This is a genomic window from Pseudomonas sp. M30-35, assembly GCF_002163625.1.
Lineage (GTDB): Bacteria > Pseudomonadota > Gammaproteobacteria > Pseudomonadales > Pseudomonadaceae > Aquipseudomonas.
In genome coordinates, this window is the sequence record NZ_CP020892.1 from 1,546,789 (window position 1) to 1,603,827 (window position 57,039).

Below are 57,039 nucleotides of genomic sequence, written 5' to 3' on the forward strand. Positions count from 1 at the left end.
AGTATCTGCGCGCGGGTTTGCTCGCTCCGTTCCTGCTTGGTAGCGCGAGGCACATGCATTGCGTCTTCCTCTCTGATGTCTGTTCGCCTTGAGTTCAGCGTTTTTACTCGGCTTTCCGAGTGTTGACAACGTACCTGATAATCTACATATTTATCCAGTCGGATAAATTTATGCCTGTTTGACATCCGAAGCTTCTCATTGCCTGGCATGACGAGCATCCATGGCCAGTATGGGCATATGGCGATAACAACAAGAAAGGACATGAAGATGAGTTTATTGCTTCAGTGCATGAGGGCTAGCGCAGGCGGCAGCCGCAGTCAGCAACAATGGAACCACGTGGCCCCGTTGTCACAGGATTGCCAGCAATATAAAGAAATGTCGGCCTCCACCCGTTCGGTCTCGGCCGAGCTTCAACCCTTTCGCAAAAGACTCGGCGCAGTGGTCGCACTGGCCGCACTTAGTTTCTGCACCCTGCACATCGTCACGGAAGCACATGCGGCCCCAGCTACACCAGGCCCTGAGCAACCCAATATCGTCTTGCTGATTGCCGACGACATGGGTTGGGGCGATCTCTCCAGCTATGGTCACCCGGTATTCGAAACGCCCAATATAGACCGGATGGCGCAGGAGGGGCAGCGCTGGACCGACTTCTATATGAGTTCGCCGATTTGCTCACCGAGCCGCGGAGCCATGCTCACAGGGCGTGTCGAAACGCGAACAGGGCTCTACGGAGTGAGCAACTCCGTGGTAGTCGCGAATGACCCGAACAGCTTCCTCGACAAGGAAACCACCATAGCCCAGATGCTCAAGGGCAATGGTTACAGCACCGCCTTGTTCGGCAAGTGGCACTTGGGGGATGCGATTGCGGCCTATCCGACTCGAGCCGGGTTCGATGAGTGGTGGGGAACGCCGATGTCCAATGACGCCTATTTCGTTGGCGGCGTGACCAATGAGCAGCTGCGTAAGCGAGCAATGAGTGGTGAACCGCTCCAAAAGATATATGCCGAGTACATTGCTCAGGCAACGGCGAGTTTCACCAGCCCCAGGAGTGAGATGTGGGATATCCCGCTGGTCAGCAGCTATCGGATCAAGGAGGGCTCGCAGGTTCGCTATGAAGACAAGGAACTGGAGCGTCCCATCGATCAGGGAACCTACAACCGCCGGCTGACGGACCAGGTTGTCGGCTATGTGAGCAAGAAACACGACCGGCCTTTTTTCGCCTGGGTCGGATACGAGAAACCGCATTTACCGCATTTCGCCGGACCTGAGTTTGAGGGCACAAGTAAGGGTGGGCGCGTCGGCGATGCGATTGCCGAACTCGACCACAGTGTAGGTCGGGTGCTCGACGCCTTACGCCGTAGTGGAAACGACAAGAATACCTTGGTGGTGTTCGTGAGCGACAACGGCCCTTGGTTGTGGTTCGAGGAGCTGTCGGGCTCGGCGGGCATCCTGCGCGAGGGCAAGCGGTCCACCTATGAGGGGGGCGTGCGAGTTCCGGCCATATTCTGGCAGCCGGGCACAGTCACTCCGGCGGTGGTGCATGGCATCGGCTCCGGCTATGACCTGCTACCTACCTTTGCGGCGATGACGGGGGCCAAGCTGCCGGTCGCGGAGCTCGATGGCATCGATCTCTCCGTGACGCTCAAGGATCAGGCGGATAGCCCGCGCCATACCATGCCCTATTACTTGGGCGGCAAGCTGATGGCTTGGCGCGAGGGCGGTTGGAAACTCAACATCCATGAGGCCAGTGCACGTTTCGGTGGGCGAAAAGGCAAGCTGGCCAAGCCGACCCTGTACCACCTAGACCGCGACCCGGGCGAGAAATACGACCAGGCGAACCAGGAGCCAGCCATCGCGGAGCGCCTCTTACGCAATGCCTTGGCGTTCGAGCAGTCGGTCACCAAAGAAGGTCCAGCTTTCGATCAGGTCCTGAAAACATCTAGGTAATCACTGCTGCGCCCTGGGGAGCCAGCAGAGCACTCCAGGGGCTCGCAGCGGGAGCAGGCTAAGGCCTGAGCCGCCACACATTACAACAACAAAAAAGGTAGTGAAGATGAATGCAATGTTCTGCAGGCAATCCTCTGGCTCCATGCGAACAATTAGGACGAGGCGAAAGAGGCGCGGTCCCGAGCTGGCGGCTGCTGGGCTGGCGGTGCTCGCCGCTCTCCCGCTCGGAGTTGCACAGGCATATCAGTTCCACTCTGGGGACTGGGCGGGATCCATCGATACCACCATCTCTTATGGCGTCAACTATCGTGTCGAGGGACAGGACAGTAAGTTGATCGCCACCGCGAATGGCGGTTCCGCACCGAATGCCAAGCGAATCAATTCCGACGACGGCAACCTCAACTTCCAAAAGGGAGAGTTATTTTCCGAGGTGGCCAAGATTGTCTCGGAGCTCGGTTTAAATTATCAGGGTACCTACGGGCTATTTCTACGTGGCCGTGCCTTTTACGATTTCGAACTGAAAGACGATGATCGCCGACATCGGGAAATAACCGATGATGGGTTGGATGATGCCGGGGCCAGCGCGGAGTTGTTGGACGCATTCGTATATGGCAACTGGATGTTCGGTGAGCGCAATCTCAATGCCCGTCTTGGACGTCAGGTCGTCAATTGGGGCGAGGGATTGTTCTATCGCAGCGGAATCAATGCGAGCAACCCAGTCGACCTCAATGCGCTACGTGCTCCAGGATCGGAGGTGAAGGAGGCGCTGATGCCGACCTTCATGACCTACGCCTCTTTTCAGTTGAACGAAAGACTCACGCTCGAAGGGTATTACCAGCCTGGGTGGGCCTGGGAAAAGACCAAGCTGGATCCCTGTGGTACTTATTTCTCGAGCGCCGACATCTTCGGCTCGGGCTGCGACTACTTAGCGGTCGGAACCTTCGATAATCCCTCCATGGCCGGGGCTCCCTCCGTTCTGTTTGTGCCACGAACGTCAGATATCGACGCAGACTCGGCCGCGCAATTCGGTGCCGCCTTGCGCTGGTTTGCTCAGGAGCTGAACGACACCGAGTTCGGGCTGTATTACTTGCGCTACAGCGATCAGCTGCCGCGGTTTGCCGCGACCGTTTCCAGTCGGTTCGGGGCGCTGCCGATTCCCAGTACGGCGACCTACTATGCCGAATATCTGGAGGATCGCGAGTTATACGGCATGAGTTTCAATACCACCATTCTGGGCGAGGGCATCTTCAGTGGTCAGTCGCTTTTTGGAGAGCTCAGTTATCGGCCCAATGCTCCAATCAATCTGTCAAACGGCACTGTCCTGGGAGCGGCGCTGCTCAATCCGGCGGGACTTCCTGTTGGGGCTCGGGTAGAGAACCTCCGAGAGAAGGAGATGTACCAGGCCTCACTTGGGACTATCCGAGTCGGTCGAGGGGTGCTCGGCTCTGACTCGACGACTTTGATTGCCGAACTGGTGGCCAATCGAGTTATGGGACTGGAGTCCGGCCCGGAGTATGGGGACGTCACCAGCAGTGCTTATGGCGCTACGGTCAATGTCTCGATGAATTACACCGATGTGTATAGAGGCATCAACCTCGTACCGACTTTGAGCCATGCTCGGGCATTCAACGGTGTCGCACCGGCCTTGACCAATGGTCTCGACGAGCAAGCGTGGAGTACTTCGCTGGGGCTTGAAGCCAGTTACTTGGACGTACTTTCTTTGGGTGTTCGGTATGTCGACTTCACCGGCGGTACCTCCGGTGATCGGGACTATCTCTCCTTCAATGTCAAATACAGTTTTTGAGGGGCCATCATGTTCAGACTGAAATTTCTGCCTGCCGGCTTGGTGATTTCTGCTTTGCTGCAATCTTCGCTGGCGCACGCTCAAGTAGACGCCGCTCAGGCGGCTCGACTCGGCCAGGATCTTACCCCGATAGGGGGAGAGAAGGCCGGTAATGCCGAAGGTACCATCCCTGCGTGGGACGGTGGCCTGGCCAAGCGCGCCGACGCCTACGATCCGGAGGTTGGCTACAAGGACCCTTTTGCCGAGGACAAGCCGCTGTTCACGATCAGCGCAGCCAATGCAGGGGAGTACGCCGACAAACTCAGCCCCGGCCAACTGGCAATGCTGAAACGTTATCCGGATACCTGGAAACTGTCGGTGTACCCGACGCGCCGCTCGGCTTCCTATCCGCAACATGTGTACGAAGCGGTCAAGCTCAACGCCCTCAACGCCAAACTGATCGAGGACGGCAATGGTGTCGCCGATGCCAAGAATGTTGTGCCGTTCCCTATCCCGCAATCGGGGTTGGAGGTGCTCTGGAACCACCTGATGCGTTATCGCGGTGTGGGTATCAAACGCTACTTCGCCGGGGCACAACCACAAACCAACGGCGACTACACGATAACTAAAACTACGGACATCATCCTGTTCAACCAAAATGTCACCGACTCCAGTAAGCGTGACAGCAACATTCTAGTGTACTTGCAGCAGTCAGTTCTTGCACCAGCACGCAAGGCTGGCGCGGTGACTCTGGTACACGACACCGTCAACCAAGTGAGCACTCCGCGTCTGGCGTGGAGTTATACGGCCGGCCAGCGTCGAGTCCGCCGCGCGCCACAGATCGCCTACGACAACCCGTCGAATGATGGCCAGACTACGACTGACAACAATGACATGTTCAGCGGGGCCCCCGATCGCTACAACTGGGAGCTGCTTGGCAAGAAGGAAATGTACGTTCCGTACAACAGCTACCGCCTTGCGTCCAAGACGAACAAGTACAGCGACATCATCAGGCCCGGTCACGTCAATCCGGACCTCCTGCGCTACGAGTTGCACCGGGTCTGGCATGTGCGCGGGGTGCTCAAGGATGGCAAGCGGCACGTCTACAAGCAGCGCGATCTGTTTCTTGACGAGGACACGTACCAGATCCTAGTGGCCGATCATTACGACAACCGTAACGAGATCTGGCGAGTCAGTGAAGCCAACACCATCAATTACTACGACCAGCCCCTGGTATGGGTTACGGGCGGGGCGGTCTACGACCTGATTTCCGGACGCTACAGCATTGGCGGATTGGCTAATGAGGAGGTGCCGTTTGACTTCAACGTCTCCCTGTCTCCGACGGACTTCTCGCCAGGAAAACTGCGTCAAGGTGGTATTCGTTGAGCGACCGAGGCAATGCACCACGCGCTGGTGAAATCACTGGAACGTGGGTACTGGGTCGCTCAGCTAAGGGGCGATGATTCTGCGCTGCTCAGCGCAAAGAGCAGTGAACCCGTATTGCGGAACGAAGACTGGAGAGGTAGTACATGGTGATTCCCACCACTCCACCGGCAGACATGGTTTATCTGCCAGGTGGAATTTTCAAAATGGGTTCAGAGCGCTTCTATCCAGAAGAACGGCCTGTTCGCCAAGTGCGTGTCGATGGATTCTGGATTGATTCCACGCCTGTCACCAACCGGGAGTTTTCTGCTTTCGTGGAGGCAACTGGGTACAAGACCTTTGCCGAGCGCGCTCCGGACCGAGCCGACTATCCCGGTATGTCAGAGGAGATGGCTAAAGCGGGGTCGATGGTGTTTATGCCGCCCAAGCCCTCCGAGAAACTAGTCAACCCCATGCAATGGTGGACGTTTCGTTTCGGCGCATGGTGGCGAGAACCACTCGGCCCGGGTAGCTCGATCGAAGGGTTGGAGAATCATCCAGTCGTACACATCGCCAATGTGGATGCCGAAGCCTATGCCGCCTGGGTGGGTAAGGCGTTGCCGACTGAGGCCGAATGGGAGTATGCGGCCCGCGGAGGTGCCGATGGGCTGGAGTTTGCCTGGGGAGACAGCCTGGCTCCGGAAGGGCGGATGCTTGCCAACTATTGGCAAGGTCGTTTCCCGGTGGAGAACCAGCTTCTAGATGGCTGGGAAAGGACTTCCCCCGTCGGGGTTTTCCCGGCCAATGGCTATGGTCTGTTCGACATGATCGGCAATGTTTGGGAATGGACCTCCGACTGGTTTGCTGCGCCATTGGCCGTGCAGCCGTGTACTTCACCTTGCTGTGTGCCGAGCAATCCGCGTGGCGGTTGCGAAGAGGACAGCTATGACCCCGCGACCCCCGGCATTCGCATCGGCCGAAAGGTGCTTAAAGGGGGATCGCACCTCTGCGCACCAAACTATTGCCAGCGCTATCGGCCCGCCGCGCGCATTCCGCAGGCCGAAGATACATCGACCTGTCATGTCGGTTTCCGCTGTGTATGGCGTTCATCTTCCGCGCTAGTTGCGGCCGGGGAGAGGACGGACATTCGCGCCTTGGCCGTTTCATAAGCTCGTGCATCCCCGGGAGGGGGCTGGTGGTCGGATGCTCGCTCGCCGAGACGTGGCATTCACCGCAGGAACATATATCAAAAAATAGGAGTGTTCATGTTGAAGAAAAATAAGAAAAAGTCTGGCCTTGCTGTAGGAGCAGGCTTGTTGATGTCGTTCGCCCAAGCCGGTTTTGCCGATTCGGTCCAACAAGAGTCGCCTGCAGATGCGCGCGCCCGTGAAGTCGAGCAAAAAATGACTAACGAGGAGCGCTATTCGCTTCTTTACAGCCTTATGCCGGTCAATTTGGTATTCGGAGGGAAGGATAAGCGTGTTTCCGCCGAGGCCCCGTTGGGTGCGGGCTACGTGCCAGGCGTGCCGCGTTTGGGGGTCCCTGCGTTGGCTATGACCGATGCCAGCTTGGGGGTGACCAATCCTCATAACATGAGGCCGGGTGATTCGGCGACTGCTTTGCCGGCGGGGCTCGCCTTGGGGGCGACCTTCAATCCAGAACTCGCACGAGAAGCAGGTGCACTGGTGGGGCGAGAGGCTCGCTCCAAGGGTTTTAACGTGTTGCTGGGCGGCGGCATGAATTTGGCTCGAGACCCGCGCAACGGACGAAACTTTGAGTACATTTCAGAGGACCCTCTGCTCAGTGCGCGGATTGCCGCAGGTACGGTCAACGGCACTCAGAGCGAAGGGGTTATTTCCATGCTGAAGCACCTCTCGCTCAACGGCAACGAAACCAACAGGCACTGGCTCAATGCTGTGATCGACGAGGCTGCGCATCGGGAATCCGACCTGCTGGCCTTCCAGATGGCGATCGAACAGGCCCAGCCTGGCTCGATCATGTGTGCCTATAACAAAGTCAACGGCGAATATTCCTGCGGTAGTGATTATCTGTTGAATGGCGTGTTGAAACGGGACTGGGGGTACAACGGTTGGGTGATGTCCGACTGGGGAGCTGTGCAGGACTGGTCCTATGCTCTCAAGGGCCTCGACCAGGAGTCCGGTGCCCAACTGGACAAGCTGGTTTGGGGTAAGGAATGGTTCAACGAACCGCTCCAGGCTGTCCATGCCGAAGGCAAACTGCCCGATGAGCGCCTCTCGAATATGGTGCGAAGAATTCTTCGTTCAATCTACGCAGTGGGGGCCGATAAGCCGGTCAAAGACAGTCCCATCGATTTGGATCAGCACAACCAGACCGCCCTTGAGGTGGCGAGGCAGGGGATCGTTCTGCTGAAGAATGATGATGGGGTATTGCCGCTGCAGACCGATAAACCGATGCGTATCGCGGTGATAGGTGGGTTGGCGGACACCGGTGTGCTGTCCGGCTCCGGTTCGAGCCAGGTGACTCCGCCGGGCGGCTTTGCCGCGGTCATTCCCGTGGGCGGGGAAGGCATCATGGCGGGCCAGCGCAAGCAGAGTTTCTTCCCTTCGGCCCCCAAGGCGAAGCTGCAGAAGCTCATGCCGAAGGCCATTATTACCTATGATCCTGGCGCTTTCCCGGTGGAGGCCGCCGCACTGGCCAAGCAGTCGGACGTGGTCGTCCTGTTCGCCACGCGTCATGAGGCGGAAGGGTTCGACAGTCCCGATCTGTCTCTGCCTTTTGGCCAGGACGCTTTGATTGATGCCGTTGCTAGCGCTAACCCCAATACCGTTGTTGTTCTACAGACCGGCAATCCGGTGGACATGCCTTGGCACACCAAGGTCAAGGCGATTGTCGAGGCTTGGTACCCGGGACAGGCTGGCGGTCAGGCGATTGCTGAGGTACTGGCCGGCCAGATCAATCCGTCCGGCCACTTGCCGATCACTTTCCCGGCCGATATTGCGCAGACTCCGCGGCCGGAGCTGCCAGGCTTTGGTACGCCGTTCGGCACGCCCCTGACAGTGAACTATTCCGAAGGGGCCGAAGTGGGCTATCGCTGGTTCGCCCAGAAGGATGAGAAACCTCTCTTCGCTTTTGGTCACGGTCTTAGCTACACCAGCTTCGCCTTTGAGGGTCTGGAAGTCAGTGGTGGAAAAACGATCACGGCAAACTTCACCGTCACCAATACTGGCAAGCGCAAGGGTGTCGATGTTCCACAGCTCTACCTGACCGATGCGGCTGGCGACAAGCGGGTACGCCTGCTGGGCTTCGAGCGCCTGGAGCTAGAGCCTGGTGAAGCTCGTCGAGTGAGCGTCAAAGCCGATCCGCGTCTGCTGGCGCGTTTCGATACAGCCGTAAACCAGTGGCACATCAAGGCGGGTGAGTACCGCGTGGCGCTGGGCGAGTCAGCAGAGTCGTTACGCTTGAGGGCGACAACTCGCTTGGTCGAGCAGCATTTCGCTGATTGAGCCTCCCTGTGGCCGGCCGTGAGCCGGCCGCAGGAGTGTAGGGCATCATCGCGATCCTACCGGTCGCTATTACTCTGTCAGGACGGAAGAAGGGAATAATATGAAACCGCGTAAACATCTGCTGGGGGCGGCAATCGCTGCCTTCGCTACCGCGCTTAGTGTCAGTCCAACTGTGCTGGCAAGTGAAGCGGAGCGAAAATCTTCACCACGCAATATAGTCTTCATCCTGGTTGACGATTTGCGTTTCGATGGCATGGGCTTCCTGCAGCCGGAGCTACAGACTCCGAACATCGATCAGTTAGCCAGGGACGGGACTTATTTCTCCAACTCTGTGGTTACTTCGGCGCTTTGTTCGCCAAGCCGCGCGACGATTTTGACCGGGCAAACGGCACGGACTCATGGGGTGATCGACAACAACAATTCGTCAGAGGAAGGGTTGACCTTCTTTCCAAGCTACCTGCAGCAGGCCGGTTATCAGACTGCGCTGATCGGGAAGTGGCATATGGGTGCCGAAACCGATGCGCCGCGTCCAGGTTTCGACAAGTGGGTGAGCTTCAAGGGGCAGGGTAATTATTTCCCAACCGACTTCTTGGCACCTGCAGCATTGAAGGCGGGAGTCGTGCACACGCTCAATGTCGATGGCAAGGTGGTTCCGCAGAAAGGTTATATCACTGACGAACTGACAGACTATGCGATGCATTGGCTGGAGCAGGAGCGCGACCCTTCCAAACCGTTCTTCCTCTATCTCAGTCACAAGGCAGTGCATAACTTCCCTAAACCGCCGGAACGCTACAAAGGTCAGTACAAGAACGCCACCTTCAAGCTACCAGAGAGCGCTGCCGATACGCCCGAGAACAAGGCTGGCAAACCGGTGTGGGTGCAAAACCAGCGTAACAGCTGGCACGGTCTGGACTTTTTCTATCACGCAAATGTGAAAATGACCGACTACTTGAAGGACTACTACGCCACGCTGTCTCCAGTGGACGATAGTCTGGGCCGTATCATGGAGTACTTGAAGCGAAACAACCTCGAGAAGAACACCATGGTGGTGTTTTACAGCGATAACGGCTATCTGATCGGCGATCATGGTTTGATTGACAAACGCAATGCCTACGAGGGGTCGGTCAAGGTGCCGATGGTGGTGTATGCACCAGGGCTGGTTCCGGCAGGTGTTACTAACCCCTCGAGGGTACGCAATCTGGATCTCGCCCCGACATTCCTGGATGTCGCTGGCGTCGAGCCGCCTACTCACTTCGAAGGGCTGAGCGTGCTGGCGGCCGCCAATGGCCGGATCTCGGCTCAAGAATGGAAGGCACCGGACTTCGTTTACGAGTACTACTGGGAATGGACCTATCCGATGACGCCGACTACTTTTGCGATCCAGCGCGATAAAATGAAGTACATCCAGTACCACGGTGTCTGGGATATCGAGGAACTCTATGATTTGGCCAGCGATCCCAATGAGATGCACAACCTGATCGATGACCCGCGCCACCTGGAAACCAAGACAGTGCTGCGCAAGGCCTTGTTCGAGCAATTGGCCAATGCCGATGGCAAACATGTGGTGCCGTTCACTGAGCGATTCTCGCGTGGAGCGGTGCGACGTCATCGTGAGGGGCCGGCTGCAGCACCTTTCCCCGACCAGTGGCTGGTTGAGCCTAACCGTTTAGATAGGTTCAACGACTTGCTTGAAGATACCCCGGCCAAGCTGAAGGCGGAACAAGAAGGCCGGATCTACTTCCCGTCTGCAGATGACACACGTTCGCAGCGTTAGCCGGAATTAGGTTGCACAACTAATACGCAGCTAATACGCGGCAGGTTTTGGAGCTTTCGCTTCATTCTCTACAACAATAAAAAAGGCTATGTCCCAATTAAGTGCTGCCTGCAGCGCTGGGACTGTGAAGCCCGTAGGAGCGGCCTTGGTCGCGATGTTTTTCTCTTGCCTCGATTCGCGGGCAAGTTCGCTCCTACAAGGGCTGTGCATGTCGGCAACAGTCAATTCAGGCATGGCCTATATCAAACGGATTTGCTCATGATCAGTAAGACGTTTCTCGTACTGCTTGCCAGCAGCCTTTTGTCTCTGGTTTGTATTCAGGCGCTCGCAGCGCCTTCGCCCTATTCCAATTTTGTCGTGTTCGGCGATAGCCTAAGCAGTTCCGGGCAGGTCGCCGATCCCGGCGGTCCTGCTGGAGCATCTTATCGTGCTACCAACCGCACGGGCCCGGTCTACTTGGATGGTCAGGGGGAAGAGTATTCCGCCGTTGCCCCACAAATACTGGGGACCAAACTGGGGTTCTCGGATGACCAACTCGCTGGCTCGACTTCGGCCACGCGCGCGAGTGAAGGCTTGCCTGATGGTAATAACTGGGCGGTCGGTGGTTATCGTACTGACCAGATTCTTGATTCGATTACTACCACCTCGACCGCAGGTGACCGTAGCCGCCCCGGTTATTTGGTGTCTAATAATTTTCGCGCCGATCCACATGCTCTGTACTACCTGACGGGTGGTGCCAACGACTTCTACCAGGGCGGTGCCACCAGTCTTGATCAGGCTGACGCAGCGGCCGGTCGCCTGGTCGAGAGTGTGCAAGCCCTGCAACAGGCAGGTGCCCGCTACATCATGGTCTGGCTGCTGCCGGATCTCAGCCTTACTCCGTTGATCAACGGCAGTCCGCTGCAGGCGTTTATCTCGCAGCTTAGCAACCGGTTCAACATCGCACTGGTTCGGCAATTGCAGACGGTCGATGCTGAAGTCATTCCTCTCAACATTCCGGCGCTCTTAACGGAAGGCTTTTCCAATCCGGCACAGTTCGGCCTGGCAACCGATCAAAACCTCATGACAACCTGCTTCAGCGGCAAAGGCTGTACGGAAAATGCCCGCTATGGCATTCACAGCGCAACACCGGCGCCGAACAAGCTGATCTACTACGACGCGGTCCACCCCACCGAAGCCGGGCAGCACTTGATAGCCGATTACGCATACTCCTTATTGGCGGCACCTTGGGAAATAACCTTGCTCCCGGAAATGGCTCAAGGCATCTTGCGCGCTCATCAGGACGAGCTGCGCAATCAATGGCAAGCCGACTGGGGGAACTGGCAGGGCATTGGACAATGGCGTGGCATTGTCGCTGCGGGCGGCCAGCACCAAGACTTCGGCAGCCAGCGCAGTGGTGCCAGTGCCGATGGTAACGGCTTCAACCTGAATATCGGCGGTAGCTACCGGCTAAACGAGGATTGGCGAGTGGGGGTGCTGGCTGGCACCTATCGACAGAAGCTCGCAGCGGGCAGCAACGACTCCGACTACAAGCTCAACACCTATTTGGGCACTGCCTTCGTCCAGTACCAGCAAAGTCGCTGGTGGGCCGATGCGGCAGCCACTGCCGGACATCTGGACTACGACAATCTCAAGCGCAAATTCGACCTAGGTGCCAACGAGCGCGGGGAACAGGGCGATACCAGTGGCGGCGTTCTGGCCTTCAGTGCTCGCTTGGGCTACAACATCGCGCAACAGACCAGGAGCCCATGGTACCTGTCGCCGTTCATCAGCGCCGACTACGCGCGGACCAAGGTTGACGGTTACTCCGAGGACGGCAGCGATTCCACCGCACTTAGCTTCGATGATCAGAAACGCTCTTCGCGACGCCTGGGCATCGGCCTGCTGGGCAAGTATCAGATCACCCCGGAAACCCAGGTGTTCGGCGAAATCGCCCACGAAAAGGAATACGAGAACGATACCCAGAAGCTGACCATGGCGCTCAACAGCTTGCCGGATAACCACTACACGCTGAAAGGCTATACCCCGCAGACCAACCTGAACCGTCTGGATCTTGGGGTCAGCCACAAGCTCACCCAGGATCTGGCATTGCGCGCCAACTACAACATCCGCAAGGACGACGACTTCACTCAACAGGGTCTCAATGTCGGAGTCAGCCTCGACTTCTAAACCGCAGATTGAGTGGGGCGATGGCACAACCACCGCCCCACTCATACCACCGTACATACGGTTCCGTATATGGCGGTTCAGGCAATGTGGTTAAGCCGGTTCATCGTATCCAGTGTCGAGCCCAGTCCACGCCGAGGCCACTGTTCTTTTAAGCTGTAATCCAGAGCTTTGGCCGTTGCGGATCCGTTGGGAACCGAATCTCGCTGGGCCTTCATCTCTTAATGCAGTCCCTTGATTATTGATGTCGTCCTTTTCCTGTCGTATTCGCCAACGATCCTCACCCACCATGTCTCGCGCTTGGCGTTCAGCTTCGTACAAACTGCCGATCAAGTGCAGCGCTTGTTCTGCAAACTGGCTTTTGTTTGCGACGTGCAGATCGAAAAACTTGCGATGGACGTGGGCCGTGCAACCAGCTTCAGTGATGCTTTTCTCGAAGCTGGCTTTCTAGTCTGCAAAGCAAATGCATGGCTTGTCCATGCCTGACGTTCAGTCGGCGAAAGCCGATGCGATTGCCTCCACGACGACACGAACTCTGGCTGTGTGCGCCAAGTCTTGGTGCAACACCAGCCACGCCTCGTAGGGTTTGGCCCGCCGGTGCTCCGGCCATAACCGCATCAGCTCAGGATTGCGCCGGGCCTGGTACTCGGGTAATTCGCCTATGGCCAAGCCGGCACGCACGAAGGTCGTAAGCATCAGACTCGAATCCAGTTCGGCAACCACGCGACCCTGTGCCCTGGATTCACCCGCCAGCGTGTCGTTCTGCCGGCCGGTCACACCCTCCTGGTAGAGCGCAATGTCGTGGTTCGCAAAGCCTTTTCCGGGCTGCGGTTGACCATACTTGGCCAGATAGCCTCGGGTTGCGTACAGCCCAACCTCCCAGCAGCCGAGTTGGCGAACGATCAAGTCCGGTTGCTCCGGACGCAGGGTGCGTACAGCAATGTCGGCCTCCCGCCGCGCCAGGTCGAGCAGCCGCGTCGTGGTGCTCAAGATCACCCGTACCTCGGGATGGCTGGCGCGAAGGCGTTCAATGGCCGGAATCACGAAGTCCACCGCCAACGAATCGGTGGTGGTCACGCGCACTTCTCCAGCCACGCGCGCGTCGGCACCTTCGCCGCGGCGCTGGAAGGAGACGGCCATGCGCTCCATGTCCTCGGCCATGCGTAGCACTTGCTTGCCGGTGTCGGTCAGCACCAAGCCACCCGTGGTACGCAGAAATAACCGGCTGCCAAGCGCCCGCTCCAGTCCGGTCAGGCGCCGGCCCACCGTTGTCTGGTCGATGGCCAGTCGCTGCGCGGCCCCGCGTAAGGTGCCGGCGCTTTGAATGGCTAGGAATATCCGCACGTCGTCCCAGTTCATCACTGCCTCATTGCCAATGCTGCAAATATGCAGCCAGAGGCTGCTATTTCGTGCATTTTCACATGAAAAGTACCTCCGTAACATGGCGTTCATCCCTTTTGGACCTTTGACGCGCAGTCAGCCCACCTTGGCTGTCGGGAGCTACCATGCCTCGCTTACCGTTCATTCTAACCGTCGCCATGCTGAGTGCCTTCGGCCTGATTGCTTCGGACGTTTATTTGCCCGCCATGCCGAGCATGACCACGGAGTTCGGCGTCGCTGATTGGCAAATGCCGCAGACCATCTCGTTCTACCTGCTGGCACTGGCAATTGCCCAGTTGGCCTACGGGCCACTATCTGACCGCAATGGCCGCAAGCCCGTACTGCTGGCCGGCATCGCGCTGTACATCGTTGGCTCGGTGGGTTGTGCGACCTCAACCACTTACAACGGATTTCTTGCGTGGCGAATGCTGGAGGCAGTCGGTGCAGCTGCGGGCCTTGTTATTGGCCGCGCCCTGATCGCAGACACCTGCGACAAGCGCACCTCTGCCAAGGTCTATGCGGTGATCTATCCGCTGGTGTCGCTGTCGCCAGCCCTAGCACCGGCCATAGGTGGGCATTTGGCAGCGGCCTTCGGCTGGCGGTCAGACTTCCTGTTCGTCGCCGCGTTCGGTGTCGTGGCACTACTGATGGTGATGACGCTGCTACCGGAAACGCTACCCATTGCTGCCCGTACTCGGACCTCTCCCTTTGCTGGCTTCAGTCATGTTTTGCGCGACCGAACTTTTCGCCGCTATACATTGGTGGTCTGCACGATCTATTGCGCTTGGTTCGTCTACTTGACCCAATCGCCGTTTCTTTTCGCGCGCCAAGGTTTGAGTGAGGAACAAAGCGGCTGGCTGTACCTGCCGCTGACAGCTGGCATCATCGGTGCCAACCTGCTTGCCAAGCGGTTGCTTGATCGTTGGCCCTACGACCGTATTCTTTCTGCCGGCATCATGTGCTTCGTGCTTGGAGGCGTGGCATTCCTAGCCGTGGAGGCACTGGGGCTACATGGCGCGGCCGCTGTGGTGCTGCCGATGTGCTTGGTCAGTCTCGCTAATGGTTCGTCGCTGTCGCTGGCCGTTTCCGGGGCCATTGCCAGCGAGCACGGGCATGCGGCCACTGCGTCGGGACTAGTAGGGTTCTGTCAGATCGGCAGCGCCGCGCTGGTGGCGATGGGTGTCAGTGCAGCCTTCGGTACTGGCCTTGGCGTGCTTAGCGGCGCCGTGCTGGTGCTCGGGCTGATCGCACTGTCCACCTGTCTGCCATGGGCTGGGCGCCGGACGGGTTTGGATTGAAGCTATCAGGTACGCCCCTTGAAGCCCCGATCCCCGGCGATGAACGCCTCTAGCATATGCGGAATCAGCGTCACAGCATCGACCGTCTCGCCATAGGTCTGTGTATGCAGAGCGGCGTAGCGGTCGAGGTCGGTTTTCAGGCTCGCGGGACAGGCAAAGGTCAGTTTGAACTGCCGGGGCATTGGTCGACGGCAACAATACGCAGGCTATCCCATATCCCCATCACTTGAGTCACTGCGGTATCCAATGTGGCATGTGGAAAACCATCGCACGCCAGTTATCGCATTGTCTGGAATTAGAGCAGATCACTGGCAGGCGTTGACTAGAATATCTGTCTCAGATATCAGCTGGAGAGCCAGGATGATTAGCAAGAATACCGTTTGTATTTGGTATAACGGCGACGCGTTGGAGGCAGCGAGGTTCTATGCCGAGACGTTCGTGGATAGCGCCGTAGGCACTGTTTATCGTGCACCCGGGGATTATCCGGCAGGTAAGCAGGGCGATGTCCTGACTGTTGCATTCACGGTGATGGGCGTTGCGTGTCTCGGTCTTAATGGTGGCGCGGGAGTGACGCATAGCGAGGCGTTCTCGTTTCAGGTTGCCACCGACGACCAGGCTGAGACGGATCGCTTATGGAATGCAATTGTTGGAAATGGCGGTCAGGAAAACGTCTGTGGCTGGTGTAAGGATAAGTGGGGACTTTCATGGCAAATCACCCCACGTGTATTGTCCGAGGCGATAGCCAATCCTGATCCTGCTGCGGCGAAACGCGCGTTCGAAGCCATGATGCAGATGGGCAAAATAGACATTGCCAAGATCGAAGCTGCGCTAGCGGGCAATTAGCCGGCTGGCGGCTCAGAATTCCAATTGCCTGTAAGTTGCGCCCGGCACAGAGCAACTCCGGCCGGGCCAGTTGGCGGTGTGTGGTTATTGCTGACCGCGTTGCGGCAACATGCGCGTGAGGGTGTTGTCGCGCAGAAAATAGTGGTGAGCAATACCGGCCACGGCATGCAAACCAATCAGCCAATAGCCCGTCGTGCCAGCTAGCTCGTGCCAGTATTTCACTTCTTTGGCTAAGTCTGGATTTTTGCCTACCAAGGCCGGTAGTTCCATGCCGAAGAACGGGATTGGTTTGCCTGCTGCGCTCAGGATGATCCAGCCAGCAAAGGGTGCCCCTATCATCAAGGCATAAAGAGCTAAATGCATAAGCTGAGCAGGTATCGCTTGCCACTGCGGGATTGCCGGTACGATTTTAGGTGTCGGAGCGACCAAGCGTGCCAGCAAGCGAAGCCAGACCAGAGCAAAAACTGACAAACCAAGCATGAAGTGCCATTGCTTGAGCAGCTCCCTGGTGTCGCTACCTTTGGGGAAGTTACCTTTGAGCTCGATGCAGGCATAGACCCCGATAAACAGAAGGACCATTAGCCAGTGCAGGCTTATAGACAGGCTTCCATAGCGGTGTTCATTGTTTTTCCAAGTCATTGTCTAGGCTCGTAACGGTTAGATAGGGTGCTAATAGTAAAAGTTGAATCTTAAGTATTACTGAACATCTTTGAAACCGCTGGCGATGCGCAAGTATTTAAGCACGAGGCTTGATTTAGATCATTTAACCTCTCGATAGAGTTGCCCATAGCCTGTGCCCCGGCGTCAGATCCTCCCTCAAACTAGGCTACTGGCTGTCTGTTATTCATTTGCTGGCTGCTACATGTCTGATAGCGTCACTCCTAGTACTGATTTTCGGCAAGGGTGCTGACTGCTCTCGGGTTAGTCGGTATAACTGATCGATAGACACTATAGTTATCAAGTAGTCTGCGTTAATCCGCTGTTCGGCAAGCGACAGAATGCACTGAGTCACTCAGCAAGAGGCTCTTGTGTATGCAGCGGTTGGCCCAAGGTATTACTGAATAAAGGAGTCAGGCATGCACAGTAATTTGCAGGACGGATTCGGTCGTCGTATTGACTACCTGCGTATGTCAGTGACCGATCGCTGTGATTTTCGCTGTGTGTACTGTATGGCCGAGGAAATGACTTTCCTGCCGCGCCAGCAAATCCTCTCGCTCGAAGAGCTTTATCGGCTGGCGGCTTTGTTTGTCGGCCAGGGGGTGAAGAAAATCCGTCTCACGGGTGGTGAGCCGTTGGTGCGCAAAGGCATTGTCGACCTGTGCGCGCAAATTTCGGCGCTACCGGGTTTGCGTGAGTTGGTGATGACCACCAATGGCTCGCAGTTGGTTAAATTGGCCAAGCCGCTTGCTGAGGCAGGGGTCAAACGTCTGAATATCAGTCTGGATAGTTTGCAGGCCGATAAATTTCGCGCCATTACCCGCACGGGCGAGTTGAAGCAGGTACTGGATGGGATTGAGGCGGCACGTGATGCGGGCTTTGAGAGCATCAAGCTCAACACCGTGGCAATGGCCGGGCGCAATGCCGATGAGGTATTGGATCTGGTCGAGTTCGCCATGGCGCGAGAGTTGGACATTACCTTTATCGAAGAAATGCCATTGGGGGATGTGGGGCGCTCACGTGGCGAGAGTTTTTTCTCCAGCGATCAAGTGCGTGAACTGATTGCCCAGCGTTACGCAATTATCGACAGCGCCGAGCAAAGCGGTGGCCCGGCCCGGTATATACGGTTGGAAGGGCATGGCAAAAGCCGCGTTGGTTTTATCTCGCCGCACTCACATAACTTCTGCGCCACCTGTAACCGCGTGCGCTTGACGGTGGAAGGGCGCTTGTTGCTTTGTCTGGGTCATGAAAACTCGGTGGATTTACGCGCGCTGTTACGTCGTTATCCTGAAACCGACCAGCCATTATTGGATGCCGTTGGCGCAGGCCTGCAGCGCAAACCTGAGCGCCACGAGTTCAGCCACGATGATCAGATTCAAGTGGTGCGCTTTATGAACGCGACTGGCGGCTAAAGTCAGAGACTTTTACCAGAAAGGCCGCAATCGCGGCCTTTCTGGTTTTCTGGGTCTGGGTTGCTGCCAAGCCGGGGAAGGGTGCAGGCACTCAGGAGTATATAAATATCCTGGGGGGTGTCTCGCTCGCCGGTGGATTCACCAAAATGCAGACACAAAAAAGGCCACTCAATTGAGTGACCTTTAAATGTTTGGTTGCGGGAGCCGGATTTGAACCGACGACCTTCGGGTTATGAGCCCGACGAGCTACCAGACTGCTCCATCCCGCGGCCGCCATTCTATCTGTCTGAGGCTCAGTGTCAAACCTAATCTGAAATAAAACTGTTTTCTGTTCAGTCGCTTAGGTAAATCAGTGGCAATTGCGAGGGTGCCTGAGAATAGCGGATGTCCAGCTTGGTATTTCAATGGCTAGGCAAATGCAGGAATAGAGCGAGAGCACGACTGGCTCGGGTAGGGGTATAAAACAAGGCGGACAGCAAAAGGCCCCGACAGTTTTCACTGTCGAGGCCTCATGCATGAATCTGGTTGCGGGAGCCGGATTTGAACCGACGACCTTCGGGTTATGAGCCCGACGAGCTACCAGACTGCTCCATCCCGCGCCGGCTATTCTATATAGATGAGTGATGCTGTCAATCTATTTCTGCTTTTTAATCAATTACTTAAATTGAAAATGGCACAGAAACAAAAAAGGCCACTCAATTGAGTGACCTTTAAATGTTTGGTTGCGGGAGCCGGATTTGAACCGACGACCTTCGGGTTATGAGCCCGACGAGCTACCAGACTGCTCCATCCCGCGGTCGCCATTCTATCGCCTGATACGCTGCGGTCAACCACCAACTTCAGAAAAAACTGTTGTTTCTTCAATCGCTTAGCGATTTTGGTGGCCTGGCTCGGGCCTCAGCCCTTGTATGCAGCCGCTTTGCGGGATTTGATGTCAGTTCATCGGACTGTAATAAAAATAGATATTTATCGGCTTATTACAATGGCCTAGCTGTTGAGGCGGGTGTTGCGATAGAGTCCGTGACGATTTTAGCGAGGTAGTCATGGCACATAAATGTAAAGCCTGTGGTGTTGCGGTCCAGGCAGCCGACAAAAAATGTTCAGCATGCGGTGCTGAGTTGGCAGCTAAACCCAAGCTACTGCCAATCGCCGCTTTTATGCTGATTGTTATTTTGGTGATCCAGGCCTATATGGATAAGCCAGAGGAAAAAGACTCCGCTCCGGCTGAGCCTGCGAAAGCAGCTGCCCAATAGCCGCTGCAGCGGCTTTTATGAGATTTCGATCTGATAACGAAAGGTGTCGGCCGCGCCCCTGGAGATACGGTACTCAAGCGGGGTGTTGTCGTAGCTCAGGGCAATTCGCTCAATAACTACAATCGGCATTCCTGCGTCGACGCCGAGCGCTGCACTGGTTAGCGCGTCGCCCGGCTCAACGGTCAATGTCTCTTTGGCCGAAGCCACCAACTGCCCGCACTGCTCCTCATAGAAAGGGTAGAGCAGGTTGCCAAAATTGTGTGGGTCTACTTCAAGTAGCTTGGCGAAGCGTGAGGCTGGCAGCCAGATATCCTCACTGAAAACAGCGCGTCCATCTGCCATCCTGATGCGTTGCATGCGGATGACTGCATCTGCTGTGTCGAGCTTTAACGCCTCAACCACTGCTTCAGGAGCTTGTTCAAGGCAGAGCGAAACAATTCGACTCTGCGGAACCTGATGCTCCCCCGAACTGTTTACCTGACGGAAGAAACGAAAGAACGACGAGTTGAAGTCAGGCCGGCGCACGAAAGTCCCACGCCCTTGGCTGCGCTGCAACAATCCATCAATTACCAGTGTGTCGACGGCTTTTCTGACCGTCCCAATCGCCACGCTATAGACCTTGGTGAGTTCAGCCTCTGTCGGGATTGGCTCGCCAGGACGCCACTCGCCTGACGATATTTTTGCCAGCATTTCGTCGCGGAGCCTTTGATAAAGCGGTAAACGCTGATCTGAGCCAAGGGTTAAGGCATTCATACATACATCCATACGATTTTTCTGAATCTACTTTAGCACTGACCAACGGCTGTGAGCTTTATTGACAGTTAATGGGCTTGAATATATGGTCATTCAGTCATCTATATGAATATATGATTAAATAAAAATATGCCTACGACGGCACCTTAAGAATGATCGGCCAAGGTAATGCCCTATGACTCCTTCGCAACTGCCACGCATCACCGGTATCGACACGCACGCGCATATTTTCAATCGCGAGCTACCGTTGGCTAGTGGCCGGCGCTATAACCCCGATTACGACGCACTGGTTGAGCAATATTTGAGTTTGCTCGACAGTTGTTGCTTGTCACACGGGGTGCTGGTGCAACCAAGCTTTCTCGGCACCGATAACAGTTTCATGCTCGCCGCACTGAATAAATACCCAGAACGCCTGCGTGGGGTTGCCGTAGTTTTGCCGAGCATTGGTGCTGATGAATTGGATCACTTGGCAGCATCTGGCGTAACCGGGGTCCGTTTAAATTTGGTGGGACAGGCGCTGGAAGATTACTCGGCTGATCTCTGGCAGGTTTTTTTTCAGCGAGTTGCCGTGCGCCAATGGTCGGTTGAGATACAGCGCAGCATTGATGACTTGGCGCAGATTCTGCCGGCGATTCTGAGCACTGGGGTCAATGTGGTCATTGACCACTTTGGTTTACCCCCTGGCGGAATTAATCCAGGGCATGCGAGCCATAAAGCCTTTCTCGAGTTGCTCGCGAATCAGCGGCTTTGGCTCAAGTTATCGGCGCCTTATCGCAGCCAGTTAACCGCGAAGCAAGCCGCGAGCACGTTTGAAGTGCTGCGCAGTGCGAGTGGCGGCGTCGACCGCATGCTTTGGGGAAGCGACTGGCCACATACCCAATTCGAGAACTCGACGAACTACACCGAGCAGTTTCAGGGCGTTCAGGCACTACTGCCGGATCCTCAGGATTGGCAAAAAGTCCTGCTCGAAAACCCCGCACGACTTTTCAAATTTGCGAACAATATTTAACGCATTACAAAAATAATAGGCGGGTTAGAAAATGATGAGTTTGATTGTCATCGCGGCTATCGTGATTTCCATAGCTTTGGGCTACAAAACCAAGATCAATATTGGCTTGTTTGCGATTGCCTTTGCTTACTTGATTGGTTGCTTTGTGATGGGGTTGAGCCCCTCTGATGTGATCAAAATGTGGCCGCTGAAGATGTTCTTTATCATCTTCTCTGTGTGTCTTTTTTACAGCTTTGCGATTGTTAACGGCACGCTCGAAAAGCTGGCTGAGCACTTGCTTTATAGCTGCCGTAAATTCCCGCACTTATTGCCCTACGCGGTATTTCTGACCTCGGCATTGATTGCCGCTTTAGGTGCGGGCTATTACACAGTCTTGGCGTTTATGGCACCGCTTACCTTGATGCTTTGTGAGCGTACTCGAATGAGTTTGATTCTCGGGGCGATGGCGGTGAATTACGGGGCATTGGGTGGTGCCAATTTTGTCTCGAGTCAGAGCGGGATTATCTTCCGCAGCCTGATGACTAATTCCGGTATTGCCGAAAACACGGCGTTTATTAATAGCTTCGGTATTTTTATCAGTACTTTTGTTATTCCGTTGATCGTGATTACCGGTTTTGTGCTGTTTACCGGGCATAAAAAGCTAATGCAAAGCTCTACTTACACGGTCTCTGAGCCAAGCCCGCTGAACAAGCAACAGAAAACCACGTTAATGCTGACGGTGCTGATGATGGCTTTGGTGTTGATCGCCCCGATCGCACAGATCTTTCTGCCTGAGAATCAAACTGTCGGCTTCATTAACTCGAAAATGGACATTGGCTTGATCGCCAGTGTGTTTGCAGTTATCGCGTTGTTGCTCAAGCTGGGCGATGAACGCAAGGCCATGGCGACGGTGCCCTGGGCTACGCTGGTGATGATTTGCGGCGTTGGCATGTTGATCGCCATCGCAATCAAGGCTGGCACTATTGATCTGCTGGCGTCATGGATCGGTACTTCCATCCCTCCCGTTATGGTGCCGGTAGCGTTCGGTGTTGTCGCAGCATTGATGTCGTTGTTTGCCAGCACACTCGGCGTCGTAACACCTGCGCTGTTCCCGATTGTGCCGCCGATTGCAGCTTCGCTGGGCATAGATCCGCTGGTGATATTCGTGTGTATTGTGGTCGGGGCACAAGCTACTTCAATCTCGCCATTTTCCTCTGGCGGCAGCCTGTTGCTGGGGTCATGTCCCACCGAACAGAGTCGTTCCGAGTTTTTCCCCAAGCTGTTATTTCGTGCTGCGCCGCTTGGTTTTGCGGTAGCGCTGCTCTTCAATATTGTCCTTACGGTGGTTTACTAAGCGTTACCCGCTGGTTCGTCCCGGCGGGCTTTGTTGTTTATTCGATTGGCAATTCGCTCAACAACGCGTACCGATGTCTGCGTTCTCGGGTGATAATGATGGTCAATCGAATTTCAGGAAGGAGCCCGCTGGTGGCGTTCGCAATCAAACCGCTTGACCCACTGGTTTACCGACAGCAAACCCGTCGCAGTACGCTGCTGGTCGCTGTCAGCTTCCTCGTGTTGACGCTGCTGTGCTCAACACTTGCAGTAAACCTTTTGGGGCAGCCGGGTGGTGATAACCTCAGCCTCAATGTTGCCGGGGTGGTTGTTGCGCTGTTACTCACTATTGGGTTGGTGCGTAGCGTGTTCTGGTCGCAGCCGTGGATGGCCGCTGCGGTGTATGGCTGGCAGCTCAAGCGTAATCTGATGCGCGTCACCAATGTCATGCATCACGTCACTGCGGGGGTTAAGGTTGAGGACCCTCTGAGTATGAAAATACTGCGTTTCTATCATTTGGGCGTTAGCCAGATGCACCAGTTGGATGGCAACTCCAGCGAGCACGTGCAGATGCTTGCGCAGATGGACCAGCATCAACAGAAAATGCAGGCGCTGGATATTCCGCTTGAGCAGACAACATTCGACCCTGAGTGGATCAAGCAGCTTGAACGCCGGGCTTGATGCATGACTAAATAGCGCAATCCCAGCTACAGCCGTACTCCGCGGACGCATGATCTAATTGGCTACCACTAAGCGCAAAATAATCCACGTTGATTGTGACTGTTTTTATGCAGCCATTGAGATGCGTGATGACCCCAGCTTGGCGGGCAAGCCATTGGCAGTGGGCGGTACGGCTGATCGACGCGGTGTAATTGCGACCTGCAATTATGAGGCGCGTGCTTACGGTGTGCGTTCTGCCATGGCTTCCGGGCATGCGCAAAAGCTGTGCCCAGACTTGCTGATCGTCAGGCCGCGGATGGATGCATATAAAGCCGTTTCACGTGAGATACACGCCATATTTCGCGATTACACTGACCTGATTGAGCCTTTGTCGTTGGATGAGGCTTTTCTTGATGTGACTGACAGCCTGCACTTTGCAGGCAGCGCGACGCGTATCGCCCAAGATATCCGGCGACGGGTCTCGTCAGAGCTGCATATCACTGTTTCTGCAGGGGTGGCACCCAATAAGTTTTTGGCCAAGATCGCCAGTGACTGGAAAAAACCCAACGGTTTGTTCGTGATTACCCCAGATCAAGTCGATGGCTTTGTGGCTGATCTCGCGGTGGCCAAGCTGCATGGGGTTGGCAAAGTGACTGCCGCTAAGCTGGCACGCCTGGGCATTCAAAAGTGCAGTGAACTGCGCGAGTGGGACAAGCTCGGGCTGATACGCGAGTTCGGTAGTTTTGGTGAGCGCTTGTGGAATTTGGCGCGAGGGATCGATGAGCGCGCAGTACAAACTGACAGTCGTCGCCAATCGGTCAGCGTTGAGAATACCTACGATAAGGACTTGCCAGATTTAGCGGCTTGTCTGGAGCAGCTGCCCGATTTACTGCACGAGCTTGATCGGCGCATGGCTCGACTCGATAGCAGCTACAGAGCGGATAAGCCGTTCGTAAAAATCAAGTTTCATGACTTTACCCAGACCACGCTTGAACAAGCGGGCGCGCGCCGTGATCTGGACAGCTATAAACTGCTGATGAGTGCAGCTTTTTCACGCGGTAACAAGGCGGTGCGCCTTTTAGGGGTAGGGGTGCGCTTGCACGATTTGCGTGGGCAGCATGAGCAGCTTGAGCTGTTTGAACGCTAGCACTCAAACAGCTCAAGCCATCCCGGTGTTGCGGTATTGAATGGGGCTATCAATCAGTGACTGGCCACAAGCGCAGCGGTTTACCTTCACTAGGCCATAGGCGCAGCTGATTGGTTGGCGAGAAGTCCCAGCGCGTGATACCCGGCAGGCTCTGGAGGAAGCGAGCTTCTTGCTCCATAAGGGCAGGGGCACACATTTTGCGGGTGCTGCCAGCTTGCTCGAAGCTAATGTTGTCGCCTTCAAGTGTATAGCTGGCAAACCAGTGGTTGCAGCCTGCATTGCCATAAGCACGGCCGTCACTGCCGAGGGTAATGGTCAAGTGGCTGTAGTCGATCAGCGGGCGTTCGCCAATCCATTCAACTTGGTAGGTTTGATCTGTTTCAATTTTCATCGCGTCGGTCGCACAACCCACTAGGCTGGCACTGATTAGGCTGATGGCGAGTAATGCTTTCATCGTCATTCCTTCTGACATTGCGGGCACGTGTGGCGCTCGTTCTCACTTAGCCACCCTAGTTCATTGACCCGCTGATGAGCGGCAAGTGCCTGAGCCTTTTTGCCAAGTGCGCTATCAACCGCAAATTCGACGTCAATTTGCTTGGCGCAGCTGTCACAAGTGACCTGCCATTGATGAATGGCCAGCTCTTTAAATACCGGGCCGATAGCAACTGCAACCCACTGGCCTGGAGGATTGATCAGGTGGCGCACTTTCTCAACTTGCAGGCGCATGCTTAGATCACGGCTGCCTTTGAGGGTGACAATCAGGCTGTCGGCGCTTTTGATTGAGCCACCGTTGCCAGTGACTTGATAACGCCCGGGCGCCATTGCTCGGCATTCAATTAAGGTGTGCTCAGGGTTGAGCAAGCTGTAGCGAAAATCGTGTTCGGCCATGGTTCCTCCAAATTCGCGCGAATGCTATCACGCAGCGGCCTAAACCTGATTACTGTGTGGCCTGAAACTCACTGTTTATAGCACAAGAACACGGCTCTGCCGGTGCTCGCTACCTGTCTTGGCGCGAGCGTGCAGCCGTTAAACGTTGGCTTGGGTCTCGAACATCAGGCGCTCGATGGCCGCTTCGAGTTGATCCAGCGCTTTGGGGGCCATTGGATCATCCTGCTTGAGTAGCGTCTCGCTACGCAGGCAGGTCGCTCGCAATTGTGGTACTCCGCAGTAGCGGGTGGCGCCATGCAAACGGTGTACACGTTCGATTAAAAGCGTGTTATTGCCTGACTGGCGAGCCTGACGTATTGCTTGCAGGTCGGTCGGTAAGCCAGCCAAAAGCATGTTGAGCATCTCAGCGGCCAAGTCAGCTTTGCCTGCGGCCAAGCGTAGGCCTTCTTCGGTATCCAGGGTGCTGATGTGGTTGAGGTCTATGTCTGGGCGCATGCTGTCTTCTACAGGCTCAGGCATAAGTGCACGCAGTGACAAGCCAGTCCATTTGAGCACTACTTGAGCCAGTTGCGGTTCACTGATTGGCTTGGTCAGGTAGTCATCCATGCCGCTTTGCAACAGGGTGCGCTTTTCATTGGACAGTGCATGGGCTGTAAGGGCGACAATCGGCACCGCACTTTTGTTTTGTTCGGTTTCCCAGAGGCGAATCGCCTCGGTGGTTTCACGACCATCCATGCCCGGCATTTGTACATCCATTAAGATCATGTCAAAGCGGTCATTCTTGGCTTTTCCCAGCGCTTCGTAACCATCTTTGGCAATGTTGACCTTGGCACCCATATCTTCAAGCAGGGTTTGCACTAAAAGTAGATTGGCAGGATTGTCGTCTACGCAAAGAATTCGTGGGGGGCGAACCAGTTCCGGGGCTTCAGCTATCAAGCGTTGCTGACGCGGGCTGACCATCTCGCTCAAAGAGCGTTGCAGCTTGCGGGTGCACGCAGGTTTGGCATGTAGCTGGGTATAAGCGTCGGGTAGGGCACTGTGATATAGCGCTTGCTCGGTGGTCGGGCAGAGCACGATAAACTTGCAGGACATTTGCTCCAGTTGGCGGATGTAGGGAGCGAGCTTTTCTGGCGGCAGCTCGCGGAATGTCAAGCCCATGACCACAATGCCAATTGGCTGAGAACTGTTGTGTGAGCTTTTAACCGCTTCAAGCAGGCTGTCTGGCTCACTAAATGGGCTGACATTCAGCCCACAATCTTCGAGTTGGTGCTGCAGGACCTGGCGCGACAGATCATGGCCTTCCATGATCGCTACATTACGGCCAAGTAGTGGCGGGCGTGGCAGATCTTCGACATCTGCGCGTGCTTTAGGCAGGCTCAGGCTGATCCAAAACTCCGAGCCTTCGCCAGGAGAACTGTCAACGCCAATTTCGCCACCCATTTGTTCGACCAGGCGTTTCGAAATCGCTAGGCCCAAACCGGTACCTCCGGCCTGACGGGAAAGCGAATTGTCGGCTTGACTGAAGGCTTGGAAGAGCAAGCGCAAGTCGTCGTCGGAAAGACCAATGCCGCTGTCCTGCACGCTAATGCGTATTTGCGCGCGACTGTCGCTTTCGTCTTCAAGCATAACGCGTACGACAATACTGCCTTCGCGGGTGAACTTGATCGCGTTATTAACCAGATTGGTCAGGATTTGCTTGAGGCGCAGCGGATCACCCAGCAATGACAGTGGCGTGTCGCGATAGACCAGACTAAGCAGCTCAAGGTGCTTCTCATGGGCGGTTGGCGCCAGAATTGTCAGGGTGTCTTGAATAAGCTCGCGCAGGTTGAAGGGGATGTTTTCAAGCACCAGTTTACCGGCCTCGATCTTCGAGAAATCAAGGATCTCGTTGATAATCCCAAGCAGGTTGTCTGCCGATTTTTCAATGGTGCTGAGGTAATCCTGTTGGCGAGGACTCAGCTCACTCTTTTGCAATAGGTTGGTGAAGCCCAGAATGCCGTTTAGCGGCGTGCGGATTTCATGGCTCATATTGGCCAGGAACTCGGATTTTATGCGGCTGGCTTCAAGTGCTTCTTTACGTGCGAAATCCAGCTCGATGTTCTGGATTTCAATGGTTTCGAGGTTTTGGCGAACGTCCTCGGTCGTCTGATCAATGCTGTGCTGTAGTTCTTCCTGAGCATTTTGCAGGGCTTCGGCCATGCGATTGATGCCTGATGCAAGTTCGTCCAGCTCTTGGCTGCCGAGCGGCGGTAAGCGTGTTTCGAGCTTGCCTTCCTTAAGCTGTGCCACGCTCTCTTTAACCCGGCGCAAGGGGTCATTGATTGAGTGGCTCATCCGCAATGCGAGCAGAGCTGTGACCACGAGACCACTTACCACCAGTAATAAGCTGGTAACCAGGCTGCGATAACCGCTGATCAGGGTGGCGTGATGCGATAGCTCAAGCTCCACCCAGCCGACCAGGTTGTCACTGCTTTGATGTACGGGCTCGCCAGTTAAGTTCAAATGATGCTCAAACACTGGAAGTAAAAAGCGTGTGGCGTCTTCGTCTGAGTGCTTGGCCGTGAGCTTTTCAGTGCCACTGCCAGTGGTCGGCATCGGGTTAAGCATGCTCGGTCCAGCATGGACCAGCAGGACTTTATCTTTATTGAGCAGACTGACTGCTCGAACATCCTGTTGTTCAAGGGATTGAGTCGCAATGCGCTGGAGTACGCTGATATCGCCACGCAGAAAGGCAGGGGCGCTTAGCGGTGCCAGTTGTTCGGCAATCATCTCGCCGCGCTGCAGTAACTGGCCCTGTAGGCTTGAGAGCTGTGCCCAGATGAAGTATCCGCCGAGCAGGAATGCCAGCAGGCTGGTCGGCAACAGCGTCAATATCAACACGCGGCCTTTTATGCCTAGGTCCTTGAACACGCACATTCCTCTCTGATTATGACTGCGCAGTTTACCGTTTGCGCTCGATCCAACAATAGGCTACTGCAGGTTCTTATAACAAAGCAGGCTAGCGGTTGGCGTGCTTTATTGTTGGCGCGCAGTGGTTTGCCGTTATCATAGACACCCCTCAAGTCGTTTGGACCTGATTGACGTCATGACCTTGCAATTTCCGACCATCGCCGAGTGCATCGGCAACACGCCTCTGGTGCGTCTGCAGCGCCTGCCTGGCAACACCTCCAATACCCTTTTGGTAAAACTGGAAGGTAACAATCCAGCGGGTTCGGTCAAGGATCGCCCGGCGTTGTCAATGATTACCCGTGCAGAACTGCGCGGCGATATTCAGCCAGGCGACACGCTGATTGAGGCAACCTCGGGTAATACCGGAATTGCCTTGGCGATGGCGGCGGCGATCAAGGGCTATAAGATGATTCTGATCATGCCCGACAACTCGACCGCTGAGCGCAAGGCGGCAATGACCGCTTACGGCGCAGAGTTGGTGCTGGTGTCCCGTGAAGAAGGCATGGAAGGCGCTCGTGACCTTGCAGAAAGTCTGCAGCGTGGTGGGCGTGGCAAAGTGCTCGATCAGTTTGGTAATGGTGATAATCCGCAAGCGCACTACGACACCACAGGTCCTGAAATCTGGCAGCAGACTCAGGGCTCTATTACCCACTTTGTCAGTTCAATGGGCACCACAGGCACCATTATGGGGGTTTCGCGCTACCTCAAAGAGCAGAGCGATCAGGTGAAAATTGTTGGCTTGCAACCGCAAGAGGGGGCCTCTATTCCGGGTATCCGCCGCTGGCCGCATGAGTATTTACCGAAGATTTTTGATGCCGCGCGTGTTGATCAAATTGTCGACATGGGACAGGACGAAGCCGAACAGGTCATGCGCCGGCTAGCGCGTGAGGAGGGGATCTTCTGCGGCGTTTCTTCTGGTGGTGCTGTTGCAGCGATGTTGCGCTTGTCGCAACAGGTCGAAAACGCGGTCATGGTGGCGATCATTTGTGACCGTGGCGATCGTTATCTGTCGACCGGTATCTACGACGTGCCGCAACACTAATGGCCAAGAAAAACAGCGGTTTACGCTTTCAGCCCAGTGGCGGCACGCGTGCTCCACAAGTACCTGTGGGCAAGAAGCAGAAGCTAAGTATCGAGCGCTTGGCTAACGACGGTCGCGGAATCGCATTTAGTGAAGGGCGTACTTGGTTTGTGTCCGGCGCTTTGCCGGGCGAACAGATTGAGGCGCGCGTGCAGTCGGCGCGCAGCCAAGTGGTTGAGGCCCGTAGCGAGCGCATCTTGCAGGCCAGCCCCGAGCGTCGCCCTGAGCCTTGTGAGCATGCTCGCACTTGTGGCGGCTGTAGTCTGCAGCACATGCCGCATAGCGATCAGCTGGTGCTTAAGCAGGCCGCGCTTGAGGAGCAATTAAGCCGCTTGGCACAGGTGCAACCAGAACTTTGGGCACCTGCGTTGACGGGGCCTGAATTTGGCTATCGGCGACGTGCTCGGGTGGCTGTACGCTGGGACCCAAAACTGAAAAAGCTAGCGGTAGGGTTTCGCGCGGCGGCGAGCCAGGAAATTATTGCGATCAGTGATTGCCCGGTTTTGGTACAGCCCTTGCAACCCATTCTGCGCGGTTTACCAGAGGCGTTGCGCCAGCTTGAAAAGCCGCAAGCGATTGGTCACGTTGAGCTGTTTAATGGCACAACAAGTGCGGTATTGGTGCGCCACACGGCTGCATTGTCGGAAGCAGATATCAATCGTTTGCAGCAGTTTTGCGTTGAGCACGATGCGCAGCTGTGGTTACAAGGCGTGTCTGAGCCAGAACCATTTATTGCCGAGCAAAAACTAGGCTATACCTTGGCTGATTGGGGTCTACAACTGACGTATCGGCCCGGTGATTTTGTTCAGGTGAATGAACCGGTTAATCAGTCGATGATTGCTCAGGCCTTGGATTGGTTGGCGCCGCAAGGCAATGAGCGGGTTCTTGATCTATTTTGTGGGCTGGGTAATTTTGCCTTGCCGTTGGCGCGTCAAGCGCAAGAAGTGGTTGCGGTAGAAGGCGTGCAGGCGATGGTCGAACGAGCCACTGCAAATGCGTTGGAAAATTCGCTGAATAATGTGCACTTTTATCATGCGGATTTGTCCGAATCGCTGGCTGGAAAAAGTTGGGCGAAAGGTGGGTTTGCTGCAGTTTTACTTGACCCACCTCGTGATGGTGCTTATCAAGTAGTGAAAAACCTTGCTGCACTGGGTGCAAAACGAGTGGTGTATGTATCCTGTAATCCGGCAACACTTGCGCGTGACACTGAGCAGTTGGTCGCCCAGGGTTACTGTTTGAAAAAGGCTGGCATTCTCGACATGTTTCCGCAGACGGCGCACATTGAGGCCATGGCCTTATTTGAGTTAACCAGCATTTAACCGGGTAATTTTTGTTTGGCTCTTGCTGGTCGCGAGGCGTGAGAGCGTCTCATGCAGTTCGAAGGTCGTAGATCGGGACAGTTTGCAATGCTCTAAAATGAGTGGTCCCGACTTGCGCAAGCAGGGGTGTGAAGGATTTGCGCCTTACAGCAGTTAACCGACCCGCTCAACTTAGCGAGTCGGTGTAGATTCGTAGCGCAGTACGCGCTTCGTAGGGAAGGTATGCAAAATGGTTCAGGTGAGAGCGCATCAGCCGATCAACGATGACGGCAGCATCAACCTTGAGGCCTGGCTGGATCACGTACAGGGTGTTGATCCAGCATTGGATCGTGACGCGTTGCGCGGCGCGTGTGAGTTCGCCCGTGAGGCAGAGCAACAAGCGAATGCAGCGCAAAATCTGTGGAGTGAAGGTGCCTCCAGTTTCCGCGTAGGCCTGGAGATCGCTGAGATTTTGGCTGATCTCAGGCTTGACCAGGATTCTTTAGTTGCGGCTGTGCTGTATCGCGGTGTACGCGAAGGTACTGTCGAGTTGGCTGCCGTGCACCAGCGCTTCGGTCCGGTAGTCGCCAAGTTGATCGAGGGCGTGCTGCGCATGGCCGCCATTAGCGCCAGTATGAATCCGCGCGATTCCTTGGTGTTGGGCTCGCAGGCACAGGTCGACAACCTACGCAAAATGCTTATCGCAATGGTCGATGACGTGCGCGTTGCCCTGATCAAGCTGGCTGAACGTACCTGCGCGATTCGCGCCGTCAAGTTGGCCGACGACGAGAAGCGTCAACGCGTTGCCCGTGAAGTCTTCGATATTTACGCGCCGTTGGCTCACCGTTTAGGTATCGGGCATATCAAGTGGGAGCTCGAGGATTTGTCCTTTCGCTACCTTGAGCCCGAGCAATACAAACAAATCGCTACCTTGTTGCACGAGCGTCGGCTGGATCGTGAGCACTACATCAATGAAGTGATGGACCAGCTACGTTCAGAGCTTGAAGCCACCGGCATCCAGGCGGATATCAGCGGGCGGGCCAAACACATTTATTCAATCTGGCGGAAAATGCAGCGCAAAGGCCTGCAGTTCAGTCAGATTTATGATGTGCGAGCGGTACGTGTTCTGGTTCCGCAAATGCGCGATTGCTACACCGCGCTGGGGATCGTCCATACCTTGTGGCGGCACATTCCCAAGGAGTTTGACGATTACATCGCCAACCCCAAGGAAAACGGCTATCGCTCGTTGCACACCGCGGTTCTAGGTCCTGAAGGTAAAGTGCTTGAGGTGCAAATTCGCACCGCAGCCATGCATGAAGAGGCCGAGCTGGGAGTGTGTGCGCACTGGCGTTACAAAGGCACCGACGTTAAAGCCGGTTCGAATCACTATGAAGAGAAAATCTCCTGGTTACGTCAGGTGCTCGAGTGGCATGAAGAGCTGGGTGACATTGGCGGCCTGGCTGAACAGCTGCGCGTCGACATTGAGCCAGATCGGGTCTATGTGTTTACCCCCGATGGTCACGCCGTTGACTTGCCTAAAGACTCGACACCGCTGGACTTCGCTTACCGTGTCCATACTGAAATCGGCCATAACTGCCGCGGCGCCAAGGTAAACGGACGCATCGTGCCGCTGAGCTATAGCCTGCAAACCGGTGAACAAGTGGAGATCATCACCAGCAAGCAGGGCACGCCAAGCCGTGACTGGTTGAACTCCAACCTCGGCTACATCACCACTTCGCGTGCCCGAGCCAAAATTGTTCACTGGTTCAAGCTGCAAGACCGTGATCAGAACGTCGTGGCCGGTAAAGGTTTGCTTGAGCGTGAACTGGGTCGTTTGGCGCTGTCGCATGTTGATTTTGAAAAACTGGCTGAAAAAGCCAATCTGAAATCAGCTGAAGACTTGTTTGCCGCCTTGGGTGCGGCGGATGTGCGCTTGGCGCATGTGGTTAACCTGGCTCAGCAGTTGATTGAGCCCGAGCGCAATAGCGAGCAGCTTGAGCTTATTCCACGCAAGGCTCTGGGCTTCAAACCTGGCAAGCGTGGCGATATTCAGATTCAGGGCGTTGGCAACTTGCTCACACAGATGGCGGGTTGTTGCCAGCCGTTGCCGGGTGATCCGATTGTTGGCTATATCACGGTAGGGCGAGGCGTTAGCATTCACCGCCAGGACTGCGCGGCAGTGTTGCAGCTGGCGGGTCGTGAGCCTGAGCGGATGATCCAAGTCAACTGGGGGCCGGTGCCGGTGCAGACCTACCCGGTCGATGTGGTTATTCGTGCCTATGACCGTTCGGGTCTATTGCGTGACGTGACCCAAATACTGCTTAACGAGAAGCTCAATGTGTTGGCGGTCAACACTCAGTCGAACAAGGAAGACAACACCGCAACAATGTCGATTACCATTGAAATCCCCGGCCTTGAAGCGCTTGGGCGTTTGTTGGGGCGCATTTCGCAGTTGCCTAATATCATCGAAGCTCGACGTTTGCGCAGCAGTTCCTGAGGGCTTATGTACCAATTAACAGACTTGCTACACCTGATGGCGCGCCTGCGTGACCCGCGGCATGGTTGCCCTTGGGATTTGCAGCAATCGTACGCGACGATCGTGCCTTATACGCTTGAGGAGGCCTACGAAGTTGCTGACGTAATTGAGCGGGGTGATTTTGATAATTTGCCTGGTGAACTAGGCGACCTGCTGTTTCAGGTGGTCTATTACAGTCAGCTGGCAGCCGAAGAAGGTCGTTTTGGTTTTGCCGAGGTGGTCGACTCGATTACTCGCAAACTGGTGCGCCGCCATCCCCATGTGTTTCCTGATGGTGATTTGTACGGTGCAGTTGAACTGCCCAAGCTTGCTGAAGCAGCGGTCAAACAGCGTTGGGAAGAGATCAAGGCCGAAGAGCGTACGCAGAGAGCACAGGCGCCCGAGCAGCTTTCTTTGCTCGACGATGTTCCTACGACTTTGCCGGCGCTGTCGCGTGCAGTGAAACTGCAAAAACGTGCGGCGCGAGTCGGGTTTGACTGGCCCGAGGCTCTGCCGGTTGTTGATAAAGTCCGTGAAGAGCTGGATGAGGTGCTCGAAGCGATGAGCGAAAATGATGAGCAGGCAATTGCTGAAGAGCTAGGCGATTTGCTGTTTGTGGTGACTAATCTTGCCCGCCACTTAAAGGTGGACCCAGAGATGGCTCTGCGTGCGGCGAATATCAAGTTTGAACGCCGCTTTCGCTTTATCGAGCAAGCGCTGCGCCAGTCAGGGCGTGATATTGCTCAATGCGATCTGGAGTCGCTCGATGTTTTGTGGGGTGAAGCCAAGAAGCTGGAAAAACAGCAAACACTTGGCTGACGGCCAATAAGCAATCAATATGCGCGGCAGGTTATTTATCGCGACCTGTGGGCCTTGTACAGCACCATTGATACAAGGCTCGCGTGGCAGTTGTTATTAGATCAATAGAAATGGCAACAAGACCTACGTGGATCGAGGTTGCTGTCGTTGAATACCGGGGTAAGTCATGGCTTTATCACTACGCGACCAGCTACTGAAGGCAGGGTTGGTTAACGAGAAACAGGCCAAGCAGGCTAGTAAGCAAAAGCAAAAACAGCAACGCATGGAGCATAAAGGTCAGGTCGAAAAAGACACCTCGCAACAGCAAGCTGCGCAACAGGCGATGGCAGAGAAAATTGCGCGTGACCAAGAGCTGAATCGTCAGCAGCAAGAAAAGATCGAGCAAAAAGCTAAAGCGGCTCAGGTTAAGCAACTGATTGAAGCCTCACGCCTGCCTAAGCTTACGACCGAGGATTACTACAACTTTGTCGATGACAAGAAAGTGAAGCGTCTGTCGGTCAATGAGTTAATGCGCAATAAGCTAAGCAGTGGTTCGCTGGCTATTGTGCGTCACGGCGGTGGTTACGAAGTGATCCCGCGAGAAGCTGCGCTGAAGATTCAAGAGCGTGATGCACGCCGTGTAGTGCTGCTTAACACGCCCACCGAAGCACCAGATGCTGATGATCCGTATGCGGCCTATCAGGTGCCGGACGACTTGATGTGGTGATTGAGTCTTGCGAGCACTAATCAAAAGGCCGGGCTTACTCCCGGCTTTTTACTGCTGTAGTTTGCTGGCAACGGCTAGAATGAACAACTTGGGCTATTCAGCTCGACACGCTTAAAGCTCGCTCCTGGAGTCACAGCGGTAATCGCCTGCAATTGGTCAAGACGCAAACGGTGTCTGCCGTCGGCGCTTCTGACAATAAGAAACTCTTGTTTGTCTGCGCTCGTTTCAGTCGTCAGTGCCTGGCCTTCCAGCATCCCGCCATCAGTCAGTTCAATTACCAGGTCGTAGCGGTGCAGGCAGGCAACCTCCAAAAGATCATACAGGTCACAGGCCAGCGGCTGATAAGGCGTTGGATGCATTGCATACTCTCCTGTTAAGGCATCAATCAGGCAGGTCTACCGATAAATTTATGTGAAGTACATCACGCGCTTGGCAGGGTAGTGGCTAAGTGATATCTTTCCTGCGCCCGGCAAGGGCAGCCAAGCTTTTGCTAGGGGTAGATCCATTCTAAACGGGTTAGATAAGTTTTGAAGATGGATTTTCTAAGCAACTAATATGGATGCTTCAATGAACGCTCGTGTCAGCCATGGTCCAGAAAGTAATAGCGATGAAATTGATTTATTCGCCCTGATTAATAGCTTGTGGTTACAGCGCTGGTTGATCGCCGGAGTCATGGCGCTGCTTGCCATTGCTGCTGGAACTTACGCGCTGCTGGCAACGCCATATTATCAGGCGCAAAGCGTCCTTAAGCCCACCTCACTGAAAAGCTTCGATCAACTCAACCTTACCGGCGTGTATAAGGTTGATAGGGATCAAGTGCTTAATCGTATTGGTATCTCGCTTGAGTCCTATTCAACTCGCTACGATTTTTTCCAAAAGCACCCCGAGCTTTTTCAAGCGTTGGAGCAGCCCGGTGTGGCAGTGGTGCAGGCCTTTGAGCGGTTGAACAAGTCGGCATTTACTATTTTGAAGCCGGACGTAAAGAAAGCAGATTCTTTGTCCAGCTATGTTGGTTTGAGTTTTGTGTACCCCGAGGGCGTGGACGGACCGGCTGTGGTCAATGGCTTGGTCGCTTATGCCGTTGAGCAAGAACGTGCTCGTATTGCTGCTGAAGTGAGTACGCTCGTGACTAACCGTCTGAATAAGCTGCAAAGCCAGATTGCGGCTGCTCGCATCGGCTATGAGGCAGACAAACAATCGAAAATAGCCAAGCTGCTGGAGGCTGACAGCGTTAAGCGTGCCAATCTCATGGATGAGCTCGCTGGCCTGCGTCAGCAGCTTAAGTTACGCCGTCAAAATCGTATTATGCAGCTGACTGAGGCGATTATGATTGCCGAACAGTTGAATATACATAAACCAGCAACACCTTCGTCCATGCGTGATCTTGGTGAGCAAGCTTCAAATAATTTGATTCGCACGGAAGTGACTAATCAGCAAATCCCACTTTATTTCATGGGTACTGAAGCCTTGGGGGCTGAGCGTAAGGCCTTAAGAGCACGTGCTTCTGATGATTTTACCGACGCGAAGGTCGGCGAGTTAGAGAAGCAACTGCGGATTTTGCGCAACAATCGAGAAGTCGAAGCATTGCGTCATCGCGGCAACGATGATCTGTTTCTGAGTAAGCTGGCCAAGTGGGAGGAGGAGACATCCTATTTGCAGGAACTCAAACCTGAGTTGCTGTTGCTGGATCTTGTTGATATCGATCAACCAGCTGTTAGTCCGCTTTCGCCGATCAAGCCGAAGAAGCTGTTGATAGTTGTTTTGGGCTTAGTGCTGGGGCTGATGTTGGGCGTGTTTATCGCTTTGGTTCGCTCGATGATGACGCGCCTAAAGCCAATTTCTCTGACGATGTTGAATCCGCTGCCAGTCGAGCATGCGGGGCACAAATTAGTGCAGCAATGACGCTGCCACCTGTTTGCAGCTGTACTCAACCCAGGGGGCAAACGCTCGGTTAAAGCTGGGTGGCAGACACAAAAAAGCCGAGCAATGCTCGGCTTTTTTATGTGGATCCATATCGCAGGTCAGATTCGTGGTTTAGTTACCTTTCACGGCTTTGCCGGCCACGGTGCCTTCTTCGAGCATGATCTGGTATTCCTTGCCATCTTTCTCGATCTGGTTGAGAGCTACTAGCAAATAGTCCCAGTCTTTAGCGAACCACAGGGTGGTTTTGCGTTTGCTTTGAGTTGGGTCGCGGACCCGCTCCACCTTGATCGCGTCTATCTTACCGACCTTGGTGGCCACGGCTTCTTCACCGAGCACACGGAAATCATAGGTTTCGATTTCATCGCCATCGACCACTTGGTAGCTCATGCTTTTCTTGCCAGCAGCCACGTCGTGTTGCAAAACCATTTGATAAGTTGATTTGTCCAGCAAGCCACGGTTCAACGGGATGCGCACAGCGGTTCCACGATCATCGCCAATGACCTGCTTGGCTGACCAGTCAAAGTCTTGCTCGACTGACTTGCCTTTGCCCAGGCCGCCGCGTTCATATTTGTAGCTCAGAGGCATGAACGCATTGTCTTCAATGCGGAAGGTGCTGGTTTCGGTGAGGCTGGCGACCAGCATCGACGCTTCGAAGTTTAACTCCCAGCGGCCATCACCCAAATCAGTCAGGTTGCGCTCTGCTGAACCGCTAACAGGGAGCTGTTTCCAGTCTGCGGTATAGCTTGCGGTAAAGGGTTTTATCTCGTCTGCGAAGACGGGAGCGCTAATCAGCGCAAGTGCGAACAGTAAGGCCCGACGCATGTTATCTCCTAGGTCCGGAAAATATAGCCAGTACTCGCGAGTGGCTTACCATCAAGCATCACGCCTTGCGAGCTAAGGTGCAAGCGTTGATCGGCAAACCAGTGTACAGCTAGCGGGTAGATCTGGTGTTCCAGCTGATGAACTCGCTCGGCGAGGCTCACAGCTGAGTCGCCTGCATTTACTGGCACTGCTGCTTGTACGACCAATGGTCCGCCATCGAGTTCCTCTGTCACGAAGTGCACGCTACAGCCGTGCTCCGTGTCTTTAGCGTCCAGCGCCCGTTGATGGGTGTGTAGGCCTTTGTATTTTGGCAGCAACGAGGGGTGAATATTCAACAGTCGTCCTGAGTAATGCCGCACGAAGTCGGCGCTGAGGATGCGCATAAAGCCCGCCAGTACCACCAGGTGCGGTGCGTGGGCATCAATCGCTTCAATCAACGCCGCATCAAACGACTCGCGACTCTCGTACTGGCGATGATCCAGTGCGGTTGTCGCGATTCCAGCGGCTTTGGCGCGCTCAAGTCCGTAAGCATCTACGCGATTTGAAATCACTGCGCAGATACGGGCTGAGCTAGTTGAGTCGATACTGTCGATCAGGGCTTGCAAGTTGCTCCCAGAACCTGAGAGCAACACAACTACGTTGCAAGGCGTCGACATTAGTGGCTTTTCAAATTGTTGAGAACCACTGGGTCGGCGTTTTCTGCAGCATCTGCAATTTGACCGATTACCCAAGGCTGCTCGCCCGAAGCCGTCAGGTTGTTCAGGGTTGCTTCAACGTCATCCTGTGCAACACAGATAACCATGCCAACACCGCAGTTGAGTACCCGGTGCATTTCGTTTTCTTCGACGTTGCCCTGGGCTTGCAGCCAATCGAAAACGGCTGGGCGTTTCCAGCTGGCAACATCAACGATAGCTTGGGCGCCTTTTGGCAGAACCCGGGGAATGTTGTCGAGCAGACCACCGCCGGTGATGTGCGCCATGGCTTTAACTGCGCCGGTATCTTTGATCAGCTTGAGCAACGGCTTAACGTAGATGCGTGTCGGAGCCATCAGCAGGTCGGTCAACTGCTTGCCATCGAGCTGGATGTTTTCGATGTCGGCGCCAGACACTTCGATGATCTTGCGGATCAGTGAGTAGCCGTTCGAGTGTGGGCCAGAAGATGGTAGGGCGATCAACGCATCACCGGCGCAGACTTTGCTGCCGTCGATGATTTCAGCTTTCTCGACCACACCCACGCAGAAGCCTGCCAGGTCGTAGTCTTCGCCTTCATACATGCCCGGCATTTCAGCGGTTTCACCGCCAACCAGCGAGCAGCCCGCCAATTCACAGCCTGCGCCAATGCCGGTGACCACTTGAGTGGCGACATCGACGTTGAGTTTGCCGGTGGCGTAGTAGTCGAGGAAGAACAGCGGTTCGGCACCGCAAACAATCAAGTCGTTAACGCACATGGCGACCAGGTCTTGGCCAATGCTGTCGTGCTTATTGAGGTTCAATGCCAAGCGCAATTTGGTGCCGACGCCATCGGTGCCCGAAACCAATACAGGCTGTTTGTAGCCAGCAGGAATCTCGCAAAGAGCGCCAAAGCCGCCCAAGCCACCCATGACTTCCGGACGAGCGGTGCGCTTGGCGACACCTTTGATGCGTTCAACCAGGGCTTCGCCTGCGTCGATGTCTACACCTGCGTCCTTGTAGCTGATGGAGGGTTGCTTGCTCATAGATACCGGCCTTTAAGGAAAATTCGGATGTGTACCGGCGTTGCATAGGCCGGGCTGCGAGGCGCGCGATTTTATCAGGCTTGCCAGGCAGCGGCCACCCACGAAGTGCTATGGTTGCCGGGGGACGAGCGGCTGTTTAAGGTATAGCCTGTCTAATGCGGTGTTTTAACCGTTCCCAAGCCCGTCGAGAACCTAATTAATGCGCCTGATCGCTCGTTTGCTCACCTTGTCATTACCCCTGCTGTTTAGCTTGCCGAGCCTGGCAGCAACGGTTTCTGACCTTTATGAAGTCCGTGAAGCAGGTGCTAGCCAGCAGCCTGATCAACGCAACACCGAATTGGGGCGTGCGCTGGATACGTTGGTCTTACGGCTGACCGGAAAAGCCAATGGCTCGAAAAATCCGGATTTGGCCGAGACATATAAGGATCCGCAACAAATTGTTACTCAGTATGGTTTCGAGGGGGACAGCATTGTTGTCAGTTTCGATCCCGCAAGCACTGATAACGCGTTGCGTCAGGCTGGCCTGCCGATCTGGAGCGCTAATCGTCCCGCAGTGATGACCTGGTGGCTGAACGAGGACATTAACGGTACGAGTTTGGTCGGTGATGGTCTTGTCGGCGCAGAGCCGTTAAATCGTGCAGCGCAGCATCGTGGTCTACCGTTGCGTCTGCCCTTGGCTGATCTCAGCGAGCAACTGGTCGGTACTGCAGAAAACCTGAGTGCGAAGTCACCGGATGAACTGCGTACCGCATCTGAGCGTTATGCAGCTGATGCGCTGTTGGCCGTGCAGGCAAGTGAGAGTGATGGTGCCTGGAACGCCGATTGGCGTCTTTGGATCGGTAACGATGATTTCAAAGGCAGCGCGCAGGGTGCTGATCAGGCAGCCGTTGCTGATTCGGTAATGATGGCCGTGAGTGAATTGCTGGCCAAGCGTTTTGTCGCGGCGGCAGGGACCTCAACTGATCTGACCCTTGAAATCGAAGGCGCTGGCCTGGCGCAATATGCTGAAATTCAGCGGATACTTGAGCCCTTCGACTCGCGCTTCAGCAAAGTCGATAACGGCCGCTTGGTATTCAAGGTTAAAGCCAACGCGGAACAACTGCGTTCACAGTTAGCGCTTGCTCAGTTGCAAGAAGTGCCAGCCACTGCAGATCCCGAGCCTGAAGTTGTGGACTCACAAGACGCCAGTGGGCAAGACTCGACTGCTTCAGGTGAGAGCGCAGTGGAAGGCACGGGTGAAAGCACTGCACCGCAAGCTCCAGCGCCACAAAGTAATGTGCCCAAAGCCAACGTGTTGCGTTTCCGCTGGTAAACACACTGCACGGTAATTGATTGCCCCGAGCAACCACTGACAGAAACAGTGGTTGCTTTTTAGTGCCACCTACAAACGACAGACTGAGGATTTAGGGATGAAGGCTTTGCCACGCTGGTATTTGATCGTCGGTTTTGTACTGTTGGCGTGGTTGCTCTATCTGCTGGGGCCAATGTTATCGCCGTTTGTGATCGGGGCTGTGCTGGCCTATATGGGTGATCCACTCGTGGACCGGCTGGAGCGGCTGAAGGTTTCGCGGACCTGGGGCGTGATCATTGTCTTTGCTATTTTCAGCCTGGTCTTGACTATTTTGCTGGTGGTTTTAGTCCCGCTTCTCGGTAAGCAGTTGGTGCGCTTGTACGAATTAGCGCCGCAGATGATTGACTGGACGCAGCATGTTGCGCTGCCTTGGGTGCAGGCGAAGTTTGGTCTCAATGATAATTTCTGGCGCCTCGATCAACTCAAAGGCGCGCTCTCGGATAACTTGGGGAAAACCACTGACATTGCCAGTATGGTGCTTAAGAAAGTCACCGCTTCAGGCATGGCCTTGGTTGGATGGGTGGCAAACCTGTTGCTGATTCCAGTGGTTAGCTTTTATCTGATGCGCGACTGGGACTTGATGGTGGACAAAGTTCGCTCAATGTTGCCGCGCCATAACGAAGAAACCATTGTTCAATTGATGGGCGAGTGCCATGAAGTAATTGGCGCCTTTATGCGCGGGCAGCTATTGGTGATGCTGGCGCTTGGCGTGATGTACTCCACTGGTTTGATGGTGATCGGTCTTGAGTTGGGTCTGTTGATCGGTGTATTTGCCGGTTTGGCCAGTATCGTTCCGTACCTGGGCGTTTTCGTCGGTATTTCATCCGCGTTGATCGCCGGACTCTTTCAGTTTGGCCTCGATCCTTATCCGTTGGTGGCCATTGCAGCCGTGTTTATCGTGGGACAAATGCTTGAAGGCATGCTGTTGACGCCATGGCTAGTGGGGGACCGTATTGGCCTGCATCCAGTCGCGGTGATCTTTGCAATTATGGCAGGCGGCCAACTATTTGGCTTCGCTGGCATTCTTTTGGCCTTACCCGTTGCAGCTGTAGTCATGGTTTTGCTGCGCCATGCGCATGATTTTTATAAACAATCAGGCACGTACAATAATGGTCGTGTAACTGATTGATTTTAATTTACCAACCCTATTCATGTGTCGAACCGGTGGGCGGGTTAAAGCTGGAAAAACCGGAAGAAGTGATGGGGAAATGAGGGAGTAGGGGACGTACCACGTTTTATCCAAGCTCTCAGCTAGAAAACCGTGGTCTATCCCCTATTACTTTCTTGTATTTTGGTAAACGGAATTCGCAGCCGGTCATTATCAGTTCTTACACCAACGCGTTGAATCTTTGACCCGTTACCAGCATGGACATCAACAAGCACGAGTCATCCGACTAGGTCGGGCGACTCGTTTGGCCAGATTACGCCAACCTATTTGGCGACTGCGTCTTTAGGCAGCGCAAACGCCACCACATACGATTTTTCCCGGTCGTGAGGGTTATGCGGGGCACCTGAGGCGGTAATGACCACCATTTGTCGGCCGGTCTTCTTATCCATATAGGTGATGGGCGTGGCTTGCGCACCGGTTGGCAGCGAGCCTTGCCATAACTGTTTACCGGTTTGAACGTCAAAAGCGCGCAGGTTGTAGTCAGACGCTCCGCCAAAAAATATCAGACCTGACCCTGTGACCACTGAGCCGCCCAGGGTCGGCATGCCGGGCAGAAAAGGTATGCCCGTCTTGATACCCAATGGGCCGCTTTCAGCCACGGTCCCTACCGGCACCTGCCATACCAACTTCTTGCTGGCCAGATCTATGGCGGTCAGCGTGCCGTATGGTGGCTCCATGCACGGTACGCCCAAGGGGGACATGAACATGTCGACTTTATAGCCATAGGGCGTCCCCTTCATCTTGGAATACTCACCATGTGGGTCAATTCCGCTCATGGCGTCGACCTCCGCACGCGTAGTCAACCTAGCCAGCATAGGCATACGAAGATCGTTGACCAACAGCAGGTTTCGCTTCTGATCAATAGCCGCACTTCCCCAATTAAAGCCGCCATAGTTGCTGGGATACTGTAGATAGTTAGACAGGTCGGCGGGGCTGGGAGTGAAATCGCCAACGTACGTGCTCTTCTTGAAGCTGATGCGGCAGTACAGCTGATCCAGCGGCGTGATGCCCCACGCTTTGACCTCCGACAGTGGCTCGGTGCCAACAGAGGGCATACCCGTCGAATACGGCTGCGTTGGTGAGTACCGCTCTCCCTTGGCCTGACCTGCAGGTACCGCGCGCTCTTCAACCTTGGTAATAGGCACGCCGGTTTCGCGGTTCAATACAAAAATCTGGCCACGTTTAGTGAGCTGAATCACCGCCGGAATTGTTTTTCCGTTTTCGCCACTTAACTCGTATAGCGCGGGTTGCGAGGGGAGGTCGTAGTCCCATAAGTCGTGGTGTGTGGTCTGGAAGCTCCATTTTTCACGCCCTGTACGCAAATCAAGTGCAACCAGTGATGATCCGTACTTATCATCCACCGCAGTACGCTTGCCGCCCCAATAATCGGGTGTAGGATTCCCCAACGGAACAAACACAGTGCCGAGTTTCAAATCGAAAGACATGGGGGCCCAGGCGTTTGGTGTGCTGCGTGTGTAGGTTTGTCCTGCCGGCGGCAGCCCTGTGATTTGCGCATTACCCATGTCCCACGCCCAATTCAGCTTGCCGGTGAGAGCGTCAAACGCGCGTATCACCCCTGAAGGCTCGTCCGTGCTCACATTATCTGCAACCCATCCTCCCATCACGATTTGATCGCCAGCCACCATGGCGCCTGTGGTTTGCATATACATGCCGGATGGAGCACTGCCCACTCCCTCACTCAGATCGACAACGCCTTGGTCGCCAAACGACTCACACAATTGTCCGTTTGACGTTTTGATCGAAATCAGCCGCATGTCAACAGTCGCGACCACCACGCGTGGGCCACAGGCGTCGTCCGCAGGTGGCTTGAAGTAAGCTGTTCCTCGGCAACGATTCCAAAAAGGGGAAGACGCCTTGGGGTCGTATGTCCATTTGCGCTCCCCGGTACTTGCATCCAACGCTGTAATCACATTCGACGGAGAGCAGCGATAAAGTGTGCCATCCACAAACAATGGCGTGTTTTGATCCTCTTGATTCTCATCAAGGCCTTTTGTTTCGTAGGTCCATGCAACTTCAAGTTGGCTGACGTTAGCCGTGTTGATTTGATCCAATGGAACAAAACGATTGCCTTCTCCTGTACGCCCATAGCTTTCCCAGCTATTGCCTGCAGCATTTGTGGTACTCGAAACCTGTCCTGTGGACAGCGCCACATCATTACGAATCTCTCCATGAGGTTTAGTCATCAGCACCACGTCCCCAGCCAACACCAACAGCAGCAGCGTTGCTAGAGCCATGCAGGTTTTATTGCTGACGAGGACTCGCCCGTTGCGGGTGTACAGAGGGGCGAGATACAGCCCTACAATTGCAAAACCAAGCAGTGCAGCAGTTCTGGGTACCCAAGCCCAAAAATTGGTACCGACCTCGATAAAGGTCCATACACACGAAGCAGCAAACACGGCCAAGTACAACCATAATCCCGTTCGATGCCCTTGTATTGACCACAAGCCTGAAACTGCAAAGCCAACTCCCGCAATCAGGTAGTACCAAGAGCCTCCCAGAGTGACTAAATAGCTGCCACCGATGGTCAAGCACAAACCAAAAAGTACCAATACGCCGCCGAATAGCTTCAGCAGCAGCGGTACTTTTTTGGGTAATGGTAAGGTTTTTGTTTGCATAAACGTGCCCATCCTGGCAATTACGAAAATCCCTATAGTGCAATGCGTTCCCCCGTGGGGAGTGCATCAAATTATATCAACGGTCTCCCTCAAATATATGTGATCGGAACCCACGCCGTGATGCCAGAAATGTCTCAATAATCGAGAAATCTGTCAAATCAGATATTGTATGATGAATTCAAACACGCTAGATGCTGGGCGTTAGTGTGTTACGCCAGTGGTGCGTATTGGATAGACTTATGGTTTGATCAGAATAAAATAAGTTGCACAATTTATACGCTTTTAAGGCCTTTTTATTGTTTTTACGTTTATTGGCAATGGGGGGCTCAGTAGTCGGTTTTATAGTTTTTGCCAACTGGCTGGAATTTGAGTTTTATCATGCTGGAATAAGACTATGAAGGAATAGGGGTAGACCACGTTTATCCAACTTCTCAGCTAGAAATCGTGGTCTGTCTCCTGTTATCTTTCTGTTATCTTGAGCAACGGAGAGATCATTTACGCAGTGTGTGCGACAAGAATAAAAAAGAATCAGTGCAATATCGAAACTGCAGACGAGAAGCACAGCTGGTGTTCAGAGAGAAATGCAACGAGTCGGAAGATAAATCGAACATGTGGTGTCTAGCTAAAAGCCGATATTTTCCTTTTTGATCCAAAGGTAAAGATTGAGCTTATCGTTGCTTGCATGCGTCAAGCTCGGCTTGAGTTTTAAGTTCTGTTTCGATACCGAGCCTGTACTTGCAGTAGTTGATGACTAACTGTTTGAGTTCAGAGTCTAGCTGATCCAGCGTTCTGTCATCACCGTCATTGGCGTAAATGTTCTCAAATTTTATATGATATGTTGGGTGTTTTTTTATGAAATAGACATTCGTAGAGTCACCATCATCAAGTCGGCTGTAGTAACCGATGTTCATGATTCCGATTCCGGCGAGGAGCAGTACTGCAAGCAATTTTTTCATGAGATTGGCGGCGGAAATAGTTGAGTAGTAGTGCGAAGAACTCTGACGAATTCCATTCCAATATCTCCAGGGCAAATCTTCCCCTCAGCAAGCTGTTTTGGATATTCGCGATGACCACCTAAATGCTGAATAATAAAAACACTTTGAAGAGCCTTAATAAGATTCAATACCGCATCTACCTGCAAAGGTGGGATTCTCTGAGAGGTGTTGTATCCAACCCCTTCGAGAATTTGACGACCAAATGAAACAATATCATCACCTTCTCCAGCTGTTGTGTAGTTGCTTAGTAAAACGATACCAATAACATTCGTATTGTAGTTACGAACGCTTGAACCTTTCAGCCTGATATCGCGCCCTTCGTAAATTACACCCGAGCAATCGACTCCATAATGATAGCCAATATCATCGTAACGATGATCCATGTGCTCGTCTTGAATTTCTAACATTTGCTCTGCGCCGCTACCACATTCGAAACTACGCCCTGCATGGTGTAATGCAATCATGGTGTAGTCCCAATCGTTCACCATATTGTCCTTACCTTTAAGCGCATGCCATTCAGATCGAGTAACAAATTGATGACCAAGCTCATTTGCTTTGCGAATTATTGCTTCGCGTGTAGCGGCTCTGTCGTTAACAGTAATAGGAATAGGGCACATAGCGGTGCCAGGTATGATTTCTTGCGGGCTAGCTATTGTTTCAAATGCTGTTTCAGTCATTTTTTTGATTCTCCTAGAGTTCAATCAAAGTACGAGCAGGCGACTTGAATTGAATATGCATGGAGATAGTGGATTCAGCCGAAGATGCATTAACAGTTGCTATGCCTGAACTATCAGTTACACCGCTTGTTTTAATGCCATCAACCATCGCGACGTAAGTGCGGTTAGCTAGCGGCAGTCCCGTTTCACTATCCGTCACTACAAAGGATTGAGAAAATTTCTTAGCAGTTAAAACAGGGATAGGTGCTATGAATTCTGCAGGTGTATGAGTATTACCAATAATAACCGTGCCTGAGCCACCTATTACAAGGTTTCCATGGGCGCCTTTGCTACCGACAGTTGCGGCGGGTTGACCATTAATAAAGACAGTTGATGACAGTTCAGACACCAGAGGGCTATCACAAGCGCTCTTGTCATTCATTCGCGCAGCAGGAAGCCCATCAAACAAGACATCTGGTGAACCCTGAACGATTGGATTGGTTCCATGCCCAGTATGTGGGCATGAGGTGGGATCAGATAACCGTGCAGCAGGCTTTGACATGCGAGTCCCTTCGTATGTGAGATGATGCATTAACATGCAGCAAAGGCAGATTGTAATTCAATGCCTATTTTTACAACATACCTTCCCACCTGAACGCATAGAAAACCACTCCAAGTTGGCATTGCGTAGATAGGTGTCGAAAACAAAGCGCTAATGTGTGCAAATTCGAGCGGGTCAGAAAGCCTAAGCCATTGAATTGAGCAGCAAAATGCATCAATGACACAGACCGCCGAAGGCTATAAACTTTCATTACTTTATGGAGAGCCTCCAGCTAGCGCTTTAGAAGAGCCGCAAAACTCAGTATGAAACCGATCCAGCTGCCTTTAGGTGTACGTCTGCGCGATGACGCCACATTTGCCAACTTTTATCCCGGAGCCAATGCTGCGGCGCTGGGCTATGTTGAGCGCCTGTGTGATGTTGATGCTGGCTGGACGGAGAGCCTTATCTATCTGTGGGGCGCGCACGGAGTAGGGCGCAGCCATTTGATGCAAGCGGCCTGTCTCAAGTTTGAGCAGCGCGACGAACTGGCGGTGTATTTGCCTTTGGCTGATGTAGCCATTCACGGCATTGCCTTGCTCGATAATCTGGAGCGTTGTGAGCTGGTGTGTCTGGACGACCTTGAAGCAGTTGCGGGCCAACCCATCTGGGAAGAGGCGCTGTTTCATTTGTTCAACCGATTGCGCGACAGTGGTCGTAAGCTGTTGCTATCGGCCAATACATCGCCGCGTGAGCTGAAGATCAAGCTGCCTGATTTGAAGTCGCGTCTGACCCTGGCGTTGGTGTTTCAGCTACAGGGCTTATCCGATGAAGATAAATTGCGCGCTCTGCAACTACGCGCCTCGCGCCGTGGTTTGCATATGAGTGAAGAGGTCGGGCGCTTTATCCTGACCCGTGGCGAGCGCAGCATGAACTCGCTGTTTGATCTGCTTGAGCAATTGGATCAAGCATCGCTGCAAGCCCAGCGTAAGTTGACCATTCCCTTTCTAAAAGAAACCCTCGGCTGGTAAAAATCTGCTTTGAAGCGACTGCGCTTGGTGATACGGCGTTGAAGGGCTACCTGAAAATGCTCACTTACAAGAGTAAGCTCCGCGTTTCAGGCAGCCCTTCGCCTTGTCTGACCTGCGCTCGTTGCGCTTGAAAGTCAGATTTTAAGTCTGGGTTAGAAGCGATTGCGCTTGGTGATACAGCGTTGAATGGCTACCTGAAAGTTAGCGTCTAGCCATCACACGGCGCGGCTCTAGCGCTTGTAGCGTATCTTACTACCGGCCCTACTATCTGTGAGTTACGCTGCCACTATTAGCCCCGTCAATTTTCTTGACGCATCGAAAGCCGCTCAGTACTGTCTTGCCTCCCTCCTTACCGGTCACCTCTGCTGTGAACCGCCCAGGCGTTAACTCGCGAAGCGGTCATACAAGTTACCGACACATATACGGTCGCTAGCTACTGGCGTGCCTCATTTCCGATATCAAGTGTAAAAGGATGATTCTATGATCATTCGTCAGTCTACTAACGCCGACCATCCGCTGCTGCTCGACATTTGGCTGCGCTCCGTTCGAGCTACTCACCACTTCCTGCAACAATCCGATATAGATGGATTGCTTCCGCAGCTCCGCGACATCTACTTACCCGCTGTTGAGTTGTGGGTTGCGGTAGATGCCGAGGACTGCCCGCTAGGTTTCATTGGACTCAATGAAAGCCACGTAGAAATGCTCTTCATCGAGCCAGATCTACGCGGGAAAGGCATTGGGCGGACGTTACTGGATCACATCCGCAGTTCGCGCAATGAGATGAGTGTTGACGTGAATGAGCAAAATCCCCAAGCGCTAGGTTTCTATCTACATTACGGGTTTGTTCAAACAGGTCGTTCTCCACTGGATGGCGAGGGCCGACCGTTCCCCTTACTACACCTGAGCTTGCCCAACTGAGGCTGTAATCAAAGGCTTTGGCTGTTGTAGGGTCATTGGGTGCGACATCGCGCTGGGCCAACATCAAGTCATGTTGCGTTTTGATGGTCGGCCCAGCCTTTTCCTAGCGTCCAACGTCGTACAAGCGGCCAGTCGAGTGCAGCGCCTGTTCCGCTAGCTGTGGCTATTGTTCGCCCGCCAGTTTGCGGTCGTATTGGAAGCGCCAGCGGGTGTAGAGCAGGGCGCTGCAGAACAAGGCGAAGCTGATGATCGTTTCCAGCACGCCGTAAAGCGCTCTTGCCGGGTCGATGGCGGCTAGGATGCCTTGAATAAAATACAGATTGATAACGAAGCAGAGCCAGGCGTGCGCGCGGGCATTGCCGAGAACCATGCCCGGTGCGAGCATCAGCAGCGGTACCAACTGAATGCTCAGCACGACCCAGTTGCGTGCGCCATGCAGGTCTGCAAAAGCCAGGTTCCACACGGTTATCAAGAGCAATAGGGCGATGTAGTTGAACAGGCTTAACGCACGGCTGAGCTTGACCCGAGGTTCTAACCACTGCAAATCTGGCAATGGCTTTTTTTCTTTAGCCACGTGGCTTCTCCAATTTCTGCGCCGTTTCAGCCAAGCGTTGGCCAAGTGCTCTGCACAGGGTTTTCTCGTGTTCGTCCAGCGAGCGCTTGCCGTCTGCTCCAGCGTGGTGGCTCGGCCCGTATGGTGTGCCGCCGCCGCGGGTTTCAAGTAGAGCGGACTCGCTGTAAGGCAACCCAGTAATCAGCATGCCGTGGTGCAGAAGTGGCATTATCATTGACAACAGTGTGGTTTCCTGACCACCGTGCAAGCTGGCTGTCGAGGTAAATACACCAGCGGGTTTGCCAACCAGCGAGCCGGTTAACCAGAGATTGCTGGTGCCATCGAGAAAGTATTTCAACGCTGCCGCCATGTTGCCAAAACGCGTTGGGCTGCCGAGGGCCAGTCCGCTACAGTTTTTCAGATCATCCAGGGTTGCGTACAAGGCTCCCTGTTCTGGAATCTCAGGGGCTGTGGCTTCGCAGTCAGCCGATACTGTTGGCACAGTGCGCAGGCGTGCTTCAAAACCGGCACTTTCGATGCCGCGGGCAATCTGCTTGGCCATTTCGCTGGTCGCGCCATGGCGGCTGTAATACAGGACCAGAATGTAGGCTGCGCTCACGGCAGGATCTCCAAAACATTTTCAGGCGGGCGGCCAACCACTGCGCGATCGCCTGCAATCAAAATAGGTCGTTCAATCAGCTTGGGGTGAGCAACCATAGCGGCGATCAGTTCCGCTTCGCTCAGCTCGGCTGCGGCCAGATTAAGCGTCTTGTAGTCGTCTTCGCCGGTGCGCAACAGGGCGCGTGCGGTGATCCCGAGTTTGCCCAGTACTGCGCTTAGCTGCTCGGCAGTTGGCGGTGTGTCGAGGTAACGGACGATCTCTGGCGTCAGGCCACGGTCTTCGAGAAGCTGCAATGCAGCGCGTGATTTTGAACAGCGCGGGTTGTGGTACAGGATTAAATCGGTCATGTGCGGTTCGCATCTTGCGTCAGGTGGCGACTATTCTAACCGCGTCGAGCGGTGATGTGCGCAGCGCAATGTGCAGTAAAATCTTGCTTTCAGTTGTCGATTAAGGGCACAACTGTTCCATATCAAGGAAAACAGCGTGGCTGTACCGCGACTCGCTAAGGAGAAGGCATGTTTCTACGGTTCAGAGAGTGGTTCGAGTTTTGGCGGTTCCTGTTTCAGCGTTTTTTCGCTGATAAAGGGGCCAGCAATGCCGCAGCACTGACTTACACCACGCTGTTTGCCGTGGTGCCGATGATGACTGTCACCTTTACGATGCTCTCGGCGATTCCTGCATTTCAGGGCACCGATGAGCAAATTCAGAACTTCGTGTTTCGCAATTTTGTGCCATCCGCTGGCGAGACTGTTCAGGAGTACTTGCGAAACTTCACCGTCCAAGCGCGCCAGCTGACTTGGATTGGGGTAATTATTTTGGCGGTGACCGCATTTTTAATGCTGGTAACCATCGAAAAAACCTTTAACACCATCTGGCGTGTGCGGCAGCCACGGCGCGGTGTGTCGAGCTTCTTGTTGTATTGGGCGATCCTCAGTTTGGGACCGATTTTGCTCGGCGCCGGGTTTGCCATCAGCACGTACGTTGCTTCTTTATCGCTGATGTCTGGTCCGGATGCGCTTCTCGGGGCGCAAACACTGCTGCGCTTTATGCCGCTTATCTTCAGTGTGGCGGCTTTTACCTTGCTTTACGCGACTGTCCCCAATGCGCGGGTGCCGATTAAGCATGCGCTGCTCGGCGGTCTGTTTACTGCGGTTTTATTTGAAGTGGCCAAGGCGATATTTGGTCTGTATGTGCGCTTTTTCCCCGGCTATCAGCTTATCTACGGGGCTTTCGCCACGGTGCCGCTGTTCTTGTTATGGATTTATTTGTCGTGGTTGATTGTGCTGTTTGGTGCTGAGTTGGTGTGCAACTTGTCGTCATCCTATCAATGGCGGCGCTTGGAAATTCCGCGGATATTACTGGTGATAGCGGTTCTGCGAGTGTTCTATGAGCGACAGCAGTCGGGGTTGAAGGTCCGCTACCGTGACGTACGCCGCAAGGGCTGGCAGTTGCCTGAGCATGAGTGGGAAGAGGTGTTGGGGTTTCTTGAAAGTCAGCGACTGGTAACCACCAGTGGCGCTGGCGCTTGGGTGGTGGGGCGAGACCTCAACAGTTTTTCATTGCAACGCTTGATCAGCCAAAGCCCTTGGCCCATGCCGCAAATAGAGCAATTACCGGAAACATTGGACGAGCCCTGGTATCCAGCATTTCGTCAGTTGCTTGAGCGTTTTCACGAGCAGCAAGCCAGTTTGTTTGATGGCAGCTTGGCACATTGGCTGCAGCCCGCAACGACTGACAAATAATGTCAGTTTGCGGCGAACTGCCGCTCAGCCGCAGCTGCATCTATGATCGGGCACTGCGAGCGGGTGAGGTCTAGGTCTGGCATGCTTCTGGCACAGGCTTTGGTTAATGCATGAACAGGACAAATGAATTGGGCACTACAAAAGCACTCAAGCGACCAAAAGATCAGCTGATTACGGAGCTTAGAGCCGGCTATGAGTAAAAAACAGGGCAAGGTCGTAGCGCTGTGCGCGCACGACTCGGATGCAGCGCTTGAGCGACTGAATCGGGTTACCGGGCTGCGCTTTGCGCGCTGGCCAGAATCGCTGGCGCCGCAGGTTCAGCCGCGTGCAGAAGAGCCGAAGAAAGTGGTGGCAGAGGTTGTCGGTGTTATCGAGAGTATTTCAGCTTAAGGCTTAATCGTTAGGCAAATGCTTGGTGACTTGCATTCTGCTCAAGCTCAGCTGCCTGCACAAACATCTCTTCAACGGTTATGGCTTGAAAGCTTACAGCTGTTCGCAGTTGCAACTGCATGTCTTCAACCTGCTGTTTGAATGGCAGGCGTGCAACGCCTGACAGCATGATTTTGTTGTGACTATTGACCTGACCGTGATCGACCGCAACTTCACGTCGCTTGCCGGCGTCGAGAAAGGTCACAAACAGCGATGCAGGTAAGTTGGCCAGCCCTGGCACATGTAGCCAGACGGCCACATTGTACTCAGCGATGCGTCCTTCAAAAGCACTCACTTGTTGGCGTGCACTTTTTACAATTCTAGAGGGAACGGAGCCGATTAACGTGTCGTGAGGCTGAGTCATGTAAGCATCCAAGCAGAATGATGATTAACCAGTCAGTGCAATTATAAACCTCATGAAGTTGCATAAACTGTGCGCTCAAGCGACGTCCCGCGTGATCAGTCTCGCAGATTCAGTCATTCGCCGAGGCTTTATTAATTAGTCCAGTGGATGGCGGCTGACCATCGGAGTACTCAGGTTAGTGGCAGGTAATAGCAGGGTTTTCTGGTTGTTGACGTTGGCTAATTGCAGCCAAAGACTTTCGCCCTCAACAAACTGGTCAACGGGTAGCCACAGGCCGTGATGCCAGCCGCTACCGGGCGCTGGTGTGCTTTGCAGTAAACCTGGATGGGTTTGTGCAACAGGTGCCCGGCGCAGCCAGGCGGGGCGTGGCAAGCCTTTCAGGTAGCGCAGCCCAATATGCAAACCCTCTGGGTTAAGGTGGCGCCAGCGTACCAAGGCGAGGGTAGGCGTCTCACTGTTGTTGATGATCAACACTAACTGGCCGACCTGCAGCGTTTGAGCCCTGTCTGAGTTACAGAGTAAGCGGGAGCCGCCCGGGCTGGCATCAATTATCCGTGCATCGGTGCGAGGCGGGCGTTGGCCCAGTAGCTGGCTGTGGATTGCACCTAGCCCGACGACTAAATCACAGTTCGAGGCATGCTCTGCACGCTCATGACGGCGTTGCTGGCGGCCCATCCAATGTTGCTGCACATGGTTGAGTACCTTGGCTTCTGCAGTTGTCTGCAATGGCGCGGGGTCATGCAGCGCAACCAGCAGGGCGCCCAGTTCAAAGCGTCGCAAATACTGAGGGTCACCAGTTACTGGCTGATCAAAACTCAAGCAAGGTTGCGATGCACTGAGGTCAACAATCGGGCCTTCCGTCTCATCATCATCTTCCCAGGACAACAGCCGTGCTAAGCCAGTGAGAGGCGCAAGCGCGCTGAATAGCAGTAGACACTCACCTTCATGCAGATGAAATGGGTTGCTCAGCGCCAGAATCAGCATCTGTTGATAAACGCCGCGCTGAGTTGGAGCGGGTGCAGGTTTGAATGCTGCTGCTACTGGCTCGTCCAGGCAATTTTGATGCTCACCAATCCAGTACAGCAGGTGGCTGTCACGCCACAGGCTTGGGGGCGGCTCTTGATAGACTTGATAGTGGCGTAATTGGGTCTGCGCCAAGAAGTGTTGCGCCATATACAGGCACCATGCCAAGTGCGGGCGCGAGGGGTTATGGCCTTGGAGAATTTGCAGTAATAAGCGTTTAAAACCAATTGCCAGTTCGCTGCACAGGTGTATGTACATCACCGGAGGTGGCATTTGGCTTTGCTGGGAAAGCGAGTAGTGGCGATACTCATCGCTGAAGTTTTGCAGCGCACGCTGTCTTTCGAGTAAGGTCATTGTGCTGCGGTTCAGCCGAAACAATATGCTGACTATTTGCTGTAATGCAGCCTCTTGAGGCTCCGCGCGCGCGTTGCTGAAAAGCTCCACAAGCTCGGCCTGTGATGCAGATGCTTCATCAGTGATGTCCGGCACCTCCAGGCGCAAGGCATCGAGTGTCATATCAACCCTGCCAGCATGAGGATCGAATACATGGGCGCACAACTCCAATGGGTCATTCGTTTAGTTATAGGCGCATTTGCAGTGGTCGTCCTGACAGCATGCTCTGATGCGGTTGGTGTTGACCAGTATGGTCGCAAGGTACCGTCTGAACGGATTGAAGGCCAGTGGTTGGTTATCAACTATTGGGCTGAGTGGTGTGCCCCTTGCCGAACTGAGATTCCGCAGCTCAATGCACTGGATAAAGAGCTGGCCGGTCAAGGCGTCAGTGTCCTTGGAGTGAACTTCGATAAGTTGCAAGGAGCCGAGCTTGAAAGGGTCAGTGAGGCGCTGGGTATCAAGTTTACGGTGTTGGCCAGTGATCCGGCTGAGCGCTTTAAGTTGCCGCGCAGTGAAGTGTTGCCGGTGACTTACATCATTGATAACACCGGGCGTACGCGTGAGCGCTTATTAGGCGAGCAAACCGCAGCGGGCATCACGGCCAAGCTGATAGAGCTTAAAAGCGAGGGCTAGATCGTTATGAGCAATGAACTCCAAACTAGAATCAGTCTGCACGGTTATATTCGTGGTCGCGTTCAAGGTGTCAGCTTTCGTCAAACTACAGCCGAGCAAGCTGAGCAGTTGGGTATTGATGGCTGGGTGAGAAACCTGCCTGACGGTCGTGTTGAGGTGATGTGCGAGGGTGAAAGGCAAGCCATCGAGGTGATGCGGAAATGGCTTGCACAGGGCCCTAAAAGCGCCAAGGTCGAGACTGTTGAGCTGACCGAGCAAGGCGTTCAAGGTATTGCCGGCTTTATAATTCGCTGAACAGAGCGTTAAACGCTCTATCCGGTCAGCAACGTGCTGATTACCTGCTCTGTATAAGCTGAGCAGGTATCGGCGAGCGTGTTAAGGGTGTGTTTAGTCGCGACCGGGGTCGGCGACCAAGCGTCCGGCGTCTTTGGTCAGTGAGCGCAAAAAGGCTTCCTGCAGCTCGGGGTCGTTGCGTGTCAGCTCAATCAGACTTTGCTCAAGCTCGCTGGCTTCCTCTTCGAGGCCCAGCTCGGAAAGCCGCTTGACGCGATGTACCCACTGGCTGGTGTCATCGCCTTCAAGATCATCGTAAATGAGTTTGCGTGCTTCGTTGAGCTTGCCACGCAACGTGCGGCTGACCATCAGGGATGTATCTGCTCGAGCTTCGCCGTCCGGGTCCTCAACATGTATTTGCAGGGCACTGACGCGACTGATGTCCTGTTCGGCAAATGGGCTGTCGAGCAGATTGATGCGCAGAATGCCGCTGCGATCGGTTGATAGTTCATGTTGCTGATCGCCAGCTTTGACTGACACCGGCCGCTCCGACCAAGGCAGGCTTGAATATTCCAAGCGTGCATCCTGACGCTGTTCGTCAATACTTGCCAAATTTTGTTGTGAGCGTCCGTTGGATTGCACGTTCATAAACGGGTTTAGCCCGGCAAAACCATAGTTGATCCAGCCTTTGGTGGCCGTATCCGGCAAGCTGCCCAGCAATACCACGTTCAATATGTTTGCACCTACGCCTGCGACCACTGCTACCGCGCCGAGCGGTATCTCGTATAACTCGCGCCACGGCTGGTAGGGCGTGTAGCGGTCGTATTTACGCGTGACTTCGAAGGCGGTGACTTCAAATGTCTTCTGCTCATTGATCCGGACACGGCGCTGCGGCAGTTCAAGCACACTGGGCTGACCCGCATCTATCTGCAAGCTGTAGTCGAGTAATTTGCGCTCAATGCGCTCCTCATGCTCACTGCGTTGAGGGAGTTGGTTGGCGCAGCCGCTCAGAAAAACGGCGCCGCAAATTGCGGCGCCGCCAAGGCGTAGGGTACTTCTATTGAACATGATTGCTCTTGCTATTGGCTGAAATCAGCGGCTGATACGTGCTTTGATAAACGACAGGATGTCAGCTGCTGGAACGGCTTGAGCGTCAGTTTCGACCCTGCTCTTGTATTCCAGGTTGCCTTCAGCAAGGCCGCGGTCACTGACCACGATGCGATGCGGGATACCTATCAGTTCCATGTCTGCGAATTTGATGCCCGGACTGGTCTTTTTGTCACGGTCATCAAGCAATACTTCGTAACCTGCAGCGGTTAGTTCAGCATAGAGCTTGTCGGTTGCTTCGCGAACAACCTCGGTTTCGTAACGCAGCGGCACAAGGGCGATTTGGAAAGGCGCGAGGGCGTCATTCCAGATAATCCCGCGCTCGTCTGAGTTCTGCTCAATTGCAGCTGCGACAACGCGTGATACGCCGATCCCGTAGCAACCCATGCTCAGGGTTACAGGCTTGCCATTTTCACCGAGCACCTGGCAGTTCATTGCTTCGCTGTACTTGGTGCCGAGCTGGAAGATGTGACCCACCTCGATACCGCGCTTGATCACCAATGTGCCTTGGCCATCTGGGCTTGGGTCGCCCTCGACAACATTGCGCAGGTCGGCAACCTCTGGCAGCGGCAAATCGCGCTCCCAGTTAACGCCGAAGTAGTGCTTCTCTTCGATATTCGCGCCAGCTGCAAAGTCGCTCATCATCGCTACTGAGCGGTCGATAATGCAGGTGATTGGCATATTCACCGGGCCGAGTGAGCCTGGACCTGCGCCAACGGCGCTGCGGATTTCATCTTCTGTGGCGAAAACCAGTGGGCTGGCAACTTGTTCAAGGTTGCCTGCTTTGATTTCGTTTAGCTCGTGGTCGCCACGAATAATCAGGGCAACCAGAGTGCCTTCTTCGCTGCCGTGCGCCACCAAGGTTTTGATGGTCTTTTCGATTGGCAAGTTAAAGCCAGTCACCAGGTCGTTGATAGTCTTGGTGTTTGGTGTATCGACCAAGCGCAGCTCTTCACTTGCCGCGCCGCGCTGTGTTTCGCGCGGTACTGCTTCGGCTTTTTCGATATTGGCTGCGTAATCAGATGCGTCGCTGAACGCAATATCATCTTCGCCAGACTCAGCCAGTACGTGGAACTCGTGTGAATCAGTGCCGCCAATTGAGCCGGTGTCTGCCTGCACTGGGCGGAAATCAAGGCCAAGACGACTGAATATGTTGCAGTACGCCTGATGCATGCGGTCGTAGGTTTCTTGCAGGGACTCCGGGCTCGCATGAAAGGAGTAGGCGTCCTTCATGATGAACTCACGGCCGCGCATCAAACCAAAACGTGGACGGATTTCGTCACGGAACTTGGTCTGGATTTGGTACATGTTGATTGGCAGCTGCTTGTAGCTGTTCAGCTCATTGCGCGCCATATCGGTGATGACTTCTTCGTGCGTCGGGCCCGCGCAAAAATCACGACCATGACGGTCTTTCATGCGCAGCAGTTCTGGGCCGTACTGTTCCCAGCGACCAGATTCTTGCCATAGCTCGGCGGGTTGGATGCCCGGCATTAGCACTTCGAGTGCGCCTGCGGCGTCCATTTCCTCGCGGACTACGCGTTCAACCTTGCGCAAGGTGCGCAGGCCCATCGGTAGCCAAGTGTAGAGGCCTGAGGCAAGTTTGCGGATCATTCCGGCGCGCAGCATCAACTGATGGCTGACGACAACGGCAT

The 57,039-nt window shown here is 54.4% G+C and carries 52 protein-coding genes, 3 tRNA genes and 1 pseudogene (2 of these 56 cut by a window edge); 28 read left to right on the forward strand and 28 right to left on the reverse strand.

Annotation, left to right across the window (positions count from 1 at the left end; genetic code table 11):
• Positions 1-59 carry the beginning of a TetR/AcrR family transcriptional regulator gene (locus B9K09_RS07185; RefSeq protein WP_087519020.1) on the reverse strand. The gene continues 562 nt to the left of window position 1, outside the view, so only the first 59 of its 621 coding nucleotides appear in the window; it begins with the start codon at positions 57-59; its stop codon lies beyond the left edge, outside the window.
• Positions 60-267: 208 nt separating this feature from the next.
• On the opposite strand from B9K09_RS07185, the gene B9K09_RS07190 reads away from it, so the two are divergent.
• The 6 genes from B9K09_RS07190 (at position 268) to B9K09_RS07215 (ending at position 10,351) form a co-directional block, all read left to right on the forward strand.
• Entirely contained in the window at positions 268-1,947 is a 1,680-nt protein-coding gene (locus tag B9K09_RS07190) for a sulfatase-like hydrolase/transferase (protein ID WP_218191984.1), read from the forward strand.
• A gap of 106 nt (positions 1,948-2,053) precedes the next feature.
• Complete coding sequence (locus tag B9K09_RS07195) at positions 2,054-3,751, forward strand: DUF1302 domain-containing protein (protein ID WP_087516166.1); 1,698 nt, start codon at positions 2,054-2,056, stop codon at positions 3,749-3,751.
• Between the two features lie 9 nt (positions 3,752-3,760).
• Positions 3,761-5,116 (forward strand): DUF1329 domain-containing protein, encoded by a 1,356-nt coding sequence (locus tag B9K09_RS07200; protein ID WP_087516167.1) that lies wholly within the window; start codon positions 3,761-3,763, stop codon positions 5,114-5,116.
• A 143-nt stretch (positions 5,117-5,259) separates the two neighbouring features.
• Positions 5,260-6,261 (forward strand): formylglycine-generating enzyme family protein, encoded by a 1,002-nt coding sequence (locus B9K09_RS07205; RefSeq protein WP_218191985.1) that lies wholly within the window; start codon positions 5,260-5,262, stop codon positions 6,259-6,261.
• Positions 6,262-6,357: 96 nt separating this feature from the next.
• Entirely contained in the window at positions 6,358-8,577 is a 2,220-nt protein-coding gene (locus B9K09_RS07210; protein ID WP_218191986.1) for a glycoside hydrolase family 3 C-terminal domain-containing protein, read from the forward strand.
• A 100-nt stretch (positions 8,578-8,677) separates the two neighbouring features.
• Positions 8,678-10,351 (forward strand): sulfatase, encoded by a 1,674-nt coding sequence (locus tag B9K09_RS07215; protein WP_087516168.1) that lies wholly within the window; start codon positions 8,678-8,680, stop codon positions 10,349-10,351.
• A 30-nt stretch (positions 10,352-10,381) separates the two neighbouring features.
• Here B9K09_RS07215 and B9K09_RS07220 read toward each other — a convergent pair whose 3' ends face one another.
• Positions 10,382-10,585 carry a hypothetical protein gene (locus tag B9K09_RS07220; RefSeq protein WP_087516169.1) on the reverse strand — a complete coding sequence of 68 codons (204 nt, stop codon included), beginning with the start codon at positions 10,583-10,585 and terminating at the stop codon, positions 10,382-10,384.
• A gap of 24 nt (positions 10,586-10,609) precedes the next feature.
• Here B9K09_RS07220 and estP point away from each other — a divergent pair, with 24 nt between their 5' ends.
• Complete coding sequence (gene estP / locus B9K09_RS07225; RefSeq protein WP_087516170.1) at positions 10,610-12,520, forward strand: esterase EstP; 1,911 nt, start codon at positions 10,610-10,612, stop codon at positions 12,518-12,520.
• Positions 12,521-12,666: 146 nt separating this feature from the next.
• Here the strand turns inward: estP and B9K09_RS07230 are convergent.
• A pseudogene (locus tag B9K09_RS07230) lies at positions 12,667-12,964 on the reverse strand (transposase); the annotation flags it as partial.
• A 42-nt stretch (positions 12,965-13,006) separates the two neighbouring features.
• A complete protein-coding gene (locus tag B9K09_RS07235) occupies positions 13,007-13,876 on the reverse strand; it encodes a LysR family transcriptional regulator (RefSeq protein WP_087516171.1) in 870 nt (289 codons plus the stop codon).
• Between the two features lie 146 nt (positions 13,877-14,022).
• On the opposite strand from B9K09_RS07235, the gene B9K09_RS07240 reads away from it, so the two are divergent.
• Positions 14,023-15,195, forward strand: a complete 1,173-nt coding sequence (locus tag B9K09_RS07240; RefSeq protein ID WP_087516172.1) for a multidrug effflux MFS transporter — start codon at positions 14,023-14,025, stop codon at positions 15,193-15,195.
• Between the two features lie 5 nt (positions 15,196-15,200).
• Here the strand turns inward: B9K09_RS07240 and B9K09_RS07245 are convergent, their stop codons facing one another.
• Complete coding sequence (locus B9K09_RS07245) at positions 15,201-15,377, reverse strand: DUF2274 domain-containing protein (RefSeq protein ID WP_087516173.1); 177 nt, start codon at positions 15,375-15,377, stop codon at positions 15,201-15,203.
• Between the two features lie 178 nt (positions 15,378-15,555).
• Here B9K09_RS07245 and B9K09_RS07250 point away from each other — a divergent pair, with 178 nt between their 5' ends.
• Positions 15,556-16,038, forward strand: coding sequence for a VOC family protein (locus tag B9K09_RS07250; protein WP_087516174.1), 483 nt, complete (start codon positions 15,556-15,558; stop codon positions 16,036-16,038).
• 84 nt (positions 16,039-16,122) lie between these two features.
• Here B9K09_RS07250 and B9K09_RS07255 read toward each other — a convergent pair whose 3' ends face one another.
• Positions 16,123-16,677, reverse strand: coding sequence for a cytochrome b (locus B9K09_RS07255; RefSeq protein ID WP_087516175.1), 555 nt, complete (start codon positions 16,675-16,677; stop codon positions 16,123-16,125).
• A 437-nt stretch (positions 16,678-17,114) separates the two neighbouring features.
• On the opposite strand from B9K09_RS07255, the gene moaA reads away from it, so the two are divergent.
• Positions 17,115-18,107, forward strand: coding sequence for a GTP 3',8-cyclase MoaA (moaA, locus tag B9K09_RS07260; protein WP_087516176.1), 993 nt, complete (start codon positions 17,115-17,117; stop codon positions 18,105-18,107).
• 192 nt (positions 18,108-18,299) lie between these two features.
• On the opposite strand, the gene B9K09_RS07265 is transcribed toward moaA, so the two are convergent.
• From B9K09_RS07265 to B9K09_RS07285, 4 genes are all read right to left on the reverse strand, one after another.
• Positions 18,300-18,376: transfer RNA gene (locus B9K09_RS07265), tRNA-Met, on the reverse strand.
• Positions 18,377-18,629: 253 nt separating this feature from the next.
• Positions 18,630-18,706: transfer RNA gene (locus B9K09_RS07270), tRNA-Met, on the reverse strand.
• A gap of 120 nt (positions 18,707-18,826) precedes the next feature.
• A tRNA-Met gene (locus tag B9K09_RS07275) sits at positions 18,827-18,903 on the reverse strand.
• A 472-nt stretch (positions 18,904-19,375) separates the two neighbouring features.
• Complete coding sequence (locus B9K09_RS07285; RefSeq protein ID WP_087516178.1) at positions 19,376-20,113, reverse strand: GntR family transcriptional regulator; 738 nt, start codon at positions 20,111-20,113, stop codon at positions 19,376-19,378.
• Between the two features lie 175 nt (positions 20,114-20,288).
• On the opposite strand from B9K09_RS07285, the gene B9K09_RS07290 reads away from it, so the two are divergent.
• From B9K09_RS07290 to dinB, 4 genes are all read left to right on the forward strand, one after another.
• Entirely contained in the window at positions 20,289-21,122 is an 834-nt protein-coding gene (locus B9K09_RS07290; RefSeq protein WP_087516179.1) for an amidohydrolase, read from the forward strand.
• 31 nt (positions 21,123-21,153) lie between these two features.
• Positions 21,154-22,455, forward strand: a complete 1,302-nt coding sequence (locus B9K09_RS07295; RefSeq protein ID WP_087516180.1) for an SLC13 family permease — start codon at positions 21,154-21,156, stop codon at positions 22,453-22,455.
• 131 nt (positions 22,456-22,586) lie between these two features.
• Positions 22,587-23,114: a DUF3087 family protein gene (locus B9K09_RS07300; protein ID WP_087516181.1), complete on the forward strand. Its 528-nt coding sequence runs from the start codon at positions 22,587-22,589 to the stop codon at positions 23,112-23,114.
• 58 nt (positions 23,115-23,172) lie between these two features.
• The gene (gene dinB / locus B9K09_RS07305; protein WP_087516182.1) at positions 23,173-24,240 is read left to right on the forward strand and encodes a DNA polymerase IV; all 1,068 of its coding nucleotides are present in this window, start codon (positions 23,173-23,175) and stop codon (positions 24,238-24,240) included.
• A 49-nt stretch (positions 24,241-24,289) separates the two neighbouring features.
• On the opposite strand, the gene B9K09_RS07310 is transcribed toward dinB, so the two are convergent.
• The 3 genes from B9K09_RS07310 to B9K09_RS07320 all read right to left on the reverse strand — a co-directional run bounded on the left by B9K09_RS07310 (position 24,290) and on the right by B9K09_RS07320 (position 28,038).
• Positions 24,290-24,694 carry an META domain-containing protein gene (locus B9K09_RS07310; RefSeq protein WP_087516183.1) on the reverse strand — a complete coding sequence of 135 codons (405 nt, stop codon included), beginning with the start codon at positions 24,692-24,694 and terminating at the stop codon, positions 24,290-24,292.
• Between the two features lie 2 nt (positions 24,695-24,696).
• On the reverse strand, positions 24,697-25,128 hold the full coding sequence (locus B9K09_RS07315; RefSeq protein ID WP_087516184.1) for a hypothetical protein: 432 nt from the start codon (positions 25,126-25,128) through the stop codon (positions 24,697-24,699).
• Between the two features lie 138 nt (positions 25,129-25,266).
• Positions 25,267-28,038 (reverse strand): response regulator, encoded by a 2,772-nt coding sequence (locus B9K09_RS07320; protein WP_087519024.1) that lies wholly within the window; start codon positions 28,036-28,038, stop codon positions 25,267-25,269.
• A gap of 175 nt (positions 28,039-28,213) precedes the next feature.
• Here B9K09_RS07320 and cysM point away from each other — a divergent pair, with 175 nt between their 5' ends.
• The 5 genes from cysM (at position 28,214) to B9K09_RS07345 (ending at position 34,496) form a co-directional block, all read left to right on the forward strand.
• Positions 28,214-29,119 (forward strand): cysteine synthase CysM, encoded by a 906-nt coding sequence (gene cysM / locus B9K09_RS07325; RefSeq protein WP_087516185.1) that lies wholly within the window; start codon positions 28,214-28,216, stop codon positions 29,117-29,119.
• Positions 29,119-30,477, forward strand: coding sequence for a 23S rRNA (uracil(1939)-C(5))-methyltransferase RlmD (gene rlmD, locus B9K09_RS07330; RefSeq protein WP_087516186.1), 1,359 nt, complete (start codon positions 29,119-29,121; stop codon positions 30,475-30,477). The genes cysM and rlmD overlap by 1 nt, the downstream gene beginning before the upstream one ends.
• A gap of 229 nt (positions 30,478-30,706) precedes the next feature.
• A complete protein-coding gene (relA, locus tag B9K09_RS07335; protein WP_087516187.1) occupies positions 30,707-32,953 on the forward strand; it encodes a GTP diphosphokinase in 2,247 nt (748 codons plus the stop codon).
• 6 nt (positions 32,954-32,959) lie between these two features.
• The gene (gene mazG, locus B9K09_RS07340; RefSeq protein WP_087516188.1) at positions 32,960-33,790 is read left to right on the forward strand and encodes a nucleoside triphosphate pyrophosphohydrolase; all 831 of its coding nucleotides are present in this window, start codon (positions 32,960-32,962) and stop codon (positions 33,788-33,790) included.
• Positions 33,791-33,956: 166 nt separating this feature from the next.
• On the forward strand, positions 33,957-34,496 hold the full coding sequence (locus B9K09_RS07345) for a DUF2058 domain-containing protein (protein WP_087516189.1): 540 nt from the start codon (positions 33,957-33,959) through the stop codon (positions 34,494-34,496).
• A 74-nt stretch (positions 34,497-34,570) separates the two neighbouring features.
• Here B9K09_RS07345 and B9K09_RS07350 read toward each other — a convergent pair whose 3' ends face one another.
• Positions 34,571-34,855 carry a Rho-binding antiterminator gene (locus B9K09_RS07350; RefSeq protein ID WP_087516190.1) on the reverse strand — a complete coding sequence of 95 codons (285 nt, stop codon included), beginning with the start codon at positions 34,853-34,855 and terminating at the stop codon, positions 34,571-34,573.
• Between the two features lie 208 nt (positions 34,856-35,063).
• Here B9K09_RS07350 and B9K09_RS07355 point away from each other — a divergent pair, with 208 nt between their 5' ends.
• Positions 35,064-36,398 (forward strand): Wzz/FepE/Etk N-terminal domain-containing protein, encoded by a 1,335-nt coding sequence (locus B9K09_RS07355; protein ID WP_256574272.1) that lies wholly within the window; start codon positions 35,064-35,066, stop codon positions 36,396-36,398.
• Positions 36,399-36,530: 132 nt separating this feature from the next.
• Here B9K09_RS07355 and B9K09_RS07360 read toward each other — a convergent pair whose 3' ends face one another.
• From B9K09_RS07360 to purM, 3 genes are read right to left on the reverse strand one after another with little or no spacing between them, the layout of a single operon-like run.
• The gene (locus tag B9K09_RS07360) at positions 36,531-37,241 is read right to left on the reverse strand and encodes a DUF3108 domain-containing protein (RefSeq protein WP_087516192.1); all 711 of its coding nucleotides are present in this window, start codon (positions 37,239-37,241) and stop codon (positions 36,531-36,533) included.
• 8 nt (positions 37,242-37,249) lie between these two features.
• On the reverse strand, positions 37,250-37,897 hold the full coding sequence (gene purN, locus B9K09_RS07365; RefSeq protein WP_087516193.1) for a phosphoribosylglycinamide formyltransferase: 648 nt from the start codon (positions 37,895-37,897) through the stop codon (positions 37,250-37,252).
• Complete coding sequence (gene purM, locus B9K09_RS07370; RefSeq protein WP_087516194.1) at positions 37,897-38,955, reverse strand: phosphoribosylformylglycinamidine cyclo-ligase; 1,059 nt, start codon at positions 38,953-38,955, stop codon at positions 37,897-37,899. Before purM ends, purN begins: the two co-directional genes overlap by 1 nt.
• A 199-nt stretch (positions 38,956-39,154) precedes the next feature.
• Here purM and B9K09_RS07375 point away from each other — a divergent pair, with 199 nt between their 5' ends.
• Together B9K09_RS07375 and B9K09_RS07380 are read left to right on the forward strand one after the other, a co-directional pair.
• Positions 39,155-40,267 (forward strand): DUF2066 domain-containing protein, encoded by a 1,113-nt coding sequence (locus B9K09_RS07375; RefSeq protein WP_087516195.1) that lies wholly within the window; start codon positions 39,155-39,157, stop codon positions 40,265-40,267.
• A gap of 97 nt (positions 40,268-40,364) precedes the next feature.
• Entirely contained in the window at positions 40,365-41,435 is a 1,071-nt protein-coding gene (locus B9K09_RS07380; protein ID WP_087516196.1) for an AI-2E family transporter, read from the forward strand.
• 302 nt (positions 41,436-41,737) lie between these two features.
• Here B9K09_RS07380 and B9K09_RS07385 read toward each other — a convergent pair whose 3' ends face one another.
• The 4 genes from B9K09_RS07385 to B9K09_RS07400 all read right to left on the reverse strand — a co-directional run bounded on the left by B9K09_RS07385 (position 41,738) and on the right by B9K09_RS07400 (position 46,323).
• The gene (locus B9K09_RS07385) at positions 41,738-44,110 is read right to left on the reverse strand and encodes a membrane-bound PQQ-dependent dehydrogenase, glucose/quinate/shikimate family (protein ID WP_087516197.1); all 2,373 of its coding nucleotides are present in this window, start codon (positions 44,108-44,110) and stop codon (positions 41,738-41,740) included.
• A gap of 668 nt (positions 44,111-44,778) precedes the next feature.
• Positions 44,779-45,021, reverse strand: a complete 243-nt coding sequence (locus B9K09_RS07390; protein WP_256574273.1) for a hypothetical protein — start codon at positions 45,019-45,021, stop codon at positions 44,779-44,781.
• Between the two features lie 41 nt (positions 45,022-45,062).
• Positions 45,063-45,782 (reverse strand): peptidoglycan recognition family protein, encoded by a 720-nt coding sequence (locus B9K09_RS07395; protein ID WP_087516199.1) that lies wholly within the window; start codon positions 45,780-45,782, stop codon positions 45,063-45,065.
• A gap of 13 nt (positions 45,783-45,795) precedes the next feature.
• Complete coding sequence (locus B9K09_RS07400; RefSeq protein WP_087519025.1) at positions 45,796-46,323, reverse strand: PAAR domain-containing protein; 528 nt, start codon at positions 46,321-46,323, stop codon at positions 45,796-45,798.
• 302 nt (positions 46,324-46,625) lie between these two features.
• Here B9K09_RS07400 and hda point away from each other — a divergent pair, with 302 nt between their 5' ends.
• On the forward strand, positions 46,626-47,330 hold the full coding sequence (gene hda, locus B9K09_RS07405; protein ID WP_087516200.1) for a DnaA regulatory inactivator Hda: 705 nt from the start codon (positions 46,626-46,628) through the stop codon (positions 47,328-47,330).
• A gap of 480 nt (positions 47,331-47,810) precedes the next feature.
• Positions 47,811-48,248 carry an acetyltransferase gene (locus tag B9K09_RS07410; RefSeq protein ID WP_087516201.1) on the forward strand — a complete coding sequence of 146 codons (438 nt, stop codon included), beginning with the start codon at positions 47,811-47,813 and terminating at the stop codon, positions 48,246-48,248.
• A gap of 163 nt (positions 48,249-48,411) precedes the next feature.
• Here B9K09_RS07410 and B9K09_RS07415 read toward each other — a convergent pair whose 3' ends face one another.
• Genes B9K09_RS07415 through arsC form a run of 3 tightly spaced genes read right to left on the reverse strand, consistent with a single transcriptional unit; the run spans position 48,412 to position 49,770 of the window.
• On the reverse strand, positions 48,412-48,822 hold the full coding sequence (locus tag B9K09_RS07415) for a DUF2069 domain-containing protein (RefSeq protein ID WP_087516202.1): 411 nt from the start codon (positions 48,820-48,822) through the stop codon (positions 48,412-48,414).
• Complete coding sequence (gene wrbA, locus B9K09_RS07420; protein ID WP_087516203.1) at positions 48,815-49,420, reverse strand: NAD(P)H:quinone oxidoreductase; 606 nt, start codon at positions 49,418-49,420, stop codon at positions 48,815-48,817. The genes B9K09_RS07415 and wrbA overlap by 8 nt, the downstream gene beginning before the upstream one ends.
• On the reverse strand, positions 49,417-49,770 hold the full coding sequence (gene arsC / locus B9K09_RS07425; RefSeq protein WP_087516204.1) for an arsenate reductase (glutaredoxin): 354 nt from the start codon (positions 49,768-49,770) through the stop codon (positions 49,417-49,419). The genes wrbA and arsC overlap by 4 nt, the downstream gene beginning before the upstream one ends.
• Before the next feature lie 168 nt (positions 49,771-49,938).
• Here arsC and B9K09_RS07430 point away from each other — a divergent pair, with 168 nt between their 5' ends.
• A complete protein-coding gene (locus B9K09_RS07430; protein WP_087516205.1) occupies positions 49,939-51,165 on the forward strand; it encodes a virulence factor BrkB family protein in 1,227 nt (408 codons plus the stop codon).
• A 192-nt stretch (positions 51,166-51,357) separates the two neighbouring features.
• Complete coding sequence (locus B9K09_RS07435) at positions 51,358-51,555, forward strand: hypothetical protein (RefSeq protein WP_087516206.1); 198 nt, start codon at positions 51,358-51,360, stop codon at positions 51,553-51,555.
• Positions 51,556-51,565: 10 nt separating this feature from the next.
• Here the strand turns inward: B9K09_RS07435 and B9K09_RS07440 are convergent, their stop codons facing one another.
• Both B9K09_RS07440 and B9K09_RS07445 read right to left on the reverse strand, forming a co-directional pair.
• Positions 51,566-51,958, reverse strand: a complete 393-nt coding sequence (locus B9K09_RS07440) for a hypothetical protein (RefSeq protein ID WP_087516207.1) — start codon at positions 51,956-51,958, stop codon at positions 51,566-51,568.
• A gap of 135 nt (positions 51,959-52,093) precedes the next feature.
• Positions 52,094-53,497, reverse strand: coding sequence for a PilZ domain-containing protein (locus B9K09_RS07445; protein WP_087516208.1), 1,404 nt, complete (start codon positions 53,495-53,497; stop codon positions 52,094-52,096).
• A gap of 30 nt (positions 53,498-53,527) precedes the next feature.
• On the opposite strand from B9K09_RS07445, the gene B9K09_RS07450 reads away from it, so the two are divergent.
• Positions 53,528-54,007 carry a TlpA disulfide reductase family protein gene (locus tag B9K09_RS07450; RefSeq protein WP_087516209.1) on the forward strand — a complete coding sequence of 160 codons (480 nt, stop codon included), beginning with the start codon at positions 53,528-53,530 and terminating at the stop codon, positions 54,005-54,007.
• A gap of 6 nt (positions 54,008-54,013) precedes the next feature.
• Positions 54,014-54,301 carry an acylphosphatase gene (locus B9K09_RS07455; protein ID WP_087516210.1) on the forward strand — a complete coding sequence of 96 codons (288 nt, stop codon included), beginning with the start codon at positions 54,014-54,016 and terminating at the stop codon, positions 54,299-54,301.
• 93 nt (positions 54,302-54,394) lie between these two features.
• On the opposite strand, the gene B9K09_RS07460 is transcribed toward B9K09_RS07455, so the two are convergent.
• Positions 54,395-55,348, reverse strand: a complete 954-nt coding sequence (locus tag B9K09_RS07460; protein WP_087516211.1) for a hypothetical protein — start codon at positions 55,346-55,348, stop codon at positions 54,395-54,397.
• 24 nt (positions 55,349-55,372) lie between these two features.
• Positions 55,373-57,039, reverse strand: partial view of a proline--tRNA ligase gene (locus B9K09_RS07465; protein WP_087516212.1) — the 3' portion only. The gene runs 49 nt beyond the window's last position; 1,667 of the gene's 1,716 nt are visible here — the last part of the coding sequence; its start codon lies beyond the right edge, outside the window; its stop codon occupies positions 55,373-55,375.

Bases quoted from the DNA above. Each gene is read 5' to 3' on its own strand.
- B9K09_RS07190 (WP_218191984.1), top strand. From the start codon at position 268: ATGAGTTTATTGCTTCAGTGCATGAGGGCTAGCGCAGGCGGCAGCCGC.
- B9K09_RS07195 (WP_087516166.1), top strand. From the start codon at position 2,054: ATGAATGCAATGTTCTGCAGGCAATCCTCTGGCTCCATGCGAACAATT.
- B9K09_RS07200 (WP_087516167.1), top strand. From the start codon at position 3,761: ATGTTCAGACTGAAATTTCTGCCTGCCGGCTTGGTGATTTCTGCTTTG.
- B9K09_RS07205 (WP_218191985.1), top strand. From the start codon at position 5,260: ATGGTGATTCCCACCACTCCACCGGCAGACATGGTTTATCTGCCAGGT.
- B9K09_RS07210 (WP_218191986.1), top strand. From the start codon at position 6,358: ATGTTGAAGAAAAATAAGAAAAAGTCTGGCCTTGCTGTAGGAGCAGGC.
- B9K09_RS07215 (WP_087516168.1), top strand. From the start codon at position 8,678: ATGAAACCGCGTAAACATCTGCTGGGGGCGGCAATCGCTGCCTTCGCT.
- B9K09_RS07220 (WP_087516169.1), bottom strand. From the start codon at position 10,585: ATGCCTGAATTGACTGTTGCCGACATGCACAGCCCTTGTAGGAGCGAA.
- estP (WP_087516170.1), top strand. From the start codon at position 10,610: ATGATCAGTAAGACGTTTCTCGTACTGCTTGCCAGCAGCCTTTTGTCT.
- B9K09_RS07235 (WP_087516171.1), bottom strand. From the start codon at position 13,876: ATGAACTGGGACGACGTGCGGATATTCCTAGCCATTCAAAGCGCCGGC.
- B9K09_RS07240 (WP_087516172.1), top strand. From the start codon at position 14,023: ATGCCTCGCTTACCGTTCATTCTAACCGTCGCCATGCTGAGTGCCTTC.
- B9K09_RS07245 (WP_087516173.1), bottom strand. From the start codon at position 15,377: ATGCCCCGGCAGTTCAAACTGACCTTTGCCTGTCCCGCGAGCCTGAAA.
- B9K09_RS07250 (WP_087516174.1), top strand. From the start codon at position 15,556: ATGATTAGCAAGAATACCGTTTGTATTTGGTATAACGGCGACGCGTTG.
- B9K09_RS07255 (WP_087516175.1), bottom strand. From the start codon at position 16,677: ATGACTTGGAAAAACAATGAACACCGCTATGGAAGCCTGTCTATAAGC.
- moaA (WP_087516176.1), top strand. From the start codon at position 17,115: ATGCACAGTAATTTGCAGGACGGATTCGGTCGTCGTATTGACTACCTG.
- B9K09_RS07285 (WP_087516178.1), bottom strand. From the start codon at position 20,113: ATGAATGCCTTAACCCTTGGCTCAGATCAGCGTTTACCGCTTTATCAA.
- B9K09_RS07290 (WP_087516179.1), top strand. From the start codon at position 20,289: ATGACTCCTTCGCAACTGCCACGCATCACCGGTATCGACACGCACGCG.
- B9K09_RS07295 (WP_087516180.1), top strand. From the start codon at position 21,154: ATGATGAGTTTGATTGTCATCGCGGCTATCGTGATTTCCATAGCTTTG.
- B9K09_RS07310 (WP_087516183.1), bottom strand. From the start codon at position 24,694: ATGAAAGCATTACTCGCCATCAGCCTAATCAGTGCCAGCCTAGTGGGT.
- B9K09_RS07315 (WP_087516184.1), bottom strand. From the start codon at position 25,128: ATGGCCGAACACGATTTTCGCTACAGCTTGCTCAACCCTGAGCACACC.
- cysM (WP_087516185.1), top strand. From the start codon at position 28,214: ATGACCTTGCAATTTCCGACCATCGCCGAGTGCATCGGCAACACGCCT.
- rlmD (WP_087516186.1), top strand. From the start codon at position 29,119: ATGGCCAAGAAAAACAGCGGTTTACGCTTTCAGCCCAGTGGCGGCACG.
- relA (WP_087516187.1), top strand. From the start codon at position 30,707: ATGGTTCAGGTGAGAGCGCATCAGCCGATCAACGATGACGGCAGCATC.
- mazG (WP_087516188.1), top strand. From the start codon at position 32,960: ATGTACCAATTAACAGACTTGCTACACCTGATGGCGCGCCTGCGTGAC.
- B9K09_RS07345 (WP_087516189.1), top strand. From the start codon at position 33,957: ATGGCTTTATCACTACGCGACCAGCTACTGAAGGCAGGGTTGGTTAAC.
- B9K09_RS07350 (WP_087516190.1), bottom strand. From the start codon at position 34,855: ATGCATCCAACGCCTTATCAGCCGCTGGCCTGTGACCTGTATGATCTT.
- B9K09_RS07355 (WP_256574272.1), top strand. From the start codon at position 35,064: ATGAACGCTCGTGTCAGCCATGGTCCAGAAAGTAATAGCGATGAAATT.
- B9K09_RS07360 (WP_087516192.1), bottom strand. From the start codon at position 37,241: ATGCGTCGGGCCTTACTGTTCGCACTTGCGCTGATTAGCGCTCCCGTC.
- purN (WP_087516193.1), bottom strand. From the start codon at position 37,897: ATGTCGACGCCTTGCAACGTAGTTGTGTTGCTCTCAGGTTCTGGGAGC.
- purM (WP_087516194.1), bottom strand. From the start codon at position 38,955: ATGAGCAAGCAACCCTCCATCAGCTACAAGGACGCAGGTGTAGACATC.
- B9K09_RS07375 (WP_087516195.1), top strand. From the start codon at position 39,155: ATGCGCCTGATCGCTCGTTTGCTCACCTTGTCATTACCCCTGCTGTTT.
- B9K09_RS07380 (WP_087516196.1), top strand. From the start codon at position 40,365: ATGAAGGCTTTGCCACGCTGGTATTTGATCGTCGGTTTTGTACTGTTG.
- B9K09_RS07385 (WP_087516197.1), bottom strand. From the start codon at position 44,110: ATGCAAACAAAAACCTTACCATTACCCAAAAAAGTACCGCTGCTGCTG.
- B9K09_RS07390 (WP_256574273.1), bottom strand. From the start codon at position 45,021: ATGAACATCGGTTACTACAGCCGACTTGATGATGGTGACTCTACGAAT.
- B9K09_RS07395 (WP_087516199.1), bottom strand. From the start codon at position 45,782: ATGACTGAAACAGCATTTGAAACAATAGCTAGCCCGCAAGAAATCATA.
- B9K09_RS07400 (WP_087519025.1), bottom strand. From the start codon at position 46,323: ATGTCAAAGCCTGCTGCACGGTTATCTGATCCCACCTCATGCCCACAT.
- hda (WP_087516200.1), top strand. From the start codon at position 46,626: ATGAAACCGATCCAGCTGCCTTTAGGTGTACGTCTGCGCGATGACGCC.
- B9K09_RS07410 (WP_087516201.1), top strand. From the start codon at position 47,811: ATGATCATTCGTCAGTCTACTAACGCCGACCATCCGCTGCTGCTCGAC.
- arsC (WP_087516204.1), bottom strand. From the start codon at position 49,770: ATGACCGATTTAATCCTGTACCACAACCCGCGCTGTTCAAAATCACGC.
- B9K09_RS07430 (WP_087516205.1), top strand. From the start codon at position 49,939: ATGTTTCTACGGTTCAGAGAGTGGTTCGAGTTTTGGCGGTTCCTGTTT.
- B9K09_RS07435 (WP_087516206.1), top strand. From the start codon at position 51,358: ATGAGTAAAAAACAGGGCAAGGTCGTAGCGCTGTGCGCGCACGACTCG.
- B9K09_RS07440 (WP_087516207.1), bottom strand. From the start codon at position 51,958: ATGACTCAGCCTCACGACACGTTAATCGGCTCCGTTCCCTCTAGAATT.
- B9K09_RS07445 (WP_087516208.1), bottom strand. From the start codon at position 53,497: ATGACACTCGATGCCTTGCGCCTGGAGGTGCCGGACATCACTGATGAA.
- B9K09_RS07450 (WP_087516209.1), top strand. From the start codon at position 53,528: ATGGGCGCACAACTCCAATGGGTCATTCGTTTAGTTATAGGCGCATTT.
- B9K09_RS07455 (WP_087516210.1), top strand. From the start codon at position 54,014: ATGAGCAATGAACTCCAAACTAGAATCAGTCTGCACGGTTATATTCGT.
- B9K09_RS07460 (WP_087516211.1), bottom strand. From the start codon at position 55,348: ATGTTCAATAGAAGTACCCTACGCCTTGGCGGCGCCGCAATTTGCGGC.